We start from the raw sequence: 57,671 nt of genomic DNA on the forward strand, positions 1-57,671 counted from the left end.
GCTGGCGGCCTCGCTGGCCTGCCATTCATGGCCGCATTCAGGGCAGTTCAGTTGCGCGCCGTCGTCGTAGGTGAAGGCGGACTGGCATTGGGGGCAGGGTGGCAAGGCGGTCATGGCTGCGGTCTTTATAGTGGGAAAACGCGCAGTATACAGGGCGGCGCCCGCCCGGCCCTCAATCGATGGCGAGCACCCCCACCACGGCCTCGCCCAGCGCCAGTTCGATGAAGCGAACGGCGCGCGGGTCGTGCGTCCATTCCGTCAATGCTTCGCCGCGCAGCTTCAGGGCCGCTTCGCGCCGCACCCAGGCGCGGCAGAACGCCAGCGGCCGCGCCGGGGCATCGGCGGCGGCCAGCAGGCTCGCCGTCGCCATGCCCAGGTAATCGTGGGCCACCCGCGCCCAGTCGCTGGCCAGGCCGATCTGCATGACATCGAGGCCCACCGCGCCCGTGCGATGCAGCGCCGCCAGCGAGAACTTGGCGGCATGGCTGATCGACATGCCGATGCCGCTGTCGGCGCCATCGAACAGCAGGCGCGGCGCGCTGCCCGGCGCGCCCGCCACTTCGAGCCGTTCGGCGCCCACGCCCGTGAGCAGGGCGGCCACCTCGCAGGCGGCGGCGCGGATGTCGGCCCTGGCCCGCGCACGTACGCTGGCCGGGCGGGCATCGGCGCCGGCCGGGATCGTCGTCATCAGCACCAGCAGATCGTCGTGCCAGGCCGGCGCCGGCGTCCCCGCCGCGCCCGGCCAGTGCAACACGGGCAGCGCCTTCATCGGGCCGGCGCCGCCGGTGTCCCGGTCCAGCTGGTGCCGGCCGGGATGTGTTCGCCCTTCATCACCAGGGTCAGCGCCGCCAGGCGGGCGTTGTCGCCCACCTTGGCGCTGTAGAGCACGGCGCTGCGGGGTCCCAGGTAGACCTTGCTGCCGATGTCGACCACATCGATTTTCATGATGCGGTCCTCGAACAGGTGGGTTTGCGGGCAGGACAGGGCGTTCAGTTCGCTGTAGTCGCCGATGTGCACGCAATCGAACTCGGTGATGTCGGTGGTGTCGAGGTAGACGCCGCGGCCGATTTTCGCGCCCAGCAGATTGAACGCCAGCGGCAGCCACGGGGTGCCCCGCAAATAGCGCATGAAATTCGGCACGGCGATGCCTTCGTACAGGTTGGTGACGCCTTCGGAGAGCCAGACGAACGGCGTCCACATCGGTTCGGCGCGTTTGCGGTAGCGCCCCAGCAGCAGCCACTTGAACACCAGCACGAACAGGTAGTTGCCGATGCCATACACCAGGCCCGCCATGGCCAGGTCGGCCACCACTTCGGACCAGCGGCCGGCGCCGGCGATGGGCACCACGTCGAGTACCACCGTGTAGCCCACCGCGATCACCACCGCGTGCGGGGCGACGATGCGGAACGCTTCGACCAGGGTGCGGCCGGCGCGGCGCAGCGCCGATGGCCGGTAGGTCAGCCATTCGGGATAGCCGCTGATTTCTTCGCGCGCCGGCAGGTGGATCGGCGGCGAACCGAGCCAGGTGTCGCCGCTCTTCATGCGCTCGTTGGCGGGCGCGTGGGTATGCACGCCCACCAGCACGCGCTCGGGCAGGATTGTGCCGTCGGGAATATAGCTGCCGTTGCCGACGAAGCTGCGCGCCGAAATCACGGTCGGCTGCATGGTCATCCAGCCGCCGTCGATCTGCTCGTCGCCCAGCATGACGGCGTCGGCAATGAAGGTCTCGTCGCCCAGCGTGAGCATGTCCGGCACCACCCCCATGGCGGTGGAAATTTCAGCGTCGCGGCCCACCTTGGCGCCCAGCAGGCGGTACCAGAAGGGGGCGAAGACGGTGGCGTAAATGCCGTGCAGCACATTCAAGCTCGATTCCTGGATGTGGCTGACGAGCCACTTGGCGCAGTAGGTGCGGCTGTGCACGGCGGAGCGGCCCGGCTCCAGGCGGGGCAGGGCGCCCCAGCGGATGCCGGCCGACACCAGCGCCGTCAGCACGATCAGCACCGCGCTGGCGGGAAAGGCCAGGATGAAGTAACGGGCCAGCTGGGTGGCGATGCTGTCGCCGGCCAGCCACGGCATGATGTCGCGCTCGTCGAGCCAGTCGATCAGCACGAAACTGGGGAACACGGGCATGAAGAACAGGGTCGAGATGAGCAGCATGCCGAACACGAAATAGGCCGCTTCGGCCGCCAGGCGGGTGTTCGAGACGGCCGGGCGGGGCGGCAGATCGGTGACGAAGGGGCCCAGGTCGCGCGCGGGCGAACCGCCCCAGGTGCGGCCGCGCGGCACCGCCATGCCGTCGAGCAAAGCGGCCTGGCCTTCCAGGTGACCGAGCACGGCCACCGACGTATTGCCTTCCAGCACAGCGTACGAGGCCACGCAGGCTTCGTCGTCGATCGCGATGGCGCCCAGCAGCAGGCGGCCCCGCTCGACCCGGGCGTTCTCAAAATTGACGGCATTGCCGATGCTGACGTTGTCGCCCAGCGTGAGCAGGTCGGGCGCGCGCAGGGTCATCGAACCGATGATGACGTCGCGCCCCACCTTCGCGCCCAGCGCCCGCAGCCACCAGTTGTAGAGCGACGAGCCGCCCAGCAAATAGGTGGGCGCCGACTCGACCAGGCGGTCGGCCAGCCACCAGCGGTAATAGGTCAGGCCCCACAAGGGGTAGGAGCCGGCTTGCAGGCGACCGGCGATGAGCCACTTGCCGGCCACGGCGATGATGAATTCCATCGCGGTGGCCAGCAGGAACACGAGGATCGAGGCGGCGATCGCCACCGCCACCGAGTCGCCGGGCGAGCCGGTATAGAAGTGATAGGTGAAAAACGGCGCCAGCCACTGGGCCATGCGCAGGGTGACCAGGGCCGGCACCGCCGCCGCCTGGGCCAGGCCGCAGCGCCAGCGCTGCCAGGCCGACGGCGGCGTCCAGTCGGCCTGGGCGGCGCCGGCGGCGGGAGCGTCGGCCAGCGCGATGGCCAGTGCGCCGATCTTGCGGTGCTGGTAGATGTCGCGCACGGTGACGTGGGCGAAATCGGCGCGCGCGCGCAGGGCCGAGGCGAGGCGGGCGGCAAAAAAGGAGTGGCCGCCCAGGTCGCTGAAGAAATCGGCCTGGCGCACGATGGCCTGGCCGGGAAACAGCTTGGCCAGTTCGGCGAACAGGGCCACTTCGGCCGGCGTCTCCGGCAGGTCCGACTCGCCGTCGGCGCCCGCCGTCGGGGCCGACAGGGGCAGCGCGCGCAAGGCCTTGCGGTCGATCTTGCCCGAGGTCAGGCGCGGCATCAGGCCCAGCAACTCGTAGCGGCCCGGCACCATGTAGGGCGGCAAATGCGCGACCAGGGCGTGGCGCAGGGCGCTGCCGGTGAGGGCCTCGGCGGTGGCGTCGGCGGACGGCACGATGTAGGCCACCAGCTGGTCGATGCCATCGTCTTTGCGCAGCAGTACGGCGACCGTGCCGACCGCGCCCTGCTGGGCCAGCACCGCTTCGATTTCGCCCAGCTCGACGCGAAAGCCGCGGATCTTGACCTGGTCGTCGGTGCGGCCCAGGCATTGCACGTCGCCGTCGGCATCGATGCGGGCCAGGTCGCCGGTGCGGTACAGGCGGCTGTCGTGCGCGCCGGTGGCCCAGGGGTTGGGCAGAAATTTTTCCGCCGTCAGGTCGGGGCGGCCCAGGTAGCCGGCCGCCAGGCCGATGCCGGTGATGCACAGCTCGCCCGTTTCGCCACGCGGCAACAAGGTCAGCGGCCCCTCGGCGGCGCCGATCACCAGCAGGCCGTAGTTGGGCAGCGGCGTGCCGATGGTGATGGTGCGGCCGGGCGTGAGCCGGGCCAGGCTGGCCGAGACGGTCGCCTCGGTGGGCCCGTAGGTATTGAACATCTGCCGCTCGGGACGCCACCAGCGTTTGACGACGGCATCGGGGCACATCTCGCCGCCCAGGTTAATCAGGCGCAAGGTGGCGACGTCTTCGGCAAACAGGGCCAGCAGGGTGGGCACCGCGTGCAGCACGGTGACGTGGTTGGCCGCGAGCAGGCGCGGCAGCGTTTCCGGATCGCCGGCGATGTCTTTCGGGCCCACCCACAAGGTGGCGCCGACCAGGTAGGCGATCCAGATTTCCTCGAACGACATGTCGAAGGCCACCGAAAAGCCCTGGTAGACGCGGTCGTCGGCGCGCACGCCCAGCACGGCGTTTTCGCTGCGCAGGAAGTGGCAGATGCTGCGCTGGGTGATGACAATGCCCTTCGGCTTGCCGGTCGAACCGGAGGTGTAGATGACGTAGGCGGGGGCGTCGGCCGCGACGGCGCCGCGCACGCTCGTGCTGGCGCCGGCCGCGTCGAGCAGCGCTTCGTGGGTCCAGATGGGCGCCGGCACGCCGGCCAGCTGCTGGGCGAAGTCGGCGGCGGTGACGACGCCGACGGCGCCGGCGTCCTCCATGCACACGAGCAGGCGCTCGACGGGGGTGTCCTGGTCGACCGGCAGCCAGGCGGCGCCGGTCTTGGCGATGGCCAGCTGGCAGACCAGCAGCTCGATGCCGCGCGGCATCCACAGGCCGACGATGTCGCCCGCCTTGACGCCGGCGTCGAGCAGGCGCGCGGCCGCGCGGCCAGCGAGGGCGTCGAGTTCGGCGTAGCTCACTGCGCGCTCGCCGTAGATCAGGGCGATCTGTCCGGGTGCGCGGCGCGCGCTCGCTTCGAACAGGTCGGCCAGGATCTCATCGCGCAGTAACTCGGGTGCGGCTGGACCGTACAGGATATCAGGATGGTGGTGGGTGGCGGGTACTGCGGTGACGGAATAGTCGTTCATTCAGGTTCGGTTTGGCATAGGCGCCGCAGGGTGCGGGACCAGGCACCACCTTACAGTAAATTTGCCTGAAACAAGGGCGCACGCGCACCTTTTTGGACCACTTCATGCTCCCGGCTGGCGCTTGCCGCCGTATTGCGGTAATTTTGGCGCCCTCACCGTGCAGTGTGGCGTTTCCGACAGGACCAGGCCCGAGGCGCGCCAATGAGCAGTACGCCATGCCCGCAGGCAGTATCAACATTTTACGGTGAAAGCGCCTCGTTTCAAGGGGCGCTGAGGCCATCTGCCGCTGCGGTCCCTTACGGCGCCAGCAGATCGGCGCGCGGCAGGTCCCACGGCGGCAGCGGTGCCGGGCAGGCGCGGTCCTTGAAAAGGTCCAGGTCGATGGCGGTAAAATTGCTCGCCACCGTGGTGCCGAAGCGCAGGTCCGAGGCGGTTGCGCCGTCGAGCAAGGGCGTGCGCGCAAAGCGCAGCCAGGCGTGCAGCCAGCAATCGGTGGCGGCGCGGCGGCGCAGCGCCTGCAGGCTGGCGCTGTTGTCACTGAGCAGCCCCAGCCCCAGCTGGGCGTCGACCGTGGTCAGCGCACCCGTCAAGGCGGCGGGGCAGGCCGTCACCGGCAGCAGGGCGGGCGCCAGGCTGAGCACGCCGCGGCGTACGTGGTAGGTGTCGCCCGTGCGTGCGCGCTCGATGGCGGCGAAACTCCAGCACAGGGGATTGGCGGGGTAGGCGGTGAGGGCGACATCGACCAGCACCGCGGACGGCGCGCGCCGCCCCAGTTCGGCCACCAGGCGCGCGCGCGCCGTCGCCGATCCCAGCGCCTGCATGCCGATGAACACCAGGCACAGGCCCAGGCCCGTGAGCAGGGACTGCCTCGGGCCCGCGCGCGCCGCGCCGGCCGCCGCCATGCCGACGGCCGCCAGCAGCACCAGCGAAGCCCAGTGCAGCAAGCCCGCCAGCGCGCAGGCGCCCAGCAGTGCCGCCAGCAGCAGCGCCAGGGCCCAGCGCAGCGGGCGGCGCCCGATCGTCATGAGCAGGGGCACGCCCGCGCCCAGCCAGAACAGCGGCTCGACGATGAACACCAGGTCGCCGTACAGCCAGCGCATGTCGAAGGGATAAAACGGGTGGATGCCGTAGGAATTCATCGAATCCATGCCGATGTGCAGCAGGAAGCCGCCGATCACCGTCCCCGCCAGCGCGCCGCGGGCAGGCGCGCTGGCGCTGAGCAGGTGGCGCGCCGCCGGCCAAAGCAGCCACAGCAAGGCGCACAGCAGCAGCGCCTGCGGTATCTCCAGCAGCAAGGTATGGGTGTGGCCCCGGTGATGCAGCAGGTAGCCCAGCGGCGCGGGCAGCAGCTTGACCAGCACCAGGTCCAGGTCGGGGAAATTGCTGGCGCAGGCACAGGCGGTGAGCAGCAGGCGGCGCCGGGTTTGCTGGGCGGGGGCGGCCGCTTCGGGGCGGACGCTGCGATGGAGCAGTTCGCCGACGGCGAGGCCGACGATGGTGTGGGTTAGATTGTCCATGGCGCAATATTACAGGGTCGCCCGCGATTGCTGCGGGCAGGCCGCCGCGGCCGCTGGCGGCGTGCGAAAGCCGGTGTATTGGCCGTTTGATTAATTTACAATGAGGGTTATCGCGCGCCGGCCTTGTCCCTGGGCATGGTGCGGGGCGCCGATGTCAAGACGCGCCGCTTTGCCACGGCCCCCTCATTTTCCTCACTGATTCCTGACCATGCCCCTCACATCCCCTGCCGACGTTCCCTGCAAGGTCGAGCGCTCCCCCATCCACGGCAACGGGGTGTTCGCCACCCGCGCCATCGAAGCGGGCGAGCGCATCATCGAGTACACGGGCAAGCGCATCGACTGGCCCGAAGCCTTGCGCCGCACGGCAGCGGCCAATGGCCCCGTCAACCACACCTTTTATTTCAGCCTGGCCGATGGCCAGGTGATCGACGGTGGCGACGAGGGCAACGATGCCCGCTGGATCAACCACGCTTGCGGCCCCAACTGCGAGGCCTACGAAGACGAGGGCCGCGTGTTCATCCACGCCCTGCACCAGATCGAGGCGGGCGAGGAGCTCAACTATAACTATGCGCTGGTCTACGACGAGCGCCACACCAAGGCGGTGAAGAAATCGTTTGCCTGCCTGTGCGGCACGCCCGAGTGCCAGGGCACCATGCTGGCGCCGAAAAAAAGGAAATCGCGGGCCGCTGGCTGAAGCGGCAGCGCCGGCGTTGTTTTTCTGTGATGCAAGTTTTTCCGTGTCAGTCGGCATTTGGCGCGCGCTGCCGGCTGTGAGATACTCGGCCGCTAGATTCACTAGAGTAACTTTTTAGAGCGACCCGATGCGACTGCCCGGCCTGGCCTTACTGCCGACCAATCTGAAATTTCGTCTCACTGCCGTTGTCGTCGTGCTGGCGCTGGGCGCGGCCTTGCTGGTGGGCCTGATGTCGATGGCGTTTGCCGAGCGCGACATGAAAGCCGTCGTTGCGGCTCAGCAACGCGCGGTGTTGTCGTCGGCGGCGGCGTTTATCGACGACCGCCTGCAAGCGAAGAAACAATTATTGCGCGACATGGCCGATGGCTTGCCCGTCGCCGATCGGGGCGATCCCGCCAGGATCGCCGCGTATCTGGACCGCCACGCCATCCTGCGCTCGGAGTTTTTCAGCATGGCCGCGTTCGCGGCGGACGGGACCCTGCTGGCCACGCTGGCGCCGCTGGCGCCGTTCAATGCCACCGGTTCCCAGTATTTCGACGCCACTGTCGCCGCCAGGCAAGGCATCGTGTCGGCGCCGTTTCGGGGGCGCGGCAATGGGGCGGCGGTGGTGATGGTCACCGCGCCCCTGTTCGATGCGCAGGGCAAGGTGGTGCTGGTGATCACGGGCGGCGTCACCCTGCATGAGAGTGCGTTCCTGCGTCAGCTCGATCATTTGAAGCCGGGACAAACGGGCTTTCTGTTCATCATGACGGGCGACGGCATCCTGATCGACCACCCGGACAAGCGGCGCGAGCTGCAGCACATCAATGCGCGCACGGGCGTGAACCACGCCACCCAGATGGCACTGGCCGGTTTCGAGGGCAGCACCGTGGCCGACAACAAGGAGGGCGAGTCGTGCATCTACAGCTACCAGCGGCTGACGGCGGCCGACTGGATCATCGGCGCCCGCTATCCCGTGAGCGAGGCGTTCGCGCCCATCATCGCCCTGCGCACGCAGGCGCTGGCGGCGGCCGCGCTGGTGGCGCTGGCGGCCGGCGCGGTCGCCTTGCTGCTGATCTACCGCATCCTGGCGCCGCTCGAAGCGCTGCGCCTGAACGTGTCGGCGATCCGGCGGGGCGGCGCCGACATCGCCACCCTGCAAAGCGGTCGCAACGATGAGATCGGTGAACTGGGCGACGCCTTCCACGAGCTGGTGGCCGCACGCGAGGCGGACCAGGCGCGCGTGCGTGCCAGCGAAAAGCGGGCATCGATGATCGCTGACAACATGCCGGCCCTGATCGGTTACATCGACGTGGAACAGCGTTACCAGTTCGCCAACGCGCATTATCTGACGCTGCTGGGGCTGCAGCCGGCGTTGATGGTGGGACGCACCGTGCGCGAGGTCATGGGCGCGGCCAATCACGAGCTGATCGCCGGGCGCATGCAGGCCGCGCTGGCGGGCCAGCGCCAGCACTTCGACCAGCATTTTCCGCTGAGCGCCAGCCATTTCATGATCGACTATATTCCTGAAGTGAACGCCGCTGGCCGCGTCGAAGGCGTCTATGTGCTGGCGCGCGACATCAGCGAGCGGCGCGCGGCCGAAGTGCGCCAGCAACAGAGCGAGCGGCGCCTGAAGCTCATTACCGATCACTTGCCGGTGCTAATTTCCACCATCGACCGCGATCACTGTTTTAGCTTCGGCAATGCCACGTTCGACACCTGGCTGGGGGTGTCGCCGGCATCGCTGGCCGGCCGGCCGGTGGCCGAGGTGCTGGGGGCGGAACTGTATGCGAGCGCCCGCCCGCACCTGGAAAAGGCCTTCGGCGGCTGGGCGGTGACGTTCGAGAGCCCGATGGCGGTGGCCGGCAAGTTGCGCATCGTGGAAACGACCTACGTGCCCGATGTGCAGGCGGACGGCTCGGTGGCGGGCGTGTACGGCTTGACGCACGACCTGACGCGCCTGAAGGAAACGGAAGAAAAATTGATCCGGCTGGCGCGCATCGACAGCCTGACGGGCATCGGCAACCGCCGCCTGTTCGGCGAAGCGCTGCAGCAGGCGATCGGGCGCAGCGGCCACGGCGCCCCGCTGGCGCTGGCCTACCTGGACATCGACCGCTTCAAGAAGATCAACGACAGCCACGGCCATGCCGTCGGCGATGGCGTACTGAAGGAGTTTGCGCGCCGCCTGCAAGCGAGCGTGGCCGTCACCGACACGGTGGCGCGCCTGTCGGGCGACGAGTTCGTGGTGATCATCAAGGCACTGCCGCACGAGGCCGATTGCCTGGCGCTGGCGCAAAAAATCGCCGTGGCCATGCGCGCGCCCTTCGTGGTGGCCAGCCTGCACCTGACCGTCACCACCAGCATCGGCGTGGCCTGCTACGGCGACGGCGCCGTCACCGGCGAGCAGTTGCTGGCCAATGCCGACCACGCCCTGTACCAGGTCAAGCGCGACGGCCGCGATGGCGTCGCCCTGTTCCAGGCCGATTGAGCGCAGGCCCGTTTCAAGGCGCCAGGTTACTGGCGTGAAAGCGGATGTGATCGTGCATGAAGGTGGCGATGAAATAATAGCCGTGGTCGTAGCTGGCGTGGCGGCGGATTTCCAGGCGCTGGCCGGCCTGGGCGCAGGCGTTCTCGAATACATCGGGACGCAACTGCGTGCGCAGGAACTTGTCGCCCAGGCCCTGGTCGATCAGGATGCCCTTGGGGAAGGGCGCCTGCGCTTTACGCATCAGTTCGCTGGCATCGTACTGGGCCCACATGGCGTGGTCGCCCCCCAGGTAGGTCGTGAAGGCCTTTTCGCCCCACGGGCACAGCGAGGGGGCGGCGATGGGCGCGAACGCCGATACCGAGCGGAACAGGTCCGGATGGCGCAGCGCCATCACCAGCGCGCCGTGGCCGCCCATCGAGTGGCCGAAAATGCCCACGCGGGCGCCATCGACGGCAAACTCGGCCAGCACCAGCGCGTGCAGTTCGAGCAGGTAGCTGTGCATGCGGTAGTGCGTGCGCCAGGGCGCCGCCGTGGCGTCGACATAAAAACCGGCGCCCACGCCCACTTCCCAGTCGTCCGCTTCACCGGGCACGCCGGCCCCGCGCGGGCTGGTGTCGGGCGCGACCAGGATCAGCCCCGCCTCGGCGGCGTAGCGCTGGGCCCCCGCCTTGGTCATGAAGGTTTCTTCGTTGCAGGTCAGGCCGGCCAGGTAGAACAGGGCGGGCAGGCGCTGGCCCGCCGGGGCGGCCGGGATGAACACGGAAAAACGCATCGGCAAGCCGATGGCGGTGGAGGCGTGGCGATAAAAACGTTGGGTGCCGCCGAAGCAGGCGTGTTCGCTGATCAATTCAAGCATGGCAGTTCCGGGTCAGGGTCAGGATGGCAGTATGCCTTCTGCGGCCAGGATTTGCCAACGCAAGCTTGCAAATTCGCCTATACCAGCTGGCAGGCGCCCAGCAGCGCCCCCGCTGCCAGCAGCCACAGCAAATGCAGCCGGGTGCGCCAGATGATCAGCCCCGCCACCAGCGCCAGCAGCCACAGCGGCCAGTCGCGCTGCGCCACGCCGCCGGCGGCGCCGAGGATGAAGCTGGTCGACATCAACAGGCCGATCACCATCGGCGCCATGCCTTGCTTGAAGGCGCGCACGGCGCGCAGTTCGCGGTTGCGCTGGCCCCACTGCGCCGCCACGTAGGTCAGCACGGTCGAGGGCAGCAGGATGCCGGTCATGGTCACCAGCACGCCCAGCATGGCGGCGGCGGTGCTGCCCGCGTTCAGGCCCACGTTCCAGCCCATCAGGGCGACGAACAGCACGTTCGGCCCCGGCGCGGCCTGGGCCAGGGCGATCGATTCGTTAAACTGCGCCTGGGTCAGCCAGTGATTCTGCTCGACCAGGTAGCGGTGCATCTCGGCGGTGGTGGAAATGGCACCGCCCACCGACATCAGCGAGAGCATCAGGTAATGGGCGAACAGGTCGAGCCAGTCGGCCCAGCCCAGCACCAGGTGGACGGTGGCGGGCGCGCTCATGGCGCCAGCCGGCGCCAGGCGAGCGCCACGCCGAGGCCGCCCAGCCCCAGCAGGACCAGGCCCAGGCGGACCTTGAACAGCGCCACCAGCACGAAGGCGGCGCCGGCGATGGCGATGCAGGCGGGCAGGGGCAGCGGGTTTTTTTTCAGCGCCACCGACAACTTGAGACCGGCCGCACCGATCAGGCCGGCGGAGACGGCGGCCATGCCGCGCAAGGCGCCGGCGACCTGGACGTTGTCGGCAAAGCGCTGGTGCGCCACCGCCAGCAGCAGGATCACCAGCAGCGGCAGCGCCAGCATGCCGGCCAGTGCCGTCAGCGCGCCGGCCAGGCCGAAGTAGCGCCCGCCGATCATCAAGGCCAGGTTGACCACGTTCGGGCCCGGCATGATCTGCGCCACCGCCCAGTCCTCGATGAATTCTTCGTGGGTCAGCCAGCCCTTGCGCTCGACCAGTTCGCGCTGGACGATGGCCATCACCCCGCCAAAACCCTGCAGGGCCAGCAAGGTAAAGGCGGTGAACAGCTCTCGCAGGGAGGCGGGGGCGGGGCGCGCCGGCCGCTGGGGCAGGGCGCAGGCGGATTCGGCTGGCATGGCCGATTATCGCCCGTGGCCGGGCAACTGTCCATGCCATCGGCATGATGCCAATTGCATGGATCGGTTGCGTGCGCAGGCGAAAGTCATGGTACTGTTGGTGGGGCTTTCGATGGAAGCCTGACATTGACTTCGGCTTGTATTGACCGATACTCCGGGGACAGCGCCTCGCCGCCGACTCTATTTGCAAGGAAGCGCACGATGAATACGTTCAACAAGGCCGTCTCCGTCCATCCGCCCGCACCGACCTACCACGAGCGCACCGATGCGCGCTCGCGCGACATGGTCGATCACGCCATCGCCGTGCAAGCGTGCGCGAGCACCATGTCCGCCGTCGAGTATCTCAAATCCCATGGTGTGGCCCACCACGTCATCGAGCGCGTTCTGCTCGAACCGCAACACCGCCGGAGCGCCGTGCCCGCTTGAGGGGGCAGGTCGGCGGCCAGATCACCCGCCTGTTTCGATATCTAAATTATATCAACGCTCCTGCTGCGCCGCCGCGCGGACGATTTCGCGCGGGGCCAAACGGGCGCCGTAAATTTTTTTAAAGAATTTTTGATGCTGATCAGGGTTGACTTTGTAAGCCCTTGATTTTAAACACAATAAATTCTGCCTTTTGAACGGGCATTTTGTTGAAACCCGCGCCCGGCAAGGGCTGCGACGTGTCAATAGGGGCTTATCCACAACTTTGTCCACATTGACTGTGGATATCTAAAAATAGTGTTTATAAACGGCTACTTACGTCAGCTTGACGGCCAATATTCGGCGCCGACCCCGCCGGGGGAAACGCCGTACGGCGACCGGCGACGAATAGTTCTTGCGCCGGACAACTGGATAAATGTACAGTGATATCAATTCTACAGACCAGTACCGATGATGTCCAATGTTGCTTTGCCTGATCAGGCCGCCGCTGCCGCCGCTGCCGCCAGCGCCCCCGACGATCCCTATGTGGCCCTGAACCCGCCGCAGCGGGCCGCCGTCGAGCACGGGTTCGGCGCGGGCGCCGTGGCGGGCGCGCTGGCCGGGGTGGGCGCGCCCCTGCTGGTCATCGCCGGCGCCGGTTCCGGTAAAACCAATACCCTGGCGCACCGGGTGGCACGCCTGATCCAGGGCGGCGCCGACCCCCAGCGCATCTTGCTGCTGACCTTTTCGCGGCGCGCGGCCGGCGAAATGAGCCACCGCGCGGGCGCCGTCCTGCAGCGCGTCATGCAGTTGCGCGGCAATGCCCCGCCCACCACCCTGCCGTGGGCGGGCACCTTCCACGCCATCGGCGCGCGCCTGTTGCGCCAGTACGCCGCCAGCGTGGGCCTGGACGAATCGTTCACCATCGTCGACCGCGGCGACGCCGAAGACCTGATGGGCATGGTGCGCCACGATATCGGCCTGACCGCCACCGCCAGGCGTTTCCCCCTCAAGGGCACCTGCCTGTCGATCTACTCGCGGGTGGTCAACAGCGGCGAGCCGCTGGCCGATGTCCTGCAAAGCACTTTTCCATGGTGCAAGGAATGGGAGCTCGAGCTGAAACGCCTGTTCGGCGCCTACGTCGACGCCAAGCAGGAACAGAACGTGCTCGACTACGACGACCTGCTGCTGTTCTGGTCCGACATGGCCAGCGATGCGGCGCTGGGGCCGGCGCTGGGCGCGCTGTTCGATCATGTGCTCGTCGACGAGTACCAGGACACCAACCGCCTGCAGGCCGCCATCGTCACCGGCATGAAGCCCGATGGCGCCGGCGTGATGGTGGTGGGCGACGATGCCCAGTCGATTTATTCCTTCCGCGGCGCCACCGTGCGCAACATCCTCGACTTCCCCCGCCAGTTTTCACAAGCGGCCGCGCTGATCACGCTCGAACGCAACTACCGCTCCACCCAGCCCATCCTCGACGCCTCCAACGCGGTGATCGGCGCCGCCCTCGAGCGCCACGCCAAGACCCTGTGGACCGACAAGGCCTCCACCATCCTGCCCCAGCTGGTGCTCATTCCCGACGAAGCCGAGCAGGCCAGGTGGGTGTGCCGGCGCGTGCTCGAACACCGCGAGAGCGGCATGACGCTCAAGGACCAGGCCGTGCTGTTCCGGGCGGCCAGCCACAGCGCCGCGCTGGAACTGGAGCTGATGCGACGTAACATTCCCTTCGTTAAATTCGGCGGCTTGAAGTTCCTCGAAGCGTCGCACATCAAGGATGTGCTGGCGGTACTGCGCTTCGCCCAGAATCCCAGCGGGCGGATGGCCGGCTTCCGGGTGGCGCAACTGATTCCCGGGATTGGCCCGGCCACCGCCAGTAAACTGCTCGACGCCGTCGGCGCCGCCACCGACGCCGCCGCTGCGCTGGCGCAGTTTGCCGTGCCGCCCCGCTGCCTGGGTGACTGGCAGCCCTTCGTCGCCCTGTACCAGGCCTTGCGCGCGCCGGGTCTGCGCTGGCCGGCCGACCTTGAACTGGTCAAGCAATGGTATGTGCCCCACCTCGAGCGCATGTACGACGACGCCAGCATGCGCGTGGCCGATATTGAGCAACTGACGCAACTGGCCGGCGGCTGCGGCAGCCGCGAGGCTTTCCTCGCCGACATCACGCTCGATCCGCCCGAAGCGACCAGCGACCGCGCCGGGCCGCCCCTGCTCGACGACGATTACCTGATCCTCTCGACCATCCACTCGGCCAAGGGGCAGGAGTGGAAATCGGTGCACGTGCTCAACGTGGTCGATGGCTGCATCCCGTCGGACATGGCCACTGGCAACTCGAACGACATCGAGGAAGAGCGCCGCCTGCTGTACGTGGCCATGACGCGGGCGCGCGAGCACTTGCACCTGATTGTCCCGAACCGTTTTTTCATCAAGCAGCAGGCGCAGATGGGCGACCGCCACGTGTACGCCGCGCGCAGCCGCTTCCTGGCGCCGGCCATGCTGCGCCATTTCGAAGAGTGCGTGTGGGTCGATGCGCAGACGCGGCATGCGCGCACGCCCATGCCCGACAGCGTGCGCATGCTGGTGCGGGAAAAATCGCGCAATGCCTGGAAATAAGTGTGCTTAACCGCCGGTCGGCAGGCGCGGCAAGGCCATCAGGCGGTGGGGCTGGCGTAGCCGATCACGCCGCCGGCGCCGTCAGTGCACAGCGCGCAGCGCAGGCGGCGCGTGCCGGCCGGCAAGTGCACATCGATGATGCCGCTCCAGGCGCCGGCGCCCGCCAGCGCGTGGCCAATGTCAGCGAGCACGCCCGGCTCGAGCGGCGCCGGCGCGATGCCCGCCGCCGCCCGTCCCAGCAGCGCGGGCAGATCGACCCCGGCCAGCGCCGCCGCCGCGTCGTTGGCGTCGACCACGATGCCACTGCCATCGATGGCGACCATGGCCGCCGCCGCGCGCGCCGCCGCCAGCTGCTTTTCCAGCTGGGCCTGGCGGGCCAGCGCACGGTTGCGGCCCTTGGCGGCCTGGTCCAGCGTGGCGTAGGCGCGCAGGGCGGCGATCACGGTGGTAAACAGCTTGCGGGTGGTGAGATCGGTCTTGCTCCAGAAATCGTTGATGTCGTAATCGACGATGATGCTGTGCTCGATGGCCTGGCCGGGCTGGCCCGTGCGCAGGACGATGCGCACGAGGTCGTTGTGCAACTGCTCGCGCACCTGGAGTGCCAGTTGCAGCCCGGCGTCGGCCGTTTCCATCATGACGTCGAGCAGCACCAGCGCGATATCGGGGGTATCGCGCAGCTTGGCGAGCGCTTCGACGGCCGAGTAGGCGTGGACGAAGCTGAGGCGACGGCCCTGGAAGCTGGCGCTGCTGAGCGCAAACTTGGTCACCACGTGGACATCGACATCGTCATCGACGATCAGGATGCGCCAGGGCGCCAGCACCTCGCTCTCGCCTTCGCCATGGGGCGCGACGGCGGCCGAGGCAACGTCCTCGTCTTCGAGAAACAGTCCCGGTTCATCCTCGCTGTGTGGGGGTTGGCGCATGTCTCAACACTAAGTCAGGCCACCGCCTTTGTCAAAGCAATTTGGACGGCATGTCACCATTGTCGGGGCCGCTCGCGGCCGGGACTTATCCCCCGCCCGCCGGGCTTGTAGGATTTTGCCTTATAGACACTTCCTACGTGAATGATATTTAGTGGCAAGTGATTGATTATTAAGGATTAAGCGAATTTTTATCGAGGCGGGCAGCGCACGCGATGCGCGTCGAATACGGGACAGGCGCGCTGTCAAGGGGCGCTTGTCCACAAGCTTATCCACAGAATTTGTGGATATCCTGACAAGCTGGACGGGTCAGACGAGCCGCGCCAGCCGCGCCAGTTGCTCCATGAAGCGCTGCGCCGCCAGCGCGGGCGCCCACGGTTCCCACGCCGCGCCGCCATATGCGGCCACCAGCGGGTCAATTTCCAGGGGCGCCACCGTGATGCCCAGCGTGTGCACGACCTCCTGGCGCGACCAGCCGACCACGTGCACCGCTTCGCTGGCCGCCGCCAGCCGGTCGGCGCGCTTGTGCGCCGCGTGCTCGTCGGCGGTCCAGGCGGGCAGGCCGTAGCGCTCGAACACGGCTTGTTCCAGCCGCGCCGTCAGTTGTCGAAAACTGTCGCCCATGAAGGGCTTGAGCACGGAGATGCAGTCGAAGCCCAATAAACCTTCCTCGGCGTCGTGCAGCAGTTCGCGCAGTTCCTGCAGCGCCGACAGGGGGGTGGTGGTGGCGGCCCGGCGCAGCAGCATGACGCTGATCGAGTGCTGCGCCACCGACAGCGGCAGCGGCCAGGCCGAGTGGCCGCCCCAGCGATAGGTGCGGGCCAGGCCCAGCGCCAGGTCGTCGTCGGCCCAGTCGGCCGCGCCGGGGTGCAGCAAATCGAGCCGTTTGCCCGACGGCATGCGCACCCAGGCGCGCGCGGGCTTGTCGTCGGCGCCGTGCCCGGGTGCTGCTTCGCCAGGCAGTCGAAGAGGGTCCATGGGGCGATTCTACAAGATCGGCGCGGGCGCCGTGCTGGCGCGCACGCCATGTACCGCCTCGTTCACGGCCGTCGCCAGCGCCGCCAGTTCGGCGTCGTTGGCGCCCAGCGCGCCCGCGCCGGCGCGCAGTTCCAGGCTGGCGGCGAGCTGTTGCAGGCGCGGCGTGGTGAGGTAGCCGGCACTGCCCTTGAGCGAATGGAAGGCATCGATGGCGGCGTTCTGGCGGCCTGCTTCGAGTGCGGCGCGCGCTTCGAGCAGGCGGCGCGGCGCTTCTTCCACGAAGGCGGCGCCGATGCGCCGCATCTGCGCCGCCGTCAGGCCTTGTACGGGGCGCAGTTGCACCGCTGCGACCTCGTTCGCTTCGTCCGCGGTGTGCGCTGCGTCCACGGCGTCGGTCGCGCCGGCGTCGGCGTCCGCGCGCCGCGCCTCGCCCTGGCCGGCGCCGCCACCGGCGTCCAGGCGGGCGACGGTGGCGTCGATCAGGCGATGCAGGGCCGCTTCATCGACCGGCTTGGACAGAAAGCCGTCCATGCCGGCGGCCAGGTAGTGCTGGCAGTCGGCCTGGCTGGCGTTGGCGGTCAGGGCGATGATGGGGATGGCGCGGTCGCGCGCCACGCCGGTCGCCGCGCCCGGCACCGCCTGGCCGGCGCGGATCAGGCGGGTGGCCTGGGCGCCGTCGAGCAGTGGCATGCGGCCGTCCATCAGCACCATGTCGAAGTCGGCCCCGGCCAGCGCGCGCACCGCCTCGACGCCGTTGTCGACGATGACGACGCTGTGGCCCATGGCGCCCAGCAGCGCCTCGATGATGATCTGGTTGGTGCCCACGTCTTCGGCGCACAGGATGCGCAGGCGCCTGCCGTGGCCGTCGGCGTGGTGGGGCGCGGCGCCGGCATCGCTGGCGTCGCCGCTGGCCGCCGCCAGCGGCAACACGACGTCAAAGCGGGAGCCGACGCCGGGCGTGCTGACGACGCTGATGGTGCCGCCCATCAGGCCGACGAGCTCCTTGCAGATGGCCAGGCCCAGGCCGGTGCCGCCGTAGCGGCGGGTGGTCGAATAGTCGCCCTGCTCGAATTTCTGGAACAGGCGCTGGCGCACCTCGCTGGCGATGCCGGGGCCGGTATCGTGCACGCTGAACACCAGCGGGGCGCCGGCGCCCGCGTCGGCGCGCACGCTGAGCAGCACTTCGCCCTGCTCGGTGAACTTGATGGCATTGCCCAGCAGGTTCACCAGTATCTGCCGCAGCCGGGTAGGGTCGCCCGTGACGTAGCGGGGCAGGTCGTGTTCGAGCGACGCGCCCAGCGCCAGCCCTTTCGCTTCTGCCTGGCCCTGCAGGATGGCGATGGCGTCGGCGCACAGGCGTTCGAGGTCGAAGCTGGTCGTCTCCAGTGTCAGCTTGCCGGCGTCGATCTTGGAATAGTCGAGGATGTCGTTGAGGATCACCAGCAGCGATTCGCCGCTGCGCAGGCCGATGCGCAGGTAGTCGGCGGTGCGCCCGCGCACGGCCTCGTCGCGCAGGCCCAGCTTGAGCATGCCGATGACGCCGGCCATCGGCGTGCGGATGTCGTGGCTCATCGCCGACAGGAAGTCGATGCGGTGGCGGCTGACCACTTCGGCATGCTCCTTGGCGGTGGTCAGCGCGGCATTCGCGCGCAGCAGTTCGTCGGTGCGCGCCGCCACCTTCTGTTCCATGCTGTCGCTGAGCAGGCGAATCTGGTCGGCCAGCGCGAACGCCAGCAGCAGGGCGTCGACGGTGCCGCCCACCAGCACGAGGATCTGCATATTGTCCTGGGCCGGCGCCAGCAGGCCCAGGTTGGTCGCCAGCACGTACAGGCCGGGCGCCAGCACGGCAATGTAGGCCAGCACGAAGTAGCGCGCCGGCTGGAAGCCGCGGCGCCACGCCACCACCCCGCACACGAGCGCGAGCAGCATGTAGAAGGCCAGCATGACGGTGGCCAGTTTGTGGGCCAGGGCGACGGCGAAAAAACAGCTGGGCAGCAGCAGCAGCGGCAGCACCAGGTTGATGCGGCTGAACGCGGCCAGGCGCGGCGCCAGCGTTTTCAGTTCCAGGAAGCGCAGGTAGAACAGGGTCGAGAACACCGGCAGCAGGAAAAACGGCACGTAGTGCAGTTCGACCATGCGCCAGCCGAACAGGTCGGCCAGCACGTTGAACGGGATCGCCCACGCCACCGCGTAGGTCAGCACGTACAGCGAGTAGTACAGGTAGGCGATGCGGCGGGTGAACGAGAAGATGAAAAAATTGTACAGCGCCAGCGCCAGCAGCGCGCCCAGCGCGGCGATGATGATGACGTTTTCGCGCGCCACCATGCGGCGAAAGTCGGCCTGCGGGCGCACCGCGAACAGGGGCGCGCGCACGAAGTACGGGCTGGAGAAGCGCACGACGAGGCGGTAACTGGCGCCGGGGCGCAGGCGCACGTCGTTGCCGTAGTGGAGCATGTAATCGTGGCCGGCCTGGTAGCCCGTCAGCACGCGCTCGGTGCTGCCGTCGGCGCCGTACAGGCGCGCCTCGACCTGGTCGATCAGGGTGTTGTTCGGATACAGCACCCAGCTCTCCAGCGCGCTGTCGTTGCGGATGGTGGTGACGAGCCAGTAGGCGCCGCCGGTGGAAGACACCGCCGCCGCCCGCGTGCGCCCGTCCATCCAGGCCGCCACTGCACCGGCATCGGCCGGGAACGCGCCGCCGTCGTCGCGCAGCAGCACGCCCGCCGGCAGCAGGTCGAAGCTGCCGGCCGCGCCGAGGCTGGTGACGGGCGCCGGCGCGGTGGCGGCGCCGGCGCCCGTCACCAGGCACAGCATGGCCAGGGCCAGCAGAAGTAAGGTGCGAAGGCGAAAACGCATGAAATCCTGTTCGTCGCGGCAGGGTCAGTCCCGCCAGCGCTGGTTGATGGCTGGCGCATGCCAGGCTTGGACCGCCGCCGGGGCGGCCGGTCCGCGCGTATTGCCAGCGCGTATTCTAAGGCAGAATCGACGCGCCAACCGCGCCCCTTTTGCGCCAGTCTGACGACGCGGCTTCGAATTGGCCACACCATGCGGGTTTGCCTGCGCGCGCTCCGGTGCACCATAATGGCGCCCTGGCGGTGGCAATGAGGAGGATGCAATGGTGGACAGTATCGATTGCGATGTGCTGGTGGTGGGCGGCGGCGTCAATGGCGCCGGCATCGCCCGCGACGCCGCCGGCCGTGGACTGCGGGTGGTGCTGTGCGAAAAGGATGACCTGGCCGCGCACACCTCGTCGGCCTCGAGCAAGCTCATTCACGGTGGCTTGCGCTACCTGGAACAGTACCAGTTCGCGCTGGTGCGCAAGGCCCTGGTCGAGCGCGAGCGCCTGCTGCAGTCGGCGCCGCACATCTCGCGCCCGCTCAGCTTCATCATGCCGCACGACAGCGGCCAGCGCCCGGCCTGGCTGATCCGCGCCGGCCTGCTGCTCTACGACGGCCTGGCCCGGCGCGCTTTCCTGCCGGCCTCGCGCGCCGTCGATCTGCGCCGCCATCCGGCCGGTGCCGCGCTGCAGGCGCGCTTCGTGCGGGGCTTCGAATACGCCGACGGCTGGGTCGACGACGCCCGCCTGGTGGCGCTGGCCGCGCTCGACGCGCGCGAACGGGGCGCCACCGTCCTCACCCGCACCACCTGCGCCGACGTGCGCCGCCACCCCCTGCACTGGACGGCGCAATTGCACGGCGGCGCCCGGCAGCGCCAGGTCAACGCGCGCTGCCTGGTTGACGCCAGCGGGCCGTGGGCGGGGCGATTGCTGGCGGCGGCCGGCGCGGCGGCCGGCCCGGCCACGCCGGCGCCGCGCCTGGTCAAGGGCAGCCACATCGTCGTGCCGCGCCTGTTCGACCATGGCGGCGGCTACATCTTCCAGCACCCGGACGGGCGCATCGTGTTCGCCCTGCCGTATGAACAGGCGTTCACCCTGATCGGCACCACCGATGTCGATTTTGCGGGCGATCTCGACGCCGTTGCCATTAGCCCGGCGGAAACGCTCTACCTGTGCGAGCTGGCCAATCGCTACTTTCGCGCCGGCGTCGGCCCGGCCGACGTGGTCTGGTCGTTCGCCGGGGTACGCCCGCTGGCGGCGGCGCCGGCGGCCAGCGCGCAGGCGGCCAGCCGCGATTTTCAGCTGGTCTGGGACGGCGGCGACGGCCAGGGCGCGCCCGTGCTGACCGTCGTGGGCGGCAAGATCACCACCTTCCGCACGCTCGCCGAGCAGGCCGTCGACCGCATCGCCGGCGCGCTGGGCAACGGTCACGGCGCCTGGACGGCGCAGGCCTGCCTGCCTGGCGGCGACCTGTTCGGTCCGGCGCCATCGCGGCGCGCCGTGCTCGAATATGATAGTTGGGCGGCGGCGATGGTGCAGCGCTACGCCTTTCTGTCGCCGGCGCTGGTGCGGCGCTACGGGCGCGCTTACGGCACCCGCATTCACCGCCTGCTCGAGGGCTGCCGCAGCGTGGCCGACCTGGGCCCGCAGATCGTCAGCGGCCTGTTCGCCGTCGAAGCGGACTACCTGATGCGTCACGAATGGGCGCTGTGCGGCGCCGACATCCTGTGGCGGCGCACCAAGCTCGGTTTGCACGTGGCGGCCGGCGCCGAGGCGCTGGTCGACGCCTGGATCGCCACCCGCGCGGCCGACGTGCCCTCGCGCCGCCTGGTCGAGCCGGCTTAGCGGCATCATGCCTCTGCGCCGTCGCCTTACTGCGGCATGCCGACGATCCGGTAGCGCAGTTCGAGCGTGTCCTGCACCGTCATGGCGCCGTTCATTACCGCCAGCGGCGTGATGCCGAAGTCGCTCTGGCGCAGCGTGAAGCTGCCGCTGGCGACCAGGCCATCCGCGCGCTGCTCGAGCAGCAGCGGTGCGGCCAGGGTGCGGGTGACGCCGTGCAGGGTGACCGACAGTTCGGCCACGGTCTGCGCCGGATTGAGCGCCGATGGTCGTGTCGGCGCCTTCACCTGCAGCGTCACCTCCGGATAGCGCGCGGCGTCGAGCACCCGCGTGAGCATGTTGTGGCGGGTGCCGGCGATGGCGTCGGCCGACGGCACCGTGTCCAGGCCCGCTTGCGCGCGCAGGGGTGCTTCGTCGACCACCATCTGGTCGAGCCGGAAGCCGAAATCGGCGCGTCCCGCCGCCGGCGCCATCGCGCCACTGATGGCGTGGCTGGCGACGACATGATCGTGGCCCAGCCGCGCCAGCGGGCCGCCGCGCCGCACCGTCGCCACGATCAGCGAACGGCCCGGATCGACGTTGAGCACGATGGTGCCGGCGGCGGCAGCCTGGCGGTACCACGCGGCGCTGGCGGCGGGCAGGCGATAGGCGTCGGCGCTGGCCGGTGGCGCCAGTGCCGGCACTGGTGGCGGCACTGGTGGCGCAACCGGTGGCGCAACCGGTGGCGCAACCGGTGCGCACGCCGCCAGTGTCAGCGCCAGCGTCAGCGCCGCGGCGCGCCTTACTTGCCGTGCTTGATCAGCCACTGGTCGATCTCCGGCAGGCGTTCGCTGCGCACCTTGATGCGGTAGTTGATGCCCGTCACCGCCGTTTCGGCGTCGCGGCGCGAGCCGGCGGCAAGGTTGGCGTTAGCGTAGGCCTGCAGTTTATCGATGGTGGCCGGCGCCGACGAGGTCGACGCCAGGCGCGGGAAGTAGCGGCTGCGCGAAGTGGCGTCGATGCGCTCGTTGACCTTGGCCAGGTTGGCCAGGGCGAAGTCGAAGGCCAGGTCGGGGTGGCTGTCGGCCACTTCGGCCAGCATCGCCGCGCTGTTGGTCACGCCCGGCTCGTCCGTCATCGCCAGTTCGAGCGCACGCCGCGCCAGCGTGGCGTCGTCGCTGGCGGCCAGCAGCGCGTACATGCGGTCCTTGATCATTGGCGATTTTTCAGCCCTGGCCGCGCTGCGCAGCGCGTCCCAGGTGGCGCCGTCGGCGTGCTGGGCGACGACGGCGGTGATGGCCTTGCGCAGCGGCGCCGGCATGCCCTTGCCGTCGGCGCCGGTCGCGCCCAAGGCATAGCGGCGGCGCGCCTCGGTGATGGTGGCCTGGTCGTTCAGGTTCGCCAGCGTCACCAGCAAGCGCTCGCGCAGGTTGGCGGCGGTGCCGTTTTCGCCGGCCGCGGCGTCCCAGCCCAGTTTCTGGAATACCGGCGCCAGGCGGGCGATGGCGTAGGCATCGAAGCGGCCCTGGCGCGCGGCGTCGCCCTTGTAATAATGGTGGATGGCGTTGAAGACGCCGGCGATGTTGCCCCACACCTGCGGGTCGGCGTCCATCCTGGTGGCGTCGGCCAGGTCGAGGAAGTTGGCCGCGCTTTGCATCCCGGCCAGCCCCAGCGACCAGCTGTCGGCCAGCAGGCCGATCTGGTCGATTGGCTGGAGCCGGGCGAATTGCGCCGCCAGCGGCGCGAACTGGCGCGGCGCGTAGAGGGTACGGTAGTAGCCGTTCTGGCCGGCGTTGACCAGCACCGGCGCGCAGCCCGGCACGTCCACGCTTGCCTTGCCGCCGACCACCATGGTGTGCACCGGACGGCTGCTGCCGACCGCCTGCAAGGTCACCGGCACGCGCCAGCGCAGTGACGCCTTGCCCGGCTGGTCGCGGCTGAATTCGCCCTGGCTCAGTTCGACCCGGGTGCTGCTGCCGCGGCAGGTGGCGCTGGTGACGGTAATGAGCGGCACCCCTGGTTGCAAGGTGAAATCGTGGGCGATGGCGCGCACGGGTTTGCCGGAGGCCTGTTCGATGGCGCTCCAGAAGTCGTCCGATACGGTGTTGCCGTAGGCGTGGCGGCGCATGTACAGGCGCACGCCCTTGCGCCAGGCGTCGGCGCCGACGTGGTCTTCCAGCATGCGGATCACCGACTCGCCTTTTTGATAGGTGATGTCGTCAAAGGCCTGGCTGGCCTGTTCGACGGTGGCGACATGCTGCACCACCGGATGGGTCGAGGCGATCGAGTCGCGCGCCATGGCGCCCTCGCGGATCGCGACCGCCGACAGCGCCGTGTTCCACTCGGGATGGAGCTGCGCCGTCATGCGGCTTTCCATCCACGAGGCGAAGCCTTCGTTGAGCCACAGGTCGTCCCACCAGCGCATGGTGACGAGGTCGCCGAACCACTGGTGCGCCATCTCGTGGGCGGCGATGGCAAACGCGTTCTGCTTGTCGGCCTGGGTCGAAATGGCCGGGTCGAGCAGCATCGCGTATTCGAACGTGAAGATGGCGCCCCAGTTTTCCATGGCGCCAAAAAACTGGCTGCGGCCGGGGGCGGCGACGTTGTCGAGCTTGGGCAGCGGGTAGGGCACACCGAAATACCGGTTGTATTCGTCCAGCAGCGCCGCCGAGGCGTCCAGCACGAAGGCCGCCTTGTCCTTGCCGCCGCGGGTGGTGATGACGCCCACTTCGGTCTTGCCTGCCATGCGGCTGGCCCGCTCGAATTCACCGAGGCCGAAAAACAGCAGGTAGGTCGACATCTTCGGGGTGGCGCCGAACTTGACCAGCTGGCGGCCATCGGCCAGGGTGGTGGTCGAGGCGGCCGGCATATTACTGACCGCCATCTGGCCGGCCGGCACGGTCGCCTGCAGGGTAAAGCTGGCCTTGTAGAACGGCTCGTCCCACGACGGGATCATGCGCCGCGCGTCGGAGTTTTCGAACTGCGTGTAGAGCGCGCGCTTCTTGCCGCCCTCGCTGTCGTAGTCGAGCGAGAACAGGCCGACCGCCTGCTGGCCGATCACGCCGGTGTAGTCGAGCGTGAGGCGGTAGCGGCCGCGCGCGAGCGGGCGGTCGAACTTGAAGCTGGCAGTCTGCGCATCGGCATCGACGCTCACGGTGGCGCTGCGCGCCATGGCGGCGCCGCCCAGTGCCACCACGCTGGCGCGCGCGAACGCCAGTTCGGTGGCGTTGAGGGTGATGGTGTCGGTCGCCGTTTGCACCTCGAGGTCGATGGCGACGGTGGCGGCAAAGCGGGCGTTGGCGGCGTCCGGCACCAGTGCCACATCGTAGTGGGTCGGGCGCACCCCGCGCGGCAGTTGCGTGGTCTGGCCGGCCGAGGCGGTGGTGCCAGGCGCGGGCGGCGCCGCCTGCGCGCTGACGGCGGGCGAGGTGGCGATGACGAGGGAAAGAACGGCGGCGGAGATCAGACTGCGTTGCATTGAATTCCTTGATGAAGGGAGCGGGGCGCCAGCCGGCATATACATACATGGTCCGGCTGGCCATTGTCAGGGGCACAAGGGAGCCAATCTAAAGAGATTCGGCACGCCTGTCAACGCGGCATGCGCGCTGTAATCGGGCTATCATCGCAGGCCAGACATCACCAAAACCGGGGACCCCATGATCGATCTGTATTCCGCTGCCACGCCGAACGGCCACAAAATTTCCATCGCCCTCGAAGAACTGCAACTGCCGTACACCTTGCACTCGCTGGACCTGCAGCAGAACACGCAGAAGCAGGACTGGTTCCTGGCGATCAATCCGAACGGCCGCATTCCCGCCATCGTCGACCGGGCCGCCGACAATTTCGCCGTGTTCGAGTCGGGCGCCATCTTGCTGTACCTGGCCGAAAAAACCGGCAAGCTGATGCCGTCCGACCCCAAGGGCCGCTCGCTGGTGACCCAGTGGCTGATGTTTCAGATGGGCGGGATCGGCCCCATGATGGGGCAGGCGAATGTCTTCTTCCGCTATTTTCCCGAAAAAATCCAGGCCGCCATCGACCGCTACCAGGGCGAATCGAAGCGCCTGTTCCGCGTGCTCGACCGGCACCTGGCCAGCCACGAATACCTGGCCGGCGACTACTCGATCGCCGACATCGCCAACTGGGCCTGGGTACGCACCCACAACTGGTCGGGGGTGGCAATCGACGATCTGCCGCACCTGCAGCGCTGGGTCGAGCAGATTCGCCAGCGCCCGGCGGTGCAACTGGGCCTGCTGCAGCCGCCGTCGGAGCGCGACCTGAGCCGCGCCAGCGCCGACAGCGCCGAGCGCTACGCGGCGGCGGTGCGCTCGATGGTCGAAACGGGGCAGTCCGGCAAGCCGGGCGCCGGTGTCTGAACGCAGTTCCCAGCGCGAGCCCCCCATGAAACTCTACACCAGCAGTTTTGCCCCCAATCCCCGCCGCGTGGCCATGTTCATCGCCGAGAAAGCCATCGCCGGCATCGAACCGGTCCTGGTCGACCTGGCGGCGGCCGAACACCGCAGCGCCCCGTTCCTGGCCAGGAATCCCTTCGGCCGCGTGCCCGCCCTCGAACTCGATGACGGCCGCGTGCTGTGCGAGACGCGCGCCATCTGCACCTACATCGAGGGCCTGCACCCGCAGCCGAACCTGATGGGCGAGGGCTTCGACGAACGCGCCTTCATCGAGATGGCCGACCGCCGCGTCGAGCTGCACCTGTTTGCCGGCATCGCCAACTGCGTGCGCCACACCCATCCGGGCCTGGCCAGCCTGGAACAGCCCCAGTTCGCCGACTTCGGCGCCTCGCAAGGGGAAAAAATGCGCGAAACGGCGCGCTGGCTCGACCAGGAACTGGCGCAGCACCCCTTCGTCGCCGGCGCGCGCTTCACGATCGCCGATATCACCGCGTATTGCGCGCTCGAGTTCGCGCGCGGCCTGATGAAATTCAAGCCGGGCGCCGAGGGTTTTTCCCACCTGCAGGCGTGGCGCGAGCGCATGGCCGAACGGCCGTCGGCCGCGCGCGCCTGAGCGGCCGGCGTCGCCCGGGCGCCCGCCCGGGCCATTCGCACGGGTTTTTCGCATTGTAACCACGTGTGTAACGCCGGCATTTCCCACGGCCAAACGGGGCTTTTCTTGCGTCGATGAAAAGCGGCGCCGACGCTCGTCAATACAAATGGAGGAAAGTTGCCGCAATCGCCATATTTTGACGATTTGTCACTGAATCATCATGCTTAGATGGTTTCTCTTATTATTTGATTTTTAGTTAAAGTTCCCCTACGATTTGTGATAGTCAGTGCAAGCCGACCCGGCTGACCCGAGGGGGGACATATGCTTGAGTTAGGCCAATTATTGCGGTTATTGGACAGTCATTCCGCCCCGCTCTGGAGCGCGGCGCTGTTCGACGTTGCCGATCAGCTGGGATTCGCGTCCGTGATGGTCGCGGTGTTGCCGTCCAAGCATGCGAGCTTGGAGAGTTCTTTCGTGCAAAGCAACTATTCGCCTGCGTGGCGCCAGCGCTACCAGAGCGAAAAGCTGCACACCGTCGATCCCACGGTACAACACTGCATGTCGAGCGTGCTGCCGCTGGTGTGGCAGCCCGATTCGTTCAGCCACAGCGCGCAGGGCGCCTTGTATGAAGAGGCCAGCAATTACGGGATTCGTTCCGGCATCACGTTCCCCATGCACGGCTGCAATGGCGAGGCGGGCCTGATCAGCTTCGCCAGCGACATGAAACCCGGTCCCGTCTTCAACGCCCAGTTGACCCATTACATGTCCGAACTGTCGCTGGTGCGCGACTATGCGTTCGAATCGTCGTTGCCGTTTCTGCGTGCCCACAATGCCGCCGAACCGGTACCGCACCTGACCCGGCGCGAACTGGAAGTGCTCAAATGGGTCATGGCAGGGAAATCTTCCTGGGAAATTTCGCGGATCACCGATTGCGCCGAGGCGACGGTGAACTTTCACATTTCGAACATCCGGCAAAAGTTCAACGTCAGCACGCGGCAGCAGGCGCTGGTCAAGGCCATCGCCCTTGGCATCATCAACCCAGAAGATCGCCATCGTTGAGCCGGCCATTCGCATACAGCCGCACCAGCAGCGCCACCGCCGGTGGCACGCCCAGCCCCGTCTCGAAACGGCTGCCGCTGGACTGGGTGACGCCGAAACGGGCCCAGAAGGTCGCCTGGCTTTCCCGCTTGCTCATCCGGAATTGCCTTAGTGCGACGGGACCGCTGACGCGCACCGTGCCGATATTGGCGATATTGGCGACATTGGCAGCGGCGCGCTCGTGGGCAGCCATCATGGACGATGGCGCTGCCGCCGCCCGCTGCATGTTCAGATCTTGTTCCATGTCATCTCCTGGTTGGGCTGGGGAAGAGGCAGTATTCCACCGGCGGCAACCGTTTCCAGCTATCACTTCTACTAGTTATGCAGGCGCAATATTAGGTGGATTCTTAATGCGCGCTGCATACACTTAACCAGACGGGGAGGGTTACAATTATGGCAATGCATATCCAGATCGCCGCTCGTAAGGATTTTCAGTCGCCGGACCTGTGGGAGATGCACAAACTGCGCGCCAAGGTCTTCAAGGACCGGCTGGGCTGGGAAGTGCCGGTGCTGGCGGGCATGGAGATCGACGGCTACGATGCCCTCGACCCGTTTTATATGATGATCCGCGAACCTGGCAAGGGCACCCTGCGCGGCTGCTGGCGCTTGCTGCCCACCGAGGGGCCGTACATGCTCAAGGATTCGTTTTCGCAACTGTTGCACGGCGCCGACGCCCCCGTCCATGCGCGCACCTGGGAACTGTCCCGCTTCGCCATCGAGACGGACCGCGACTCGCCGTTCGGCCTGTCGCAAATTACCATGGAATCGTTCACCGAGATGGTCTTGTACGGCCGCCTGCATTGCATCGACCGCTACGTCACCGTCACCACCACCGCGCTCGAACGGCTGGTGCGACGGGCCGGCGTCGTGGTCGAACGGCTGGGGCCGCCCGTGCAGATCGGCATCGAGCAGGCGGTCGCCCTGAGCATCGATGTGGACGCCACCTACCACGCGCTGTTCGAGCATGGGCTGGCCTCGTAAAGGGGAACGCAGCGGCCGGCTGCATGCGGGCCAGTGCTGTCTTTATTGCGATAGATCAAGTTAATGCCGATATCCAGTGTGACTTGCCGTCCGGACCCCATTTAATAGTATCCTTGCCGGGACCAGGCGGGCCTCGCGGCAGGCCCGACCATTTCACGTGAGGGGCACGCCATGACGCCAGCGACGCCAGCGAACACGCACCGGATGGGCCAGGCCGTGCGCGCCGCGGCGCGCCAGCGCCTGTGGCTGTGGGCGCCCGGCGTACTGCTGGCGCTGGTCGTCGCCGCGCTGGCCCATGGCGTGGCCGCGCGCACCGCGCACGACGACGCGCGCGGGCGCTTCGACAGCCTGGCGCGTGGCGCCCAGGCGCGGCTGACGGCGCGCCTGGCCAGCTTCGTCGACCTGGGGCGCGGCGCCGCCGCGCTGTTCCAGGCCAGCGACGGTGCCGTCTCGCGGCTGCAATTTCACCGCTATGTCGGTGCGCTCGGGCTCGAGCGCCATTTCCCCGAAGTCGAGGCGATGCGCTTCGCCGTCGCCATCGACGGCGCCGCGCGCGCGCCCTTCATCGACGCCGTGCGCAAGGACCGCAGCCTCGATCCGGCCGGCTACCCCGACTTCGACATCACGCCGCCCGGCCTGCGCGCCCGCTACGAAGTGCTCACCTTTGTCGAGCCGATGGCGCCCAGGCGCGAGCGCTTCGGCGTCGACCTGGCCAGCGATCCCGAGATCGGCCGTGTCCTCGAACAGGCGCGCGACAGCGGCGGCCTGTCTGCCACCGCCACCGCCTCCACCTCCGCCTCCGCCGCCACCGCGGGCACGCCGCTGTCGATCAAGCTGCCGCAGCCGCTGCTGCACCTTGGCATCAGCGTGCCCGTGTACCGCCAGGGCGCCGCGCCAGGCAGCGTGGCCGGGCGCCGCGCCGCCTACCTGGGCTCGGTGGGCGTGAGCGTGTCGGTCGCGGCGCTGGTGGGCGCGTTGCAGGGCCAGCTGGCCGTGCCGGGCCTGGAGCTGGCCCTGTTGAGCAGCAACGGCGAAGCGCCCGGCGCCGGCGTGCGCCCGCAGGTCGGCCAGGTTCACCCGTCTGCGCCGGCCGGCGCCTTCGAGGCGGTGTTGCCGCTCGATGTGCACGACCTGCCGTGGCAGCTGCGGCTGACCCTGCCCGCGGCCACCATGTACAACGCTTTTGACCGCAGCCTGCCGCCCGCCGCGCTGCTCGCTGGCCTGTGCGGCACCCTGCTGGTCTACGCTCTTTTTGTCCGCCTCTACTGGTCCGGCCGGCGCCAGGGCGACGCTCGCCTGCTGCTCGACACGGTGCTGCAAAATATCGATGCCCACGTCTACATGAAGGACAGCGAGCGGCGCTACACCTACGTCAATGCGCCGTGCGCGGCGGAGATGGGCCTGCGCCCGGAACAGGTGATCGGCCGGCTCGACCGCGAAGTGCTGCCTGCGGCGCTGGCCGACGACTACTGGGAGCGCGACCGCGCGGTGTTCGTCAGCGGCCGCCAGCAGGCCGGCCAGTTCGAATTTGTCTGCCGCGACGGCGCCGTGCGGCAGTTCTGGACCGTTAAGGTGCCGGTGCGGGCGACGCAGTCCACCGACGCCGCGGTGCACGCGGTGATCGGCCTGTCGACCGACGTCACCGAACTGCACGAGCTCAAGGCGCAGGCCGATGCCGCCAACCAGGCCAAGAGCAATTTTTTGTCGAACATGAGCCATGAAATCCGCACGCCCATGAACAGCATCATCGGCATGTCGCACCTGGCGCTGCAAAAGGCGGTCGACCCCAGGCAGCGCGATTACCTGGAAAAAATCCACCACGCCGGCGCGCACCTGCTGGCGATCATCAACGACATCCTCGATTTCTCCAAGATCGAAGCGGGCAAGCTGGAGCTGGAAGTGATCGATTTTTCGCTGCCGACGCTGATGCACAATCTCACCGCGCAACTCGAGGCGGCCGCCGCCGCGCGCGGGCTCGCGCTGGAAGTGGCGCTGGCGCCGGGCATCGCGCGTCAGTTGCGGGGCGACCCGGTGCGGCTCGAACAGGTGCTGCTCAATTTTACCGCCAACGCCATCAAGTTTTCCGAGCGCGGCGTGGTGCGCGTGACGGTGCGCGCCGCCGACGATGGCCACGGCGCCGCCGCCGCCGACACCGACACCGATGCCGATTGCATGCTGCGCTTCGAGGTGAGCGACCAGGGCATCGGCATGACGGCCGCCGAAATCGGCGCCCTGTTCGAGTCGTTCCACCAGGCCGACCCGTCGACGACGCGCATGTACGGCGGCACCGGCCTGGGCCTGGCGATCAGCAAGCAACTGGTCGAACTGATGGCCGGCACCGTCGGCGTGAGCAGCACGCCGGGGCAGGGCAGCACCTTCTGGTTCACCGCCCGCTTGCGCAAGGGGGTCGACTTTGCCCACGGCGAGGGCGAGCAGCCGGCGCCGGCCCTGCTCGACCATATCGCCGGCGCCCGCATCCTCGTGGTCGAGGACAACCTGTTCAGCCAGCAGGTGGTGCAGGAACTGCTGGCCGAAGCGGGCGCCGAGGTGGCGGTGGCCGCCAACGGCAAGGAGGCCATCGACCAGATGCTGCGGCGCCGTTTCGACTGCGTGCTGATGGACTTGCAGATGCCGGTGCTCGACGGCTTCGAGGCCACCCGCATGGTCCGCGCCGACCCGCGCCTGCGCGACGCCGTCGTCATCGCCCTGACCGCCAACGCCGCCAGCGCCGACCAGACGCGCGCGCTGGCGGCCGGCATGGATCAGTTCATTACCAAGCCGATCTCGCCCAAGCGCCTGTTTTCCCTGATCGCCAATGCGATCGATGCGCGCGCCACCGCCCCACGCGGCCAGAGCGAGCCGGCCGCCCGGCCCGCCGCCGGCGACGCCGTGTTCGACCAGGCCGCGCTGGCGGCCACCTTCAACGGCAACCCCGACAAGATGCGCAAGTATGCCTTGCTGTTTCTCGACGCCTCCGACGATGGCCTGCGCGACGTCGCCGACGCCATCGGCCAGGGCGACCTCGAACGGCTGGCCGGCATCGGCCACCGCCTCAAGTCGGCCGCGCGGGCGGTCGGCGCCTTCGACTTCGCCGCCACCTGCGCCCAGCTCGAGCAGCTCGACCAGCTCGCGCGCGGCGCCCACGCGCCCGCGCCGGCGCGCGCCGGCGCGGCGATCGCCGCCGCCGAATCGTTGCTGGCGACGCTGACGGCGCGGCGCACGCAACTGGCGCGCCAGATGCAGGCTGCCTACGCCGCCAGCGCAGCCTGAGCCGGCGGCATATCCGTGCCCGGGCCGGCGCCGCCGCGCCTTATAATGGTGGCGCCGCCTGCTGCCAGGGCGCGCATTGCCCTCAACTCGGAGCCCCATGTCCTCACCCGTCACGCCCGGCCTGCTGATCTTGCACGGCAACCAGATGGAATTGCTGCGCGCCGCCGTGTTCAGCTGGATGGCCCAGCACCCGCTGGCGCCGCTCGAAGAAGAAATCGTGCTGGTGCAGTCCAACGGCGTGGCCGAGTGGCTCAAGATCGCCCTGGCCGAGCAGAGCGGCGTGTGCGCCGCCACCCGGGTGGCGCTGCCGGCGCGCTTTTTATGGGAGGCCTACCGGGGCCTGCTGGGCGCCGACCAGGTGCCCAAGCGCTCGCCGTTCGACAAGGCGCCGCTGACCTGGCGCCTGATGCGGCTGCTGCCGGCGCTGGTGAACGAGCCCGTGTTCGCGCCCCTGCAGCACTTCCTGGGCGACGGCGACCCCGCCCGTCGGCTGCAACTGGCCGCCCGCCTGGCCGACCTGTTCGACCAGTACCAGGTGTACCGCGCCGACTGGCTCGACGACTGGGCCAACGAGCGCGACGTGCTGCGCGACGGCAGCGGCCAGGGCGCCATCGCCAGCCGCCCGCTGGCAGCCGACCAGTGCTGGCAGGCGCGCCTGTGGCGCGCCATCCGCGCCAGCTTGCCGGCCCAGCAGCGCGCCAGCGGCCGTGCCTATGTCCACCAGCGCTTCCAGGACGCCAGTGCCGCCGGCGCCGCGCCGGCCGGGCGCTTGCCACGCCGGGTGGTGGTGTTCGGCATTTCGGCCTTGCCGCACCAGAGCCTGCAGGCGCTGGCCGCGCTGTCGCGTTACTGCCAGGTGGTGGTGGCGGTGCCCAATCCCTGTCAGTTCTACTGGGGCGACATCATCGACGGGCGCCATCTGCTCAAGGCGGCGCACCGGCGCCAGGGCGCGCGCGGGGCCGACCTGTCGCACCTGCCGATCGAGGACATGCACGCCCACAGCCACCCGCTGCTGGCGAGCTGGGGCCGCCAGGGGCGCGATTTCATCCGCCTGCTCGACGAGTTCGACGGCGCCGCCCAGGGCCAGTTCGGCAATCTGCGGGTCGACCTGTTCACCGAGGAGCCGGGCGCGACCCTGCTGGGCCGGGTCCAGGCGGCGGTGCGCGACTTGCTGCCGTTGTCGGAGCACCCGCTGGCGGGGCAAGCGCCGACGGCGCCCGCGGCGCCCGACCGCTCGGTCGAATTTCACATCGCCCACAGCGCCCAGCGCGAAGTGGAAATCCTGCACGACCAGCTGCTGTCGTGGTTTGCCGGCGACCCGGGTCTGCGCCCGCGCGACATCGTCGTCATGGTGCCCGACATCGACACGTTTTCGGCGGCGATCCACGCCGTGTTCGACCAGCACCGCCGCCACGAGGCGCGCTTCATCCCGTTCGAGATCGGCGACGTCAAGGACCGCAGCGTCAATCCGCTGCTGGTGGCCCTCGAATGGCTGCTGCGCCTGCCGCAGCAGCGCTGCCGCCAGAGCGAAGTGCGCGACCTGCTCGACGTGCCGGCGCTGGCCGGGCGCTTCGGCCTGGGCGCCGATGACCTGCCCATCGTCGGCCGCTGGATCGAGGGCGCCAGCGTGCGCTGGGGGCTCGACCAGCAGCACCGCGACGGCCTCGGCCTCGGCTCGGCGGGCGAACAGAACGCCTGGATTTTCGGCGTGCGGCGCATGCTGCTGGGCTACGCGGTGGGGAACGGCGCCAGTTTCGACGGGGTCGAACCGTACGCCGAGGTGGGCGGGCTCGACGCCGCGCTGGCCGGCTCGCTGGCCCAGCTGATCGAAACCCTGCTGGCGTATCGGGCGGTGCTGGCCGAGGCGCGCACCCCGTCTGCATGGGCACAGTGCGCGCGCGCCTTGCTGGCCGCGTTCTTCGACGGCCAGCACGATGATGACCGGCTGACCCTGGCGCAGCTGCATGGCGCCCTGCAAAGCTGGCAGGAGACCTGCGACGAGGCCGAGTTCGACGAAGCGGTGCCGCTGGCGGTGCTGCGCGAAGCCTGGCTGGGCGCGCTCGACGAGCCCACCCTGAACCACCAGTTTGTCTCTGGCGGCGTGACCTTCTGCAGCCTGATGCCGATGCGCGCCGTGCCGTTTCGGGTGGTCTGCCTGCTGGGCATGAACGACGGCGATTTCCCGCGCCGCGCCAGCCACAACGATTTCGACCTGCTGGCGCTGCCCGGCATGGCGCGCCCGGGCGACCGCTCGCGGCGCGACGATGACCGCTACCTGATGCTCGAAGCGCTGCTGTCGGCGCGCGACAAGCTGTACGTCAGCTGGGTCGGCCGCAACGTGCGCGACAACAGCGAGCAGCCGCCGTCGGTGCTGGTGTCGCAGTTGCGCGACTACCTGCTCGCTGGCTGGGCCATCGAGCCGGACGCCATCACCACCTTGCACGCGCTGCAGCCATTTAGCCGCCGCTATTTCGAAGAGGGCGGCTTGCGCAGCTACGCCGCCGAATGGAGCGGCGCCCACGACGGCGCGGTCCCGGCCATCGCGCCGCAGCCGCTGCCGCCGTACGAGCTGGAGGCGGGCTACCAGCTCAAGCTGGGCGAACTGGCCACCTTCGTGCGCCAGCCGGCGCGCTACTTTTTCCGCCGCCGTCTCGATGTGCGCTTCATCGACGACGACGCCCTCGGCCAGGACGAGGAGCCGTTCGGCTTCGACGCGCTTGAGCGTTACGCGCTGGAAGACAGCCTGCTCGACGACAGCGCCGGCGACGACAGCGGCGCGCTCGATGACGCCGGCGCCAGCGTGCGCGCCGCGCTGGCGCTGCGCGCCGGCCGCCTGGCGCGCGAGGGCATCCTGCCTATAGGCCTGCGCGGGCAGATGTGGCAGGACGACCTGGTCGAGGCGCTGGTGCCGGTGCGCGCCGCCTGGCTGCGCCAGCTGGCGCGCCTGCCCGAGCGCGCGCCCAAGCTGGCGCTGAGCCTGCGCTTCGGCGAAGTCCGCTTCGACGACTGGATCGACCGCCTGCGCCGGCGCGGCGATGAAACCGCGTGGCTGATGCAGATTTCCTCGAAGGTGCTCGACAAGGCGGGCAACCCGCGCGCCGACAAACTGATCGTGCCGTGGCTGCGCCAGCTGGCGGCGGCGGCGGTCGGCCATCCCGTGGCCGGCTGCCTGGTCGCGCGCGACGCCGTCGTCGAGATGGCGCCGCTCGAGCAGACGGCGGCGCTGGCGACCCTGACCGCGCTGGTGGCCTTATGGCGGCGCAACCTCGACGCCCCGCTGCCGGTCGCCTGCCTCAGTTCGCTTACCTGGCTGGCCGGCGGCGACCCCCGCGCCACCTACGAAGGCGGCTACCAGATGGCCGGCGAGGTCGAGCGCGAGCCATGCCTGGCGCGCCTGTGGCCCGATTTCGCCGCGCTGTCCTCGCACAGCGAGGCCCTGCCCACCGCCGAAGCGCTGTATGCGCCCCTGCTGGCGTGGATCGAACAAGATATCGCCGTGTCGCCCTTGAACCGGCCCGGCACCATGGGCCAGTCATGAACAAACCTGTAGCACCGCAGATGCCCGCCAGCGAGGATCTCGATCCCTTGCGTTTTCCCCTGCATGGCAGCCGCCTGATCGAAGCGAGCGCCGGCACCGGCAAGACCTGGACCATCGCCGCCCTGTACGTGCGGCTGGTGCTGGGCCACGGCGGCGAGCGCGGTTTTGCGCGCCCCTTGCTGCCGCCGGAAATCCTGGTCATGACGTTCACCCGCGCCGCCACGCGCGAGCTGTCGAACCGGGTGCGCCAGCGGCTGGTCGACGCGGCGGCATATTTTCGCTTCGACGAAAGCGAAAATACGCGCGATGAAAAACTGTTCGACCCGTATCTGCAGGCCCTGCATGACGCCTTCGACGGCCCGGGCGAACGCCAGCAGGCGGCCCACCGCCTGATGCTGGCCGCCGAAACGATGGACGAGGCGGCCATCTTCACCATCGACGCCTGGTGCCAGCGCATGCTGCGCGAGCACGCCTTCGATTCGGGCAGCCTGTTCGACGAGGAACTCGTGCCCGACGAGCGCGCCCTGTTCGAGGACGCCGCCCACGATTACTGGCGTCAGAACGTCTATCCCCTGAACAGCCACGCGCTGGCGGCCTTGCTGGGCTGCTGGAGCGACGTCGGCGCGCTCAAGGCGGGCGTGCGCGAGCTGGTGGCGCGCGCCGGCGCGTTCAACGGCGCCAACCCGGACGAAAATCTGGCATCGCTGATTGCCCGCGCCGAGCGCGCCATGCAGGAGCAGCTGGCCGGACTCAAGGCCGGCTGGGCCGAACGGGCCGACGCCATGGAGCAGTGGATCGCCGCCCAGCGCGCGCAGGCGCCGAAGTGCTTCAATGGCACCAAGATGCGCGCCGACTCGCTCGTGAAATGGTTCGACGCCCTGCGCGCCTGGGCGGGCGACCCGGGCCAACTGGCGCCTGCCCTGACGCCGGCGGCCTGGAAACGCCTGACCCCGGAGGGCATCGAGGACGCCTGCACGGCCGGGGTGCAGTTGCGCGCGCCCGAGGCGTTCGACGCCACCGCCGCGCTGCAGGCGGCGCTGGCGGCGCTCGAGCCGGTCCGGCACGCCATCATCGGCCACGCGGCCACCAGCATCGCCCGCCGCATGGCGCAGTTAAAGGAGCGCAGCGGCCAGTTCGGCTTCGCTGACATGCTGGTGCGCCTGAAGGCCGCCCTCGAAGGACCCAACGGCGCCGCCCTGCGCGCGCGCATCACCTCCCAGTACCCGGTGGCGATGGTCGACGAATTCCAGGATACCTCGCCCGAGCAGTACGCGGTGTTCGACCTGTTGTACCAGGTGGCCGACAATGATCCGGCGCGCGGGCTGTTCCTGATCGGCGACCCGAAGCAGTCGATCTACGGCTTTCGCGGCGCCGACATCCACAGCTACCTGGCGGCGCGGCGCGCCACCAGCGGCCGCCACTACAAGCTGGGCACCAATTACCGCTCGACGGCGGCGCTGGTCGAGGCCGTCAACCAGTTGTTCCTGCACGCCGAGGGACATGCCGACGGCAGCCATGCCGGTTTCGCCGCCGGCGCGTTCCGCTTTCGCCGCGAAGGCGACAACCCGCTGCCGTTCGACGCCGTCGCTGCGGCCGTTCAGGCGCAGCGGCTGGTCGGCGTGGCCGGTCCCGGCCAGGCGCTGGCGATCGCCACCTGCGACGGCGAGGCGCTGGCGGCCGACGCCTACCGGGCCGGGTTCGCCGCCCAGTGCGCCGAGCATATCGTCGGCCTGCTCAACGACAGCGCGGTGGGCTTCGAGAAAAACGGCGAATTTACCCGCATGGCGCCGGCCGATATCGCCATCCTGGTACGCGACCGCCGGGAAGCGGCGGCGGTGCGGCGCGCCCTGATGGCGCGCCAGGTGCGCAGCGTCTACCTGTCCGACCAGGACTCCGTCATCGACAGCGTCGAGGCGGCCGACATGCTGCGCTGGCTGCACGCGGTGGCCAGTCCGCAGGACGGCGCGCTGGCGCGGGCGGCCTTCGCCACCGGCACCGCCGGCGTGGCCTTGCCGGCGCTGGCGCGCATGGCGGTCGACGAGCTGGCCTGGGAGGAGCGCGTGGAGCAGCTGAAAAACCTGCACACCATCTGGCAGCGCCAGGGCGTGCTGGCCATGCTGCGGCGCTTCATTCACGATCTGGGCCTGCCGCCGAAATTGCTGGCGCAGGCGGGCGGCGAGCGCCGCCTCACCAATTTGCTGCACCTGGCCGAGCTGCTGCAAACGGCCAGCCGCGCCCTCGATGGCGAGCAGGCGCTGATCCGCTGGTTCAGCGAGCAGCAGGCTGGCCTGGGCGAGGGCGGCGACGAGCGCATCGTGCGGCTCGAAAGCGACGCCGAACTGGTCAAGGTGGTCACCGTGCACAAGTCAAAAGGGCTCGAATACCCGCTGGTGTATCTGCCGTTCGCCGTCAGCGCGCGCCGCACGGACCGCCGCAATCGCAGCTTTTTCGAATACACCGACGACGCCGGCGCGCGCCATCTCGACCTGGGCCTGGGCGACGAGGCGATGGCGGCGGTCGACCAGGCGCGCCTGGAAGAAGACCTGCGCCTGTTGTACGTGGCGCTCACCCGTGCGCGCCACTTCCTGTGGCTGGGGGTGGCCGCCATCGCCGCGCGCAAGGCCGGCGAAAACCGCTTGCACGAATCGGCCTTCGGCTACCTGGTCGGTGGCGGCGAACGGATTGCCGCCGACCAGCTCACGCCGCGCCTGGCACGGCTGCGGGCGCTAAGGGCGACGGCGTCGGCGCACGCTGACGCCAGCGCCGCCATACCGATCTGGCTGCTGGCGAGCGCCGCCAGCGCCGACGCCGAGCGCGTCACCAGCCTGGCGCGCAGCCAGGCCGAGGCGCCCTTGCGGCCGGCGGCGCCGTTCACCGCCCGCTTCGAGCGCAACTGGTCGGTCGGCTCGTTCACCTCGCTGAGCCGGCCCAGCGCCGCCGCGCCGATGCGCGCGCTCGAGGCGACCTTGCTGGAAGAGGCGCCGCAAGGGGACGCCGGGGCAGCGCCGGCGCGGTTGGACGAGGCTCCCTGGCACCGATTCCCGCGCGGCTCCGTGCCCGGCAATTTTCTGCACGAGCAGCTCGAATGGATGGCGCAGGATGGCTTCGCGTGCGTGCGCGCGGCCAATTTCGACAGCCGCCTGGCGGCCCGTATCGAGCGCGCCGGCTGGGGCAACCGCCAGGACGACGCCATCGCCTGGCTGCGCCTGGTCGCCAGCACCGCGCTGCCGCCCCTGCAGGCGGCGCTGGCCGATCTGCGCGCGGTGCTGCCGGAGATGGAGTTCTGGTTCCCCAGCGACCATCTCGACGCGGGCGCCCTCGATCGCCTGTGCAGCGCCCATCTGCTCGACGGCGTGCGCCGGCCGGCCCTGCCGCAGCGCCAGTTGCACGGCATGCTCAAGGGCTTCGCCGACCTGGTGTTCGAGCACGAGGGACGCTACTGGGTGCTCGACTACAAATCGAACGCGCTGGGCGGCGCCGACCAGGCCTACACCCGCGCCGCCATGGGCGCGGGCATGGCGGCGCACCGCTACGACATCCAGGGCGCCATCTACCTGCTGGCGCTGCACCGGCTGCTGCGCAGCCGGCTGGGCGCGGCCTACGACCCGGCGCGCCAGCTGGGCGGCGCCATTTTTCTGTTTTTACGGGGCATCGCCAATCCTGACACGCGCGGCTGCTACCTGCTCGCGCCCGACCTGGCGCTGCTTGACGGCATCGACGCCTTGCTTGGCCTGGCATCCTCACCTGCATCGGAGAACCCCTGTTGAATACCCAGTGTGAGGCGCTGTGGCGCGAAGTGGCCGTGCTGACCGAGGCGGGCGCGCTGCGCCGCCTGTCGGGCGCGTTCGGGCGCTTCGTCGGCGCCATGCAGGTCGGCAGCGGCGGCGCACCCAGCCCCGCCAGCGCGCCGCTGCTGCTCGCCTGCGTGCTGCTGTCGGAGCTGGAAGGGCGCGGTCACAGCTGCCTGATGCTCGACGAACTGGCGGCCGATCCGTGCGCCCTGATGGGCTGGACGGCGCAGCAGTGGGCGCCGCTGGCGGCCGCCGCCGCGCCTCTGCCCCGGCAGACCAAGGGGTGGATCGCGGCGCTGGGCGGGGCCGGCCAGGTCTGGCAGGCCGGCCAGTTCGATTACGACCAGCCCCTTGTGCTCGACGGCGAGCGCCTCTACCTGCGCCGCTACTGGCGCGACGAGACGCTGGTGGCGGCCGCCATCGGCGCGCGTGCCCGCATCCGCCGGCCGGTCGACAGCGCCACCGTGAACGGCTCGCTGGCCCGGCTGTTCGATGGTGACGGTGCCAGTGCAGGCGCCGTTGACGATGGCCCCGACTGGCAGCGACTGGCCTGCGCCATCGCCGTGCGCGGCGACGTCGCCATCATCACCGGCGGGCCTGGCACGGGCAAGACCTACACGGTGGCACGCCTGCTGGCGCTGCTGCTGGCGGGGGCCGAGGCGGGCGCGGCGCCGCTGCGCATTGCCCTGGCCGCGCCCACCGGTAAGGCGGCGGCGCGGCTGAAACAGTCGATCGACAAGGCGATGGCAGCGCTGGTGGCGCGCATCGACAGCGGGAGCGGCGCGTTCGACCTGAAACAGCAGGCCGAGCTGATCGGGCCGGCGCGTACCCTGCACAGCCTGCTGGGCGCACGGCCCGACACCCGCCTGTTCGCCCACCACCGCGCCAATCCGCTCGAAGTCGACGTGCTGATCGTCGATGAGGCCTCGATGGTGCACCTGGAGATGATGGCGGCCCTGCTCGACGCCTTGCCGGCGGGCGCCACCCTGGTGCTGTTGGGCGACAAGGACCAGCTCTCCTCCGTCGAAGCGGGCGCCGTGCTGGGTGACCTGTGCGAACACGCCGAGCAGGGCGGTTACGACGAGGCCACCCGCGCCTACGCCGAGGCGGCCGCCGGCCAGGTGCTGCCGCCGCGCTACCTGGGCGCGGCCGGTGCGTTGGCCCAGCAAACGGTGATGCTGCGCCACAGCCACCGCTTCGGCGGACCGATCGGACGCCTGGCGCTGGCGGTCAACCAGGGCGACGTCGCCGTGGCCGAGCAGGTGCTGCGCGAAGGGGGCGAGCAACTGGCATGGATCGAACAGGCGCGCCAGGAACAGGTGCTGCAACTGGCCGTGGACGGCTACCGCGCGTTTCTTGAAATCCTGGACGGGGCGCCGCTGGCGGTGCTGCGCGCTTTCGAACAATTTCGCTTGCTGTGCGCGGTGCGCGAAGGTGAGTGGGGTGTGGCCGGTCTGAATGGCGCCATCGAAGCGCGGCTGGAGGCGGCGCGCCTGATCCGCAAGAGCGGTGAATGGTATGTGGGCCGCCCCGTCATGGTCACCCGCAACGACTACGGCACCCGCGTCTACAACGGCGACATCGGCGTGACCCTGAGCGACCCGCTCCGGCCGGCGTCCCTGCGCGTGTATTTTCTCGAGGGCGACGAGGTGCGCAGCGTGCTGGCGACGCGCCTGCGCCACGTCGAGACGGCGTTCGCCATGACGGTGCACAAGTCGCAGGGGTCGGAGTTCAGCCACACGGTGATGGTGCTGCCCAAGGCGGGCGGCGCGATGCTGGCCAGGGAACTCATTTATACGGGGATCACACGGGCGCGCCAGCGCTTCACCCTGGTCACGCCCAGCGGGGCCGTGCTCGGTGAAGCGATCGCCCGCAAGACCGAGCGCGCCAGCGGACTGCGCGCGATGCTGGCGCGCGGCTAAGCACCACGGCGCTGCAAATCAGGGGCCAGTGCGCCCCTGTGCTCTGGCTTAGCGGCGGGCGCGTGGCTTGAGGTGGCGCGCCACGCGGGTGCGCAGCGCCACCTTGGTGAGACGTGCTTCGCGCGGTTGCGCGCGCGCGTGCCGCGCCTCGGCAGCGTCGGCACCACCCATCAGGCGGCGGATCGACATGGCGTCGAAAGCGCGCGTGGAGGAGGCGCCGGCGTTGAGCAGCACCAGCGTGGCGTTCTTGCCGGCCGCCTTGATACGCATGATCAGGCAGCGTCCCGCTTCCTGCGTGTAGCCGGTTTTCGACAGGCCGATATCCCAGCCCTTGGCGCCGACAAAACGGTTGGTGTTGTGGTATTCGACGCCGCGGCCATTGATGTTGATGATGTCCTTGGCGTCGGTGGTGATGCGGGTGATTTCCGGGTAGTTCGAGGCGGCCACGGCCATCTTGATCAGGTCGGCGGCAGTCGACTTGTTGTTGGGCGACAGGCCGGTCGGCTCTTCGATGCTGGTCTGGGTCATGCCCAGCGCGGCAATTTTCGCCTTGACGGCAGCCTTGAACGCTTCGGTGCCGCCCGGATAGGTGCGGCCCAGCGAGGCGGCGGCGCGGTTATCCGACGACATCAGGGCAAGTTGCAGCACATCGCGGCGGGCAATGCTGGCGCCGACGGGCACGCGCGAGGTGCTGTGCTTGAGCATGTCGACGTCGACCTTGTCGATCGAGATGGCCTCATCGAGGTTCTGTTTCTTGTCCAGCACTACCATGGCCGTCATCAACTTGGTCAAGGAGGCAATGGGGACGATGACATTGGCATTCTTTTCAATCAGTACTTTGCCGGTGTCATCTTCAACAACCAGCACGGACTGCGAACCGAACGGACCGGCGAGGGCAGCGCCAGCAACGATCGACATCGCAACGGTGGCGAACAATTTTTTCATTTGGACATTTTCATGGGGCGTTCAACATCGGGCGCGCCGTGGCGCGGCGGATGTGGAAACAACTAGACGGAAGGCAACTACACGTGGGGAAGATAGCATTCATGTTGGGCAATGTCCATGGTGCACAACCGTATTCATGCTACAGGCTGGCATTTTAATGAAAAAAGGCCCTGCGTCCGCGCAGAGCCTTTTTAAATGAACAATACTATTTTTCAGATTGCTTGTCGTTTTGCTTCTTTTATGGGGAGCGTTTATTTCGACGTGTAGATTTTGTCGAACTCGCCGCCGTCGTCAAAGTGTTTTTTCTGCGCCGCCTTCCAGCCGCCAAACAGTTCGTCGACGGTGAACAGGGTGATCGGCTTGTAGTTGGCGGCGTATTTCTTGGCCACTGCCGCCGAACGCACGCGCATGAAGTGCTTCGCGCCGATTTCCTGGCCGGCCTCGGAATACAGGAAATTGAGGTAGGCGGTGGCCTGCTTGCGCACATTGCGCTTGTCGACCACCTTGTCGACCACGGCCACCGGCGACTCGGCCAGGATCGAGGTGGATGGATAGACCACCTCGAAATTGTCACCAAACTCGGCGCGCACGAGTTGCACTTCGTTTTCGAACGTCACCAGGGCGTCGCCGATCTGGCGCTGGGTGAAGGTGGTGGTGGCGGCGCGGCCGCCACCGTCGAGCACCGGCACGTTCTTGAAGATGCGGCCCACCAGTTCGCGCGCCTGCGCTTCGGTGCCGCCTTTTTTCAGCACCGAGCCCCACGCGGCCAGGTAGGTATAGCGGCCGTTGCCGGCGGTTTTGGGATTGGGAATGACCACCTTGACGTCGGCCTTGGCCAGGTCGTCCCAGTTCTTGATCTGCTTGGGGTTGCCCTTGCGCACCAGGAACACCATCGTCGAGTAATACGGCGCGGCATTGTTGGGGAATTTCTTGGCCCAGTCGGGCGCGACCAGGCCGCGCTCGGCCAGCATGTCGATATCGTTGGCCTGGTTCATCGTCACCACCGACGCCTCGAGGCCGTCGGCGACCGAGCGCGCCTGCTTGCTCGAGCCCCCGTGCGATTGCTTGATGACGACGGTTTCGCCCGTTTTTTGCTTGTAATCGGCGATGAAGGCTGGGTTGATGTCCTTGTACAGTTCGCGCGCCACGTCATATGAAACGTTGAGCAGCTCGGTGTCGGCGGCGCGCGCGGCCAGCGGCAGGGCGAAGGCGCCCAGCGTAAACGCGAGCAACATGCGGCGGGTGAACGGAATACGTGTCATGGTGGCTTTTACCTTATGAGGAGACAGGCTGGTATGTTCGTCAATACCGGCCCCGAAAGGAAGAACAATTTTGTCATAAGCTTAATCGGCTACCGTGCGCCGCGCTCTTATTATTTGCTGCCCGATGGTGTGCACGAGCCGCGCACAGCAAGCGGCGGCGCTTGCGTGTATAGTCCATCCTGAGTAGTACCTTAGTAATTAGCAATAATTTTTCCCTTTCACCATTATCCATTGTTCATGAAAATCGGACTCACCACCCGCGCTGCCGTGGCCGCCGACGCCGAGGCGATCTGCACCGTGCTGCGCCAGGCCATCCTGGAAAGCTGCGTCGACGACCACCGTCACGACCCGGCCATTCTCGACGCCTGGCTGGGCAACAAGCAGCCGGCCCAGGTGGCGGCGTGGATCGCCGTGCCGGCCAATTACATGGTGGTGGCCGAGCGCGCCGATGGCATCGTCGGCGTCGCCCTGATCAACCAGGCCGGCAAGCTGGCCCTGTGCCATGTCTTGCCGCTGGCGCAGCGCCAGGGCGTGGGCAAGGCCCTGCTCGACGCGGCCGAAGCGCGCGCGCGCAGTTGGGGCGTGGCCACCGTGCGCATCCACGGCACCATCAACAGCCGCGGCTTCTATGCGCGCTTCGGTTACCTCAATGCGGGCAAGGACAAGACCTGCTACGGCGTCGACAGCGACCTGCTGTGGAAGCAACTCGACGCCGTGCCGGGCGCGCAGGGCGGCAACAAGCGCTTTTGCAGCTGCAATTCCGGCAATTCGCAATAATTCCCGCCGCGCCCGTGAAAACGGCGCCGTTTCGGCAAACGCTTGCGTTATAGTGAGCGCCTCAATTTTGACCACGTCTGATATGGCTTCGCGCAGAGAATTTCTTCACCAAGGTTTGACCCTGACCGCGCTGGGCGCGCTGTCGACCCCGCTGATCGGCTGCGCCACGGCGGCCGGCACTGCCAAGTCCGCCACTGCCGCCACGGCGCATGCCCGCGCCCCGGCCGCGCCAACCCGCGTGGCCAGCGCCGGCAGCAAGGCGCCCACGCTCATCGCCGCCACCGACATGGCGCCGCCGCCGGACATTTTCGACGCCCAGGCGCTCGACATGGACTTCTGGCTCAAGCCGCGCACCTTGTCCGTGATCCGCCCGCAAAGTGGCGAGCGCGCCAGCGTGCTGTACTGGAAAGACGGCCAGGTCATCGACGCCGCCTACCAGGAATTGTGCCACTTGATGCGTGACGTCAACGGCAAGGAAACCGCACCCATCGATCCCAAGCTGTTTGAAACCCTGTGGGGCACCCAGGCCTTCGTGGCCCGCTACGGCATCGACCAGCCGCTCGAGATCCTGTCGGGCTTTCGCACCGCCAAGTCCAACTCGCGCCTGATCGAGCAGGGTGTGCCGGCCGCGCGCCAGTCGCTGCATATCAAGGGCATGGCCGCCGATATCCGCATCGCCAACCTCAATGCCGAGGTACTGGGCGGTCTGGTGCGCAGTTTCCGCCAGGGCGGGGTGGGCTTCTATTACCGCTCGGGCCCGAAGGGGGGCTGGATTCACGCCGACACGGGCTTGAAACGGACCTGGAAGGGCTGACGCCTTGCTGCGTCGGTCTTGCACGCAGCGAGGTTTTTTTGTCATCGCCCTCAAACTCTTTGCCCTCGACGCTGTCCAATCGTTTTGCCGGCGGTGTGGCCGGCCGCGGCGCCGCCCGTGCGGCGTCGTGCCGATTCGACAGACACAAGGAGCTTACGATGGCAACTATGAACATTCCCGCAAATGATCGCCGCCACACGCCCGAACGTCGCCAGACGCCGCTACTCGGCAGACGTAGCACCGGCGTGTCGGTGATCGATTACCTGGCCATGGCCTTGATGATCATCGGCGGACTGAACTGGGCTGCGGTGGGCTTGTGGGGCATCGACGTCGTCGCCAGCCTGTTCGGGGTGGCGACGCCGATTGCCCGGGTCATTTACATCCTGGTGGGACTGGCCGCCCTGTACGGCATTTACCTGGTGGTGCGCATGGCGAAGGTCAGTTCCAAACTGGCATAAGGCGCCCGCCGCGAGGGGCGGCGCGCAGGGCCGTGCCCGTTTCTCTGGCGCCGGCGCCTGCTGCCCGACGGCGAAGGCGACGGCGCCTTCGCCGTCGTCTTATTTGTAGGCGTAGCCCTTGACGGGCACCGCGTCGTCGCGGCGCACCACCAGGTCGGCCTGTGCCACGGGCCGGTCCCACCAGATGTGCCAGCCCCGCTGCTGGCCAGGCGCCACGTTCGGATGGTCCGCCATGAAACGATCGAGAAATTGTTCAAAATCGGATACGTAGCCCTGTGTCCGGTATGCCAGTTTCGCCGACTTCATCGCGCCTCCCCCGGCCGTGCCCCATCGTGTGCGCTCGTCGCCAGCGCGCCCCCGCTTGTACGCGATCGTCGAAATGCCGTACGATACGCGCGGTCAGCCTTGATTTTTCGCACAGGCTTCAGCTTTTCTATCGCGTGATCATGAACCCAAGTCTTACCCCAGGCGGCGAAGCCCTCGACGCCGCCCCGAGCGCCCCCGCACCCCGTTTCCGCGCTGTCCCCTGGACCGCACTGGAAACGCCGCAAGATGTCGAATTGTGGATCGACGAGCACAACCAGAGTCTGCAGGAACATATCGCCCCCCAGGAAACGGGCTACGGCGTCTGTTTTACCTTGGCCGTGGGCGGCAAGGTGTTCATGCAGACCACGGGCGACGCGATTTTTCTCGACGTGGAGGCCGACGCCGCATGGATCGCCCCCTTGCTCACGGCAGCAACCGGCGCCCAGCCGCCTGCCGGTCAGCTGTGGGTGCTGCCGGAAGACCGCCTGGTGCAACTGGTGCTGGGCATGTCGCCCTTGATCGCCACCACCACTTTGATCGTCGGGCACCGATTCGGTTCCCGCAATCGTTCGATGGCCGCCTGATCGCCGCGCTGCCTCGATGAACCGCTTACCTTGATCCCGGACCCCGCATGCACGCTTACCATTTTTCGCGGCCCCGTCAACTGCTCGCTCGCCTGATCGCCGTCGCCGCTTGCGCCAGCCTGGCGCTGCCGGCGGTGGCGGCCGACCTGTTGGCCACCGTCAAGCAGCGGGGCGCCCTGCGCGTGGCCATGGAGGGCACCTATCCGCCCTTTAATTTCAAGGACCAGAAAACCGGCCAGCTCAGTGGTTACGACGTCGACGTCGCCCGCCTGCTCGCCGCCAGGATGGGTTTGAAGGTGGAATTTGTCGCCACCGAGTGGTCTGCCATCCTGGCGGGCCTGGGGGCCGGCAAGTACGACGTCATCGTCGGCCAGGTCGGCATCACGCCCCAGCGCCAGCAAGCCTTCGATTTTTCTTCCCCTTACACGTATTCGAGCCCGCAGTTGATCGTTCGCAAGTCTGACACGGCCACCTACGCCAGCCTCGACAGCCTCAAGGGCAAGAAGCTCGGCGTTGGCCAGGGCAGCATTTTCGAGCAGCAGGCCAAGGCGGTCGGGGGCATCGAGGTCAAGAGCTATCCGGCGGCGCCGGAAAATCTGCAGGATCTGGCCAATGGGCGCGTCGATGCGGCGCTCAACGACAGCCTGATGGTGGCCTACCTGCTGAAAAATTCGACCCTGCCCATCAAGGCGGGCGCGCGGGTGGGCAAAGTCGAACGGATGGGCATCCCCTTTGCCAAGGGCAACCCGCAATTCGCGGCCGCGCTCGACAAGACGCTGGCCGCCGTGGCGGCCGATGGCAGCCTGACGGCCATTTCCATCAAGTGGTTCGGCACCGACGTCAGCCGCGCAGCGCCGTAAGCGGACGGCATGGATATGGCTGGCATGGAAGCGGCGGGCGTCGAGCTCATCGGGCTGTTGCGCGCGGCGGCGCCCACCATGTTGACGGGCGCCGCCTACACGCTGGTGTTCGCCATGGCCTCGATGGTGGGCGGCTTGTGCCTGGGTTTTCCACTGGCCCTGCTGCGCATGTCGCGCCGGCGTGCCTTGCGCTGGCCGGCCGCGCTGTATGTGAGCGTGATGCGCGGCACCCCCCTGCTGGTCCAGATTTTCGTGATCTATTATGGCTTGCCCAGCATCGGCATTGAATTCACGCCCGTCGTCGCGGGCGTGCTGGCGCTCTCGCTCAACGCCGGCGCCTACCTGTCGGAAAGCCTGCGCGGCGCCATCGACAGCATCGGCCCCGGCCAGTGGCGCGCCAGCCTCAGCCTGGGCCTGAATCACTGGCAAACCCTCGCCTACGTCATCCTGCCGCAAGCGCTGCGGGTGGCGGTGCCGTCGATGAGCAATACCTTGATCAGCCTGATCAAGGACACCTCGCTCGTCTCGGTCATCACCATGACGGAATTGATGCTGACGACCAAGGAAGCCATCGCCACCACCTTCCGCCCGCTGCCCCTGTACCTGGCGGCGGCGGCGCTGTACTGGTGCATGAGCCTGGCATTCGAGGCCCTGCAAGGCCGCCTCGAGCGAAAACTCGGGCGCGCCCACCGTGCATGAAAAAGGCGCTGTCACCGTCACGGTGAAAGCGCCAAAAAAAACCGGCCCGCAGGCCGGTTCAAGCAACAGCTGGGTTTGCCGTGCTTACATATTTGGGTAATTCGGCCCGCCGCCACCTTCGGGCGTCACCCACACGATGTTCTGGGTGGGATCCTTGATGTCGCACGTCTTGCAGTGCACGCAGTTTTGCGCATTGATCTGCAGGCGCTCCTTGCCATTGTCGTCGGCGACATATTCATACACCCCGGCCGGGCAATAGCGCGCTTCCGGACCCGCGTACGTGGCCAGGTTGATGTTGACGGGCACTGCCGGATTTTTCAGGGTCAGGTGAATCGGCTGGTCTTCGGCGTGGTTGGTGTTGGAAATGAACACCGAGGACAGGCGGTCGAAGGTCAGCTTGCCGTCCGGGCGCGGATAGACGATGGGCTTGTAGTTGGCGGCCGGCTTGAGGCATTCGTGGTCGGCGTGACTGTGGTGCAGGGTCCACGGCGCCTGGCCGCGGAACACGATCTGGTCGATGGCCGTCATGACGGCGCCCACCACCAGGCCCTTCGACAGCCAGGGCTTGACGTTGCGGGCCACGTGCAACTCTTCCTTCAGCCACGACGCTTCAAAGGCGGCCGGGAAGGCGGCCAGTTCGTCATGCTGGCGGTTCGCTTGCAGGGCGCCGAAGGCCGCTTCGGCCGCCAGCATGCCCGTCTTGATGGCGGCGTGGCTGCCCTTGATGCGGCTCATGTTCAGGAAGCCCGCATCGCAGCCGATCAGGGCGCCGCCGGCGAACACCAGTTTTGGCAAGGATTGCAGGCCGCCCGCCGTGATCGCGCGGGCGCCGTAGGAAATCCGCTTGGCGCCTTCGAAGAAGGTGCGGATGGCGGGGTGGGTTTTATAGCGCTGGAATTCTTCGTAGGGCGACAGGTAGGGGTTTTCGTAGGCCAGGCCGACGACGTAGCCGACCGCCACCTGGTTGTTTTCCAGGTGATACAGGAAGGAACCGCCGTAGGTGTCGTGCGCCAGCGGCCAGCCGGTGGTGTGGATCACCAGCCCGGGCTGATGCTTGGCCGGATCGATCTCCCACAGTTCCTTGATGCCAATGCCATAGGACTGGGGGTCCTTGCCAGCGTTCAGGTCATACTTTGCCATCAACTGCTTGCCCAGGTGGCCGCGCGAGCCTTCCGCGAACAGGGTGTACTTGGCGTGCAATTCCATGCCCAGCTGGAAATCCGGACCAGGCTGGCCGTCGCGCTTGACGCCCATATTGCCGGTGGCGACGCCCTTGACGGCGCCATCTTCCGTGTACAGGATTTCAGCGGCGGGAAAGCCGGGGAACACTTCCACGCCCAGCGCTTCGGCCTGCTGACCGAGCCAGCGGGTGACATTGGCCAGGGAGATGACGTAGTTGCCGTGGTTTTCGAAGCAGGCCGGGACCATGAAGTTGGGCGTCTGGTAGGCCTTCGTTTCCGTCAGAAACAAGATCCGGTCTTCCGTCACCGCCGTGTTGAGGGGGGCGCCCAGTTCTTTCCAGTTCGGGAACAGTTCGGTCAGCGCGCGCGGGTCCATCACCGCGCCCGACAGGATATGGGCGCCCACTTCGCCGCCTTTTTCCAGCACGACCACGGAGACTTCCTTGCCCTGTTCGGCCGCCATTTGCTTGAGGCGGATCGCTGCCGAAAGGCCGGCCGGACCGCCACCGACGACGACGACGTCGTATTCCATGGCCTCGCGCGGGCCGTACTGTTCGAGAAGATTGATTGGCTCTGTCATGGTATTTTTTATGGGCTCGAAAAATTTAAGCACGAGTGTGCGGCTTTTTGGCGCCGATTGCAACGGCGCCCGCTATTTTACGGGCATATTGCGCCAATATTAGGGCGCTTCGTCTAAACCGTGCCCGGCCATGCCACCAGCGCGGTTTTGCGGCAACGGGCGTTGCCGCACCGGCGCCATCGCCGCCCCATCTTGCCGCCAAAATCAGGCGCTCTGGCGCTGGTAATTTATGTAATGATGACGCTTTGTCTGGACAAGCACAGGAGCGAACGTGGGCATTGAAGTCAATTTCGAAGGAAAGATCGCGCTCATCACGGGCGCTTCGAGCGGGCTCGGAGCCCGTTTTGCCAAGGCCCTGGCCGGCGCTGGCGCACAGGTGGTGCTGGCCTCGCGCCGTACCGACCGCCTCAAGGAACTGCGGGCGGAAATCGAGGCCGACGGCGGCGCCGCCCACGTGGTCGCGCTCGACGTCACCGACATGGCCAGCATCAAGAGCGCCATTGCGCACGCCGAAACGGAAGCGGGACCGATCGATATCCTGGTCAATAATTCGGGGGTATCGACCACCCAGCGCCTGGTCGATGTCACCGAAGACGATTATGGCTACGTGATGGACACCAATTTGCGCGGCGCCTTTTTTGTGGCCCAGCAAACGGCCAAGCGCATGATCGCGCGCGCCAAGGGCGATCCCAAAAAACAGCACCGCATCATCAACATCGCCTCGGTGGCCGGTTTGCGCGTGCTGCCCCAGATCGGCATTTATTGCATGAGCAAGGCGGGGGTGGTGCAGATGACCAAGGCGATGGCCGTCGAATGGGGCAAGTACAACATCAACGTCAATGCCATCTGCCCCGGCTATATCTCGACCGAAATCAATGAAGATTATTTCGACACCGAGCAAGGCAAGAAGCTGATCGGCATGCTGCCCCGCAAGCGCGCCGGCAGACCGGAAGATCTCGATGGCCTGCTGCTGTTACTGGCCGCCGAAGAATCGCATTTCATTAACGGCGCCATCATCACCGCCGATGACGGCATGACGGCGCAGTAAACACGCGCACAACGCGCGGCGCGGGCGATGGCGGCGCCATCTGCCCTAGCGCGATACGCCGACGAGCTTGTGCACCAATTCCGACGAGGTCGACGCCGAGAACTTGCGCATCAACTTGGCCCGGTGCATTTCCACCGTGCGCGGACTGAGGTCGGTTTCGCGCGCGATGACCTTGCTGGTCTTTCCTTCGACCAGCAGGGCGGCGATTTCCCGTTCGCGCGGCGTCAATTCGGCCGTGACAGGGCGCTTTTCGCTGAGGTCTTCGAACGTCCACACGCCCGCGCCCAGCGGTTGCTGCGGATTGAGCGCGCGGCCACTGACGTGGCACCAGAACAATTCACCATCGGCGCGCCGCATGATGCGCTCATCGGAATAGCGGCCCCTGGCATTCATGATAGGGACGATGCGGTCGCCCGTGCGCAGGAATTCATCGAGCGTCGGGTACAGCGTCAGGAACGAACGGTCCGTCAGTGTTGCCAGCGGATAGCCGAACATCGAGGCCAGCGCCTCGTTGGCAGACTGGATCACGCGATCGACGGAGATGCACATGCCGACCGGCGCGTACTGGAAAATGGTCTCGTAATCGAGTGCGTAAGATGTCTTTAGCGGAGTCAAACGTGTCTTGCCTTGTGCTGGGGAATTGGCCGGTAGTTCTACGGTATTGTGCTTTTGGCTGCCGTATTTTATGCTGAGACTCTACTCTGGTGGTCATAAAGCGCGTGCGTAGGCGCTCTCAATAATATTTAGGGGACAGTATGAACAAAGTGTATCCCGATGCGGCAGCAGCGCTGTCCGGTATCGTCAAAGATGGTCAGACCATTGCCGTCGGCGGCTTCGGCTTGTGCGGCATTCCGGAGGCGCTCATCGTTGCCTTGCGCGATTCCGGCGTGACCGGGCTGACCGCGATCTCCAACAATGCCGGCGTCGACGACGCCGGCCTCGGTCTGCTGCTGCAAACGCGCCAGATCAAGAAAATGATTTCGTCCTACGTGGGCGAGAACAAGGAATTTGCCCGCCAGTACCTGGCCGGCGAACTGGAAATCGAATTCACGCCGCAAGGCACCCTGGCCGAAAAACTGCGCGCCGGCGGCGCCGGCATTCCCGCCTTCTATACCAAGACGGGGGTGGGCACCATCGTCGCCGAAGGCAAGAACGTGCGCCAGTACGGTGGCGAAGACTACATTCTCGAAGAAAGCCTGGTATCGGACGTGTCCCTGGTCAAGGCCTGGAAAGCGGACCGCTCGGGTAACCTGGTGTTTCGCAAGACGGCGCGCAACTTCAATCCGAATGTGGCGATGGCAGGCAAAATCACCGTCGTCGAAGTGGAAGAACTGCTGGAAATCGGCGAAATCGATCCCGACCACGTGCACCTGGCCGGCATTTTCGTGCAGCGCATCGTTGTCAACGCCCACCCGGAAAAACGCATCGAACAGCGCACCGTGCGCCCAAACTAAAAAAATTATTCGTAAAAATATCGGGAGACTGACATGGCATGGACTCGTGACGAAATGGCTGCGCGCGCAGCGAAAGAATTGCAGGACGGTTTTTATGTAAACCTGGGCATCGGCTTGCCGACCCTGGTGGCCAACTATGTGCCCAAGGATATCGAGGTCTACCTGCAGTCGGAAAACGGCTTGCTGGGCATCGGCCCGTTCCCCACCGAAGACCAGGTCGATGCCGACGTCATCAATGCCGGCAAGCAGACGGTGACGGAGTTGCCGGGCGCAGCCTACTTCAGCTCGGCCGATTCCTTCGGCATGATCCGCGGCGGCAAGATCAACCTGGCCATCCTGGGCGCCATGCAGGTGTCGCAGTACGGCGACCTGGCCAACTGGATGATTCCCGGCAAGATGGTCAAGGGCATGGGCGGCGCGATGGACCTGGTGGCCGGCGTCACGCGGGTGGTGGTGGTGATGGAGCACGTGGCCACTGCCAAGGATGGCAGCACGTCGCCAAAAATCCTCAAGCAGTGCAATCTGCCGTTGACGGGCGTGCGCGTGATCGACCTGGTCATCACCGACCTCGGCGTGATCGAGGTGTCCGATGCGGGCCTGAAGCTCATTGAGCTGGCGCCGGGCGTGAGCAAGGAAGACGTGGTGGCGGCAACCGAAGCGGACATCGACGTCTCGGCCGTATAAACAGTCTGCCCTAACAAACAGGCTGGCCGGGCAATTAATTGCCCCGCCAGCCTGTTTGTTTACCGGCGTCTGCGGCGGCGGGTAACGTTTACTTGAGCGCCCAGGTGTAGGCGAGGGGCGACCATGCTTGCACCGCCACGCCGTTTTCCAGTGCTGGCCGGAAGCTGCACAAGGCGATGCCGCTGCGGGCTGCTTCGTCGAGCGTCACGTGGCCGCTCAATTGGTCGACCCGTGAGTCGATCACCTTGCCCGTGGCATCGACCAGGAATGCCAGCTTGACCGTGCCCGTGTGTTCGGCGCGCAATGACGCTTGCGGCCAGACGGGCTTGGCGCAACTGGCGAAATTGACGATGGCCTTGGTGCGTACGCTGGTGCTGTCGGCGTGACTGGCCAGCGGTGCCTGGGCGCAGCCGGCCACCAGCGCGGTGGCCAGCCCCAGCACGGGCAGCGCCGCTTTCCAGTCCAGGCGCTGCGCATCGGGGCGCAGCAATCGCTTGATACGGACCATTAATTCTCCTCCTGTGGCGGCCAGCGCCAGTGTAGTGTGGGAAAACTGGATTTTTTCCAGTTCGGACAGGGCGCGCGCCAGCCGGCGCTTGCCCACGTAGTGCGCCGCCAGGTCGTCGGCAATCTGCTCGCGCTCGATCCGGATGCGAGCGGACAAGTACCAGACGGCGGGGTGATAGAACAGCAGCGTCTCGACGACGTTTTGCAGCAGGTTGACCAGGTAATCGGCCCGCTTGACGTGGGCCAGTTCGTGGGCGATCAGCGCTTCGAGCAAGTCCGGCGGCATGCCCGTGAGCAGGCTCGACGGCAGCAACACCAGCGGACGCCACCAGCCGGCCGTGATCGGGCTGGCAATCGTGTCGACGACGCGCAGGCGCAGCGCTTGCGTGATGCCCAATTGGCGCGCCAGCAACTCCATGCGCGCCTGCCAGTGGGGGGCGGCCGCGCCGCCGGCACCGGCGCGGCCGATCCAGCACAGACCCACCACCATGCGCGCAGACAAGGCCGCGGCGCAGGCGGCCCAGGCCAGCACGATGGCGCCCAGTTGTCCCTGCAGCCAGGCCAGGGGGAGGCCGGCACCGCTGCTGACGCCAGCCGTGAACAGGGGCGCGGTGCCTGCGCCGCCGCCGGGCGCCGGCGCGCACAGGCGCAGCAACAGGTCGGCCGCCGGCCATGCGAGGCAAGCGAGCAAGGCGCCGCAGGCGAGGGCGTAACGGGCCTGCGGGCGGGCGTTGCGCAGCACCAGCAGGCCGACCGCGGCCAGGCAGGCGATCAGCGTGCCCTGCCACACAAAATGCAGCAAGGTCCAGCCCAGCTGGCCGATCACGGTGCTTGCGCTCATGGCTGATCGTCCTTGAGCAGTTGTTCGATTTCCTCGCGCTCCTTGCTGGAAATGCCACTGCGCAAGGCTGCCAGCACCAGCGCCTTGGCCGAACCGGCGAAGGCTTTCTGGATCAGGTCCTTGAGCAGATTGGTCTGCAGGCTGTCCTGCGCCTGGGCCGGGGCGTACACGTGCGAGCGCTGGCGGTCGTCGCGGATCAGCAAACCCTTGCCATGCATGATCTGCATCAGCCGCAGCACGGTGGCGTAGGTGACGTCGGGCCGTTCGGCCTGCATGGCCTGGTGGACCTGGCGCGCGGTGGCGGCCCCCAGCGGCCACAGGGTTTGTAGCAGGTCAAGTTCGGCGGCGGTGGGTTTGGCGATGGCAGCGGGCATGGTGTTCTCCGGGAGATCAGAAAGAGTAGAGCATCTAGACATCAATGTCTAGATATTTATTTGACGGCATCGCGCAGGGATTTCTTGCTTATTGGCATGGGCATAAATAACATAGACATTCTTGTCTATCAGGAGTTCCCATGTCCAAGCACCATGCCCTTCGCGCCGTCCTGGTCGCCGCCACGCTCATGTTCGCCTGCCGCGCCGGCGCCGCCGAGTTTCCCGACTATCCCTTCATTCATACCAGCGGTAGTGGCGTTGTGTATGTCGCGCCCGACCTGGGCGAGATCGATTTCGAAATTTCCCTGTTTAATGCCGACCCGCAAGCGGCGCGCGTGGCCGTGGACGCCCGTATCGCCGCCATTCGCGCGCTGCTCGACAGCGCCGGCGTGCCATCGGCCGACATCGACATCCGCGATGTCCGCCGCGATATTCGCAAGGCCGATCCGGCGCAGGCCGGGCTGGTGCAGTACGACCTCAAGTGCGGCGTGCATATCAAGATTGCCGATCTGTCGAAGTGGCGCGAGGTGGTGGGGCCACTGATCGTCATGCCCGAGCTCGATGGCTTCATGATCGGCTTCGATTCGAGCAAGCGTGCTCAGGTCGAAAGCGAACTGACCGCAGAGGCACTGAAAGCGGCGCGCCGCCGTGCCGAGGCGATCGCCGACGGCGTGGGCCGCAAGCTGGGCCTGGCCAGCGCCGTCTCGACGGGCGACCTGAAGAACGTCACCCGCGCCGTCGGGCTGGGCGGTGTCCAGGGCGTTGGCTATCGCAGCCCGGTGCGCGCCGACCCCGATCGCGAGGGTTTGTTGATGATCGTGCCGATGAAGTTGTCGCAATCGGTGGACGTGATTTACCGCTTCAAATAAAAAGGCGCTTTCACCGTTAGCTGTTGAGTTTCTTTCGAGCTCAAGCGCCGAAGTGACCGAGCGCCGCTGCGAGGAAGCGCTCGGCGTTGCCGATGCGGCGCAGGTCGATGGCCCAGCACCAGCCCAGGTAATTGTCCAGATAGCGCGTGGCCACGCCGTTGAAGTGATGGAGCCACCGTTTAAAGCGACTGTGATAAGCGTTGACGTTTTGAATGTGAATGGCTTCACGTACACGAACGCCCTGGCGCGATGCGCAGCGGGGACACACGCTGTGCGCACGGGCGATCTGGTCGATCAGCGCGGCAATGCGCTCGCCGTTGACGAGCGCCGACATGAAACAGCACACGGCCAGCCTCTGGTGCGTATTAAAGGCGCGCAGCCGGGAGAACAGGCGGGTGAAATCAGGACGGACCTGCTTGCCTTGTGCCACGCTGCTCTCCCATCACGTCGGTGGAGCAGGATTGACCTCAGCAATTCAAATCGGTTCGGGGTCGACCCACAGCAAACGGTGAAAGCGCCAATAAAAAAAACGCCGGCGATGCCGGCGTTTTCGCAGGGCGCGTCAAACCGCTCAGGCAGCGTCGCGCACGGGGAACATTTCCTTGTCGTCTTCCAGGTGGGTCGGATGGCGCAGTTCGGCCGCCAGGCGATCGTGGTCGAGTTCATTTTCCCATTTCGACACGACGATGGTGGCCACGCCGTTGCCGATGAAATTGGTCAGCGCGCGGCACTCGCTCATAAAGCGGTCGATGCCCAGGATCAGCGCCATGCCGGCCACGGGAATGGTTGGCACCACGGCCAGGGTGGCGGCCAGGGTGATGAAGCCGGCACCGGTGATGCCGGAGGCGCCCTTCGAGGTCAGCATGGCGACCCCGAGGATGGTCAGCTCCTGCCAGATGGTCAGTTCGGTGTTGGTCGCTTGCGCCACGAACAGGGCGGCCATGGTCATGTAGATGTTGGTGCCGTCGAGGTTGAACGAGTAACCGGTCGGCACCACCAGGCCCACCACCGATTTGGAGCAACCGAGCTTTTCCAGCTTGCGCATCAGGGCCGGCAGGGCCGATTCCGAGGAACTCGTGCCCAGCACGATCAGCAATTCTTCCTTGATATAGGAAATGAAGCGGAAGATCGAAAAACCCGTGTACTTGGCAATCGTGCCCAATACCACCACCACGAACAGGAAGCAGGTCAGGTAGAACGAGCCCATCAGCTTTGCCAGCGGCACCAGCGAAGCGATGCCGAATTTTCCGATGGTAAATGCCATGGCGCCGAAGGCACCGATCGGGGCGACTTTCATGACGATGCCGACCACGCCGAAAATCACGTGCGAAACGTCATCGATGAGCTTGGTGACGGGACGGCCCCGTTCGCCCAGCATGGACAGGGCCACGCCGAACAGGATGGCGATGAGCAGCACCTGCAGGATTTCACCCTTGGCGAACGCATCGACAAAGGTGGTGGGAATGATGTTCATGACGAAATCGATGGTCGACTGGTTCTTCGCCTTGGCGGTGAATTCGGCGATCGACTTGGTGTCGAGGGTGGCGGGGTCGGCATTAAAGCCCGCACCCGGTTTGAGCAGGTTGGCCACGACCAGGCCGATGGCCAGCGCGAACGTCGACACCACTTCGAAGTAGAGCAGGGCCTTGCCGCCCACGCGGCCGACTTTTTTCATGTCCTGCATGCCGGCGATGCCGGCGACGACGGTACAGAAAATGACCGGCGCGATGATCATTTTGATCAGCTTGATGAAGCCGTCGCCCAGCGGCTTCATGTCGACCGCCAGTTTCGGATAGAACACGCCCAGCAGCACGCCGCAGACAATGGCGAACAACACCTGAACATACAGGATTTTATAAAACGGTTTTTTCATGGTGGCCTCGCTTGCTGCAGGTGAGTGTGACGGTGATCGTGATAGCGGACTATCATCGGCCAAACGGCAGGGGCGGGCAATTGTGGTTTTCCACATCGCGCAATGCTTTGACGGGGCGCACCGCAGCCGTAAATACCACCCGGGCGTGAATAAGAGTTGTGCTAGGCATTGCAACAAAATATACTCGGCAGGACAAGAATTGTTGATTTTCGTTACGAATGCTGCCATGAACCTGCCCCTCCACGAATCCGCCAACGCCATCCTCTATCGCGCCCTCGACCTGCCCGCTGGCGATCGCCAGCAGTTCATCGCCCAGGCCACTGCCGGCGAGCAGGCCTTGTTCGACGATGTACGCGCGATGCTCTCGCGCATCGAACAGCTCGACCAGTTCCTCGAAGATCCCCTCGAACTGCCGGTCGAGCAGAAGGCGCCGGCGCCCGTGCTGCCCCGCCATGGCGACATCATCGGTGGCTGGCGCGTGGAACAGGAGCTGGGCCGCAACGGCGCCGACCTGATTTTGCTGGTGCGACGCGAGGCGGGCGCAGGCGGTGAGCTCGCGTTCGGCACCATGCGGCTGGCGCAGGCGGCCTCGCGCACCGGCCAGACCACCACCCGCTTCGAGCGCCTGCGCGAGCGGCTTGCCGCGCTCGACCATCCGGCCATCCCGGCGCCGGTCGACGGCGGCATCACCGCCGACGGCCGCCCGTATTTCGTCGTCGACCGGGGCGCTGGCATGCCGATCGACCGCTACTGTGCCCAGCAGGGCCTGGACCTGGCCCAGCGCGCGCTGCTGTTCGCCAG

The 57,671-nt window shown here is 67.3% G+C and carries 45 protein-coding genes and 1 pseudogene (2 of these 46 cut by a window edge); 24 read left to right on the forward strand and 22 right to left on the reverse strand.

The genetic code is table 11. The annotated features are described in order from the left end of the window. The 4 genes from ACP7EY_RS12615 to ACP7EY_RS12630 form a co-directional block, all read right to left on the reverse strand. On the reverse strand, positions 1–114 hold the 5' portion of the coding sequence (locus ACP7EY_RS12615) for a zinc ribbon domain-containing protein YjdM (RefSeq protein WP_426194004.1). The gene continues 234 nt to the left of window position 1, outside the view; 114 of the gene's 348 nt are visible here — the first part of the coding sequence; its start codon is at positions 112–114; its stop codon lies beyond the left edge, outside the window. Between the two features lie 58 nt (positions 115–172). Then, positions 173–769: a 4'-phosphopantetheinyl transferase family protein gene (locus ACP7EY_RS12620; RefSeq protein ID WP_426194006.1), complete on the reverse strand. Its 597-nt coding sequence runs from the start codon at positions 767–769 to the stop codon at positions 173–175. Continuing rightward, a complete protein-coding gene (locus ACP7EY_RS12625) occupies positions 766–4,791 on the reverse strand; it encodes a Pls/PosA family non-ribosomal peptide synthetase (RefSeq protein WP_426194008.1) in 4,026 nt (1,341 codons plus the stop codon). Before ACP7EY_RS12625 ends, ACP7EY_RS12620 begins: the two co-directional genes overlap by 4 nt. A 296-nt stretch (positions 4,792–5,087) precedes the next feature. Next, positions 5,088–6,308, reverse strand: a complete 1,221-nt coding sequence (locus tag ACP7EY_RS12630; RefSeq protein WP_426194010.1) for a metal-dependent hydrolase — start codon at positions 6,306–6,308, stop codon at positions 5,088–5,090. A 208-nt stretch (positions 6,309–6,516) separates the two neighbouring features. Here ACP7EY_RS12630 and ACP7EY_RS12635 point away from each other — a divergent pair, with 208 nt between their 5' ends. Continuing rightward, complete coding sequence (locus tag ACP7EY_RS12635) at positions 6,517–7,002, forward strand: SET domain-containing protein (protein WP_426194012.1); 486 nt, start codon at positions 6,517–6,519, stop codon at positions 7,000–7,002. Positions 7,003–7,129: 127 nt separating this feature from the next. Further along, positions 7,130–9,469, forward strand: a complete 2,340-nt coding sequence (locus tag ACP7EY_RS12640; RefSeq protein WP_426194014.1) for a diguanylate cyclase domain-containing protein — start codon at positions 7,130–7,132, stop codon at positions 9,467–9,469. A gap of 13 nt (positions 9,470–9,482) precedes the next feature. Here the strand turns inward: ACP7EY_RS12640 and fghA are convergent, their stop codons facing one another. From fghA to ACP7EY_RS12655, 3 genes are all read right to left on the reverse strand, one after another. Continuing rightward, a complete protein-coding gene (fghA, locus tag ACP7EY_RS12645) occupies positions 9,483–10,325 on the reverse strand; it encodes an S-formylglutathione hydrolase (RefSeq protein WP_426194016.1) in 843 nt (280 codons plus the stop codon). A 77-nt stretch (positions 10,326–10,402) separates the two neighbouring features. Further along, a complete protein-coding gene (locus ACP7EY_RS12650; RefSeq protein WP_426194018.1) occupies positions 10,403–10,993 on the reverse strand; it encodes a chromate transporter in 591 nt (196 codons plus the stop codon). Next, positions 10,990–11,583, reverse strand: a complete 594-nt coding sequence (locus tag ACP7EY_RS12655) for a chromate transporter (RefSeq protein ID WP_426194020.1) — start codon at positions 11,581–11,583, stop codon at positions 10,990–10,992. The genes ACP7EY_RS12650 and ACP7EY_RS12655 overlap by 4 nt, the downstream gene beginning before the upstream one ends. Before the next feature lie 201 nt (positions 11,584–11,784). On the opposite strand from ACP7EY_RS12655, the gene ACP7EY_RS12660 reads away from it, so the two are divergent. Further along, complete coding sequence (locus ACP7EY_RS12660; protein ID WP_426194022.1) at positions 11,785–12,009, forward strand: hypothetical protein; 225 nt, start codon at positions 11,785–11,787, stop codon at positions 12,007–12,009. Positions 12,010–12,459: 450 nt separating this feature from the next. After that, positions 12,460–14,598, forward strand: coding sequence for an ATP-dependent helicase (locus tag ACP7EY_RS12665; protein ID WP_426194162.1), 2,139 nt, complete (start codon positions 12,460–12,462; stop codon positions 14,596–14,598). Positions 14,599–14,636: 38 nt separating this feature from the next. Here ACP7EY_RS12665 and ACP7EY_RS12670 read toward each other — a convergent pair whose 3' ends face one another. The 3 genes from ACP7EY_RS12670 to ACP7EY_RS12680 form a co-directional block, all read right to left on the reverse strand. Beyond that, a complete protein-coding gene (locus tag ACP7EY_RS12670) occupies positions 14,637–15,521 on the reverse strand; it encodes a PAS domain-containing protein (RefSeq protein WP_426194024.1) in 885 nt (294 codons plus the stop codon). Between the two features lie 306 nt (positions 15,522–15,827). Continuing rightward, entirely contained in the window at positions 15,828–16,418 is a 591-nt protein-coding gene (locus ACP7EY_RS12675; protein ID WP_426194164.1) for a phosphohydrolase, read from the reverse strand. Positions 16,419–16,505: 87 nt separating this feature from the next. Further along, on the reverse strand, positions 16,506–19,352 hold the full coding sequence (locus ACP7EY_RS12680; protein WP_426194026.1) for an ATP-binding protein: 2,847 nt from the start codon (positions 19,350–19,352) through the stop codon (positions 16,506–16,508). Between the two features lie 259 nt (positions 19,353–19,611). Here ACP7EY_RS12680 and glpD point away from each other — a divergent pair, with 259 nt between their 5' ends. Further along, positions 19,612–21,177 carry a glycerol-3-phosphate dehydrogenase gene (gene glpD, locus ACP7EY_RS12685; protein ID WP_426194028.1) on the forward strand — a complete coding sequence of 522 codons (1,566 nt, stop codon included), beginning with the start codon at positions 19,612–19,614 and terminating at the stop codon, positions 21,175–21,177. A gap of 26 nt (positions 21,178–21,203) precedes the next feature. Here glpD and ACP7EY_RS12690 read toward each other — a convergent pair whose 3' ends face one another. Together ACP7EY_RS12690 and ACP7EY_RS12695 are read right to left on the reverse strand one after the other, a co-directional pair. Beyond that, the gene (locus ACP7EY_RS12690; protein ID WP_426194030.1) at positions 21,204–21,980 is read right to left on the reverse strand and encodes a YceI family protein; all 777 of its coding nucleotides are present in this window, start codon (positions 21,978–21,980) and stop codon (positions 21,204–21,206) included. Continuing rightward, positions 21,956–24,631 carry a M1 family aminopeptidase gene (locus tag ACP7EY_RS12695; protein WP_426194032.1) on the reverse strand — a complete coding sequence of 892 codons (2,676 nt, stop codon included), beginning with the start codon at positions 24,629–24,631 and terminating at the stop codon, positions 21,956–21,958. The genes ACP7EY_RS12690 and ACP7EY_RS12695 overlap by 25 nt, the downstream gene beginning before the upstream one ends. A 178-nt stretch (positions 24,632–24,809) precedes the next feature. Between ACP7EY_RS12695 and ACP7EY_RS12700 the strand changes: the two genes are divergently transcribed. From ACP7EY_RS12700 to ACP7EY_RS12710, 3 genes are all read left to right on the forward strand, one after another. Next, positions 24,810–25,526 carry a glutathione S-transferase family protein gene (locus tag ACP7EY_RS12700; RefSeq protein ID WP_426194034.1) on the forward strand — a complete coding sequence of 239 codons (717 nt, stop codon included), beginning with the start codon at positions 24,810–24,812 and terminating at the stop codon, positions 25,524–25,526. A gap of 25 nt (positions 25,527–25,551) precedes the next feature. Next, a complete protein-coding gene (locus ACP7EY_RS12705; protein WP_426194036.1) occupies positions 25,552–26,175 on the forward strand; it encodes a glutathione S-transferase family protein in 624 nt (207 codons plus the stop codon). Between the two features lie 300 nt (positions 26,176–26,475). After that, complete coding sequence (locus ACP7EY_RS12710; RefSeq protein ID WP_426194038.1) at positions 26,476–27,213, forward strand: autoinducer binding domain-containing protein; 738 nt, start codon at positions 26,476–26,478, stop codon at positions 27,211–27,213. Here ACP7EY_RS12710 and ACP7EY_RS12715 read toward each other — a convergent pair. Next, positions 27,188–27,496: a hypothetical protein gene (locus ACP7EY_RS12715; RefSeq protein ID WP_426194040.1), complete on the reverse strand. Its 309-nt coding sequence runs from the start codon at positions 27,494–27,496 to the stop codon at positions 27,188–27,190. The genes ACP7EY_RS12710 and ACP7EY_RS12715 overlap by 26 nt on opposite strands. A 149-nt stretch (positions 27,497–27,645) precedes the next feature. On the opposite strand from ACP7EY_RS12715, the gene ACP7EY_RS12720 reads away from it, so the two are divergent. The 5 genes from ACP7EY_RS12720 (at position 27,646) to recD (ending at position 40,754) form a co-directional block, all read left to right on the forward strand. Then, entirely contained in the window at positions 27,646–28,233 is a 588-nt protein-coding gene (locus ACP7EY_RS12720; protein ID WP_426194042.1) for an acyl-homoserine-lactone synthase, read from the forward strand. Positions 28,234–28,404: 171 nt separating this feature from the next. After that, positions 28,405–31,503: a CHASE domain-containing protein gene (locus tag ACP7EY_RS12725; protein ID WP_426194043.1), complete on the forward strand. Its 3,099-nt coding sequence runs from the start codon at positions 28,405–28,407 to the stop codon at positions 31,501–31,503. A 97-nt stretch (positions 31,504–31,600) separates the two neighbouring features. Then, positions 31,601–35,041, forward strand: a complete 3,441-nt coding sequence (gene recC, locus ACP7EY_RS12730; RefSeq protein ID WP_426194045.1) for an exodeoxyribonuclease V subunit gamma — start codon at positions 31,601–31,603, stop codon at positions 35,039–35,041. After that, a complete protein-coding gene (gene recB / locus ACP7EY_RS12735) occupies positions 35,038–38,808 on the forward strand; it encodes an exodeoxyribonuclease V subunit beta (protein WP_426194047.1) in 3,771 nt (1,256 codons plus the stop codon). Before recC ends, recB begins: the two co-directional genes overlap by 4 nt. Then, a complete protein-coding gene (gene recD, locus ACP7EY_RS12740) occupies positions 38,805–40,754 on the forward strand; it encodes an exodeoxyribonuclease V subunit alpha (protein ID WP_426194049.1) in 1,950 nt (649 codons plus the stop codon). Before recB ends, recD begins: the two co-directional genes overlap by 4 nt. A 48-nt stretch (positions 40,755–40,802) precedes the next feature. Here the strand turns inward: recD and ACP7EY_RS12745 are convergent, their stop codons facing one another. Beyond that, positions 40,803–41,699 carry a serine hydrolase gene (locus ACP7EY_RS12745; protein WP_426194051.1) on the reverse strand — a complete coding sequence of 299 codons (897 nt, stop codon included), beginning with the start codon at positions 41,697–41,699 and terminating at the stop codon, positions 40,803–40,805. A gap of 251 nt (positions 41,700–41,950) precedes the next feature. Beyond that, positions 41,951–42,961 (reverse strand): sulfate ABC transporter substrate-binding protein, encoded by a 1,011-nt coding sequence (locus ACP7EY_RS12750; protein ID WP_426194053.1) that lies wholly within the window; start codon positions 42,959–42,961, stop codon positions 41,951–41,953. 237 nt (positions 42,962–43,198) lie between these two features. Between ACP7EY_RS12750 and ACP7EY_RS12755 the strand changes: the two genes are divergently transcribed. From ACP7EY_RS12755 to ACP7EY_RS12765, 3 genes are all read left to right on the forward strand, one after another. Next, a complete protein-coding gene (locus ACP7EY_RS12755; RefSeq protein ID WP_426194055.1) occupies positions 43,199–43,738 on the forward strand; it encodes a GNAT family N-acetyltransferase in 540 nt (179 codons plus the stop codon). 115 nt (positions 43,739–43,853) lie between these two features. Next, complete coding sequence (locus tag ACP7EY_RS12760; RefSeq protein WP_426194057.1) at positions 43,854–44,552, forward strand: YcbK family protein; 699 nt, start codon at positions 43,854–43,856, stop codon at positions 44,550–44,552. 158 nt (positions 44,553–44,710) lie between these two features. Next, positions 44,711–45,010 carry a DUF378 domain-containing protein gene (locus tag ACP7EY_RS12765; RefSeq protein ID WP_426194059.1) on the forward strand — a complete coding sequence of 100 codons (300 nt, stop codon included), beginning with the start codon at positions 44,711–44,713 and terminating at the stop codon, positions 45,008–45,010. A gap of 99 nt (positions 45,011–45,109) precedes the next feature. Here ACP7EY_RS12765 and ACP7EY_RS12770 read toward each other — a convergent pair whose 3' ends face one another. Further along, positions 45,110–45,316, reverse strand: coding sequence for a DUF3460 family protein (locus ACP7EY_RS12770; RefSeq protein ID WP_426194061.1), 207 nt, complete (start codon positions 45,314–45,316; stop codon positions 45,110–45,112). A 140-nt stretch (positions 45,317–45,456) separates the two neighbouring features. On the opposite strand from ACP7EY_RS12770, the gene ACP7EY_RS12775 reads away from it, so the two are divergent. The 3 genes from ACP7EY_RS12775 to ACP7EY_RS12785 are packed head-to-tail and all read left to right on the forward strand — an operon-like array spanning position 45,457 to position 47,459. After that, positions 45,457–45,900 carry a hypothetical protein gene (locus ACP7EY_RS12775; RefSeq protein ID WP_426194063.1) on the forward strand — a complete coding sequence of 148 codons (444 nt, stop codon included), beginning with the start codon at positions 45,457–45,459 and terminating at the stop codon, positions 45,898–45,900. 47 nt (positions 45,901–45,947) lie between these two features. Beyond that, complete coding sequence (locus ACP7EY_RS12780; protein WP_426194065.1) at positions 45,948–46,760, forward strand: transporter substrate-binding domain-containing protein; 813 nt, start codon at positions 45,948–45,950, stop codon at positions 46,758–46,760. Between the two features lie 9 nt (positions 46,761–46,769). Continuing rightward, the gene (locus ACP7EY_RS12785) at positions 46,770–47,459 is read left to right on the forward strand and encodes an amino acid ABC transporter permease (protein WP_426194067.1); all 690 of its coding nucleotides are present in this window, start codon (positions 46,770–46,772) and stop codon (positions 47,457–47,459) included. An 84-nt stretch (positions 47,460–47,543) separates the two neighbouring features. Here the strand turns inward: ACP7EY_RS12785 and ACP7EY_RS12790 are convergent, their stop codons facing one another. Further along, positions 47,544–49,220, reverse strand: a complete 1,677-nt coding sequence (locus ACP7EY_RS12790) for an electron transfer flavoprotein-ubiquinone oxidoreductase (protein WP_426194069.1) — start codon at positions 49,218–49,220, stop codon at positions 47,544–47,546. Positions 49,221–49,491: 271 nt separating this feature from the next. On the opposite strand from ACP7EY_RS12790, the gene ACP7EY_RS12795 reads away from it, so the two are divergent. Then, the gene (locus tag ACP7EY_RS12795; RefSeq protein WP_426194071.1) at positions 49,492–50,268 is read left to right on the forward strand and encodes an SDR family oxidoreductase; all 777 of its coding nucleotides are present in this window, start codon (positions 49,492–49,494) and stop codon (positions 50,266–50,268) included. Between the two features lie 45 nt (positions 50,269–50,313). Here ACP7EY_RS12795 and ACP7EY_RS12800 read toward each other — a convergent pair whose 3' ends face one another. Then, positions 50,314–50,883, reverse strand: coding sequence for a LuxR C-terminal-related transcriptional regulator (locus ACP7EY_RS12800; RefSeq protein WP_426194073.1), 570 nt, complete (start codon positions 50,881–50,883; stop codon positions 50,314–50,316). Positions 50,884–51,023: 140 nt separating this feature from the next. Here ACP7EY_RS12800 and ACP7EY_RS12805 point away from each other — a divergent pair, with 140 nt between their 5' ends. Further along, positions 51,024–51,722 carry a CoA transferase subunit A gene (locus ACP7EY_RS12805; RefSeq protein ID WP_426194075.1) on the forward strand — a complete coding sequence of 233 codons (699 nt, stop codon included), beginning with the start codon at positions 51,024–51,026 and terminating at the stop codon, positions 51,720–51,722. Positions 51,723–51,755: 33 nt separating this feature from the next. Next, entirely contained in the window at positions 51,756–52,406 is a 651-nt protein-coding gene (locus ACP7EY_RS12810) for a 3-oxoacid CoA-transferase subunit B (protein WP_426194077.1), read from the forward strand. A gap of 88 nt (positions 52,407–52,494) precedes the next feature. On the opposite strand, the gene ACP7EY_RS12815 is transcribed toward ACP7EY_RS12810, so the two are convergent. After that, on the reverse strand, positions 52,495–53,754 hold the full coding sequence (locus tag ACP7EY_RS12815) for a TonB family protein (protein ID WP_426194079.1): 1,260 nt from the start codon (positions 53,752–53,754) through the stop codon (positions 52,495–52,497). Beyond that, positions 53,751–54,128 carry a BlaI/MecI/CopY family transcriptional regulator gene (locus ACP7EY_RS12820; protein ID WP_426194081.1) on the reverse strand — a complete coding sequence of 126 codons (378 nt, stop codon included), beginning with the start codon at positions 54,126–54,128 and terminating at the stop codon, positions 53,751–53,753. Before ACP7EY_RS12820 ends, ACP7EY_RS12815 begins: the two co-directional genes overlap by 4 nt. A 140-nt stretch (positions 54,129–54,268) precedes the next feature. Between ACP7EY_RS12820 and ACP7EY_RS12825 the strand changes: the two genes are divergently transcribed. Continuing rightward, entirely contained in the window at positions 54,269–54,997 is a 729-nt protein-coding gene (locus ACP7EY_RS12825; protein ID WP_426194083.1) for an SIMPL domain-containing protein, read from the forward strand. A 40-nt stretch (positions 54,998–55,037) separates the two neighbouring features. Here ACP7EY_RS12825 and ACP7EY_RS12830 read toward each other — a convergent pair. Together ACP7EY_RS12830 and ACP7EY_RS12835 are read right to left on the reverse strand one after the other, a co-directional pair. Next, positions 55,038–55,232, reverse strand: a pseudogene (locus tag ACP7EY_RS12830) (IS1595 family transposase); the annotation flags it as partial. Positions 55,233–55,568: 336 nt separating this feature from the next. Continuing rightward, positions 55,569–56,870 carry a dicarboxylate/amino acid:cation symporter gene (locus ACP7EY_RS12835; protein WP_426194086.1) on the reverse strand — a complete coding sequence of 434 codons (1,302 nt, stop codon included), beginning with the start codon at positions 56,868–56,870 and terminating at the stop codon, positions 55,569–55,571. Positions 56,871–57,096: 226 nt separating this feature from the next. On the opposite strand from ACP7EY_RS12835, the gene ACP7EY_RS12840 reads away from it, so the two are divergent. Then, a protein-coding gene (locus ACP7EY_RS12840; RefSeq protein ID WP_426194088.1) for a serine/threonine protein kinase crosses the window boundary here: on the forward strand, positions 57,097–57,671 show its beginning. It continues 1,807 nt past the right edge of the window; the window shows 575 of its 2,382 coding nt (coding positions 1–575); its start codon is at positions 57,097–57,099; its stop codon lies beyond the right edge, outside the window.

Source organism: Massilia sp. DWR3-1-1 (genome assembly GCF_049898325.1).
Lineage (GTDB): Bacteria > Pseudomonadota > Gammaproteobacteria > Burkholderiales > Burkholderiaceae_D > JAFCUW01.

Excerpts from the sequence above, each read along its gene's own strand:
- ACP7EY_RS12620 (WP_426194006.1), bottom strand. The coding sequence starts at position 769 with ATGAAGGCGCTGCCCGTGTTGCACTGGCCGGGCGCGGCGGGGACGCCG.
- ACP7EY_RS12625 (WP_426194008.1), bottom strand. The coding sequence starts at position 4,791 with ATGAACGACTATTCCGTCACCGCAGTACCCGCCACCCACCACCATCCT.
- ACP7EY_RS12630 (WP_426194010.1), bottom strand. The coding sequence starts at position 6,308 with ATGGACAATCTAACCCACACCATCGTCGGCCTCGCCGTCGGCGAACTG.
- ACP7EY_RS12635 (WP_426194012.1), top strand. The coding sequence starts at position 6,517 with ATGCCCCTCACATCCCCTGCCGACGTTCCCTGCAAGGTCGAGCGCTCC.
- ACP7EY_RS12640 (WP_426194014.1), top strand. The coding sequence starts at position 7,130 with ATGCGACTGCCCGGCCTGGCCTTACTGCCGACCAATCTGAAATTTCGT.
- fghA (WP_426194016.1), bottom strand. The coding sequence starts at position 10,325 with ATGCTTGAATTGATCAGCGAACACGCCTGCTTCGGCGGCACCCAACGT.
- ACP7EY_RS12650 (WP_426194018.1), bottom strand. The coding sequence starts at position 10,993 with ATGAGCGCGCCCGCCACCGTCCACCTGGTGCTGGGCTGGGCCGACTGG.
- ACP7EY_RS12655 (WP_426194020.1), bottom strand. The coding sequence starts at position 11,583 with ATGCCAGCCGAATCCGCCTGCGCCCTGCCCCAGCGGCCGGCGCGCCCC.
- ACP7EY_RS12660 (WP_426194022.1), top strand. The coding sequence starts at position 11,785 with ATGAATACGTTCAACAAGGCCGTCTCCGTCCATCCGCCCGCACCGACC.
- ACP7EY_RS12665 (WP_426194162.1), top strand. The coding sequence starts at position 12,460 with ATGTCCAATGTTGCTTTGCCTGATCAGGCCGCCGCTGCCGCCGCTGCC.
- ACP7EY_RS12670 (WP_426194024.1), bottom strand. The coding sequence starts at position 15,521 with ATGCGCCAACCCCCACACAGCGAGGATGAACCGGGACTGTTTCTCGAA.
- ACP7EY_RS12675 (WP_426194164.1), bottom strand. The coding sequence starts at position 16,418 with ATGCCGTCGGGCAAACGGCTCGATTTGCTGCACCCCGGCGCGGCCGAC.
- ACP7EY_RS12680 (WP_426194026.1), bottom strand. The coding sequence starts at position 19,352 with ATGCGTTTTCGCCTTCGCACCTTACTTCTGCTGGCCCTGGCCATGCTG.
- glpD (WP_426194028.1), top strand. The coding sequence starts at position 19,612 with ATGGTGGACAGTATCGATTGCGATGTGCTGGTGGTGGGCGGCGGCGTC.
- ACP7EY_RS12695 (WP_426194032.1), bottom strand. The coding sequence starts at position 24,631 with ATGCAACGCAGTCTGATCTCCGCCGCCGTTCTTTCCCTCGTCATCGCC.
- ACP7EY_RS12700 (WP_426194034.1), top strand. The coding sequence starts at position 24,810 with ATGATCGATCTGTATTCCGCTGCCACGCCGAACGGCCACAAAATTTCC.
- ACP7EY_RS12705 (WP_426194036.1), top strand. The coding sequence starts at position 25,552 with ATGAAACTCTACACCAGCAGTTTTGCCCCCAATCCCCGCCGCGTGGCC.
- ACP7EY_RS12710 (WP_426194038.1), top strand. The coding sequence starts at position 26,476 with ATGCTTGAGTTAGGCCAATTATTGCGGTTATTGGACAGTCATTCCGCC.
- ACP7EY_RS12715 (WP_426194040.1), bottom strand. The coding sequence starts at position 27,496 with ATGGAACAAGATCTGAACATGCAGCGGGCGGCGGCAGCGCCATCGTCC.
- ACP7EY_RS12720 (WP_426194042.1), top strand. The coding sequence starts at position 27,646 with ATGGCAATGCATATCCAGATCGCCGCTCGTAAGGATTTTCAGTCGCCG.
- ACP7EY_RS12725 (WP_426194043.1), top strand. The coding sequence starts at position 28,405 with ATGACGCCAGCGACGCCAGCGAACACGCACCGGATGGGCCAGGCCGTG.
- recC (WP_426194045.1), top strand. The coding sequence starts at position 31,601 with ATGTCCTCACCCGTCACGCCCGGCCTGCTGATCTTGCACGGCAACCAG.
- recB (WP_426194047.1), top strand. The coding sequence starts at position 35,038 with ATGAACAAACCTGTAGCACCGCAGATGCCCGCCAGCGAGGATCTCGAT.
- ACP7EY_RS12745 (WP_426194051.1), bottom strand. The coding sequence starts at position 41,699 with ATGAAAAAATTGTTCGCCACCGTTGCGATGTCGATCGTTGCTGGCGCT.
- ACP7EY_RS12750 (WP_426194053.1), bottom strand. The coding sequence starts at position 42,961 with ATGACACGTATTCCGTTCACCCGCCGCATGTTGCTCGCGTTTACGCTG.
- ACP7EY_RS12755 (WP_426194055.1), top strand. The coding sequence starts at position 43,199 with ATGAAAATCGGACTCACCACCCGCGCTGCCGTGGCCGCCGACGCCGAG.
- ACP7EY_RS12765 (WP_426194059.1), top strand. The coding sequence starts at position 44,711 with ATGGCAACTATGAACATTCCCGCAAATGATCGCCGCCACACGCCCGAA.
- ACP7EY_RS12770 (WP_426194061.1), bottom strand. The coding sequence starts at position 45,316 with ATGAAGTCGGCGAAACTGGCATACCGGACACAGGGCTACGTATCCGAT.
- ACP7EY_RS12775 (WP_426194063.1), top strand. The coding sequence starts at position 45,457 with ATGAACCCAAGTCTTACCCCAGGCGGCGAAGCCCTCGACGCCGCCCCG.
- ACP7EY_RS12780 (WP_426194065.1), top strand. The coding sequence starts at position 45,948 with ATGCACGCTTACCATTTTTCGCGGCCCCGTCAACTGCTCGCTCGCCTG.
- ACP7EY_RS12785 (WP_426194067.1), top strand. The coding sequence starts at position 46,770 with ATGGATATGGCTGGCATGGAAGCGGCGGGCGTCGAGCTCATCGGGCTG.
- ACP7EY_RS12790 (WP_426194069.1), bottom strand. The coding sequence starts at position 49,220 with ATGACAGAGCCAATCAATCTTCTCGAACAGTACGGCCCGCGCGAGGCC.
- ACP7EY_RS12805 (WP_426194075.1), top strand. The coding sequence starts at position 51,024 with ATGAACAAAGTGTATCCCGATGCGGCAGCAGCGCTGTCCGGTATCGTC.
- ACP7EY_RS12810 (WP_426194077.1), top strand. The coding sequence starts at position 51,756 with ATGGCATGGACTCGTGACGAAATGGCTGCGCGCGCAGCGAAAGAATTG.
- ACP7EY_RS12815 (WP_426194079.1), bottom strand. The coding sequence starts at position 53,754 with ATGAGCGCAAGCACCGTGATCGGCCAGCTGGGCTGGACCTTGCTGCAT.
- ACP7EY_RS12820 (WP_426194081.1), bottom strand. The coding sequence starts at position 54,128 with ATGCCCGCTGCCATCGCCAAACCCACCGCCGCCGAACTTGACCTGCTA.
- ACP7EY_RS12825 (WP_426194083.1), top strand. The coding sequence starts at position 54,269 with ATGTCCAAGCACCATGCCCTTCGCGCCGTCCTGGTCGCCGCCACGCTC.
- ACP7EY_RS12835 (WP_426194086.1), bottom strand. The coding sequence starts at position 56,870 with ATGAAAAAACCGTTTTATAAAATCCTGTATGTTCAGGTGTTGTTCGCC.